This window comes from Lactobacillus kefiranofaciens, assembly GCF_014656585.1.
In the GTDB taxonomy this organism is placed as follows: domain Bacteria; phylum Bacillota; class Bacilli; order Lactobacillales; family Lactobacillaceae; genus Lactobacillus; species Lactobacillus kefiranofaciens.
Map to the genome: position 1 here is coordinate 173,015 of NZ_CP061341.1, position 57,671 is coordinate 230,685.

General features: G+C 42.0%; 51 protein-coding genes and 8 pseudogenes (2 of these 59 running past the window's edge). 42 read left to right on the forward strand and 17 right to left on the reverse strand.

The window, feature by feature from the left end; genetic code table 11:
• From ICI50_RS00850 to ICI50_RS00860, 3 genes and pseudogenes are all read right to left on the reverse strand, one after another.
• Positions 1-127, reverse strand: the 5' end (the start) of a protein-coding gene (locus ICI50_RS00850) for an IS3 family transposase (RefSeq protein WP_244964964.1). The gene continues 1,268 nt to the left of window position 1, outside the view; 127 of the gene's 1,395 nt are visible here — the first part of the coding sequence; the start codon lies at positions 125-127; its stop codon lies beyond the left edge, outside the window.
• Positions 128-213: 86 nt separating this feature from the next.
• Positions 214-423, reverse strand: coding sequence for a bacteriocin immunity protein (locus tag ICI50_RS00855; RefSeq protein WP_477218255.1), 210 nt, complete (start codon positions 421-423; stop codon positions 214-216).
• Positions 424-586: 163 nt separating this feature from the next.
• Positions 587-845 (reverse strand): annotated as a pseudogene (locus ICI50_RS00860) (transposase); the annotation flags it as partial.
• A 195-nt stretch (positions 846-1,040) separates the two neighbouring features.
• Between ICI50_RS00860 and ICI50_RS00865 the strand changes: the two are divergent.
• From ICI50_RS00865 to ICI50_RS00945, 18 genes and pseudogenes are all read left to right on the forward strand, one after another.
• Positions 1,041-1,988, forward strand: coding sequence for a sugar-binding transcriptional regulator (locus ICI50_RS00865; RefSeq protein ID WP_013855199.1), 948 nt, complete (start codon positions 1,041-1,043; stop codon positions 1,986-1,988).
• 95 nt (positions 1,989-2,083) lie between these two features.
• A complete protein-coding gene (locus ICI50_RS00870) occupies positions 2,084-3,385 on the forward strand; it encodes a pyrimidine-nucleoside phosphorylase (protein ID WP_013855200.1) in 1,302 nt (433 codons plus the stop codon).
• Positions 3,386-3,883: 498 nt separating this feature from the next.
• Entirely contained in the window at positions 3,884-4,330 is a 447-nt protein-coding gene (gene fabZ / locus ICI50_RS00875; RefSeq protein ID WP_003625233.1) for a 3-hydroxyacyl-ACP dehydratase FabZ, read from the forward strand.
• A 29-nt stretch (positions 4,331-4,359) separates the two neighbouring features.
• Positions 4,360-4,827, forward strand: coding sequence for a MarR family winged helix-turn-helix transcriptional regulator (locus ICI50_RS00880; RefSeq protein WP_013855202.1), 468 nt, complete (start codon positions 4,360-4,362; stop codon positions 4,825-4,827).
• Positions 4,824-5,807, forward strand: coding sequence for a beta-ketoacyl-ACP synthase III (locus tag ICI50_RS00885; RefSeq protein WP_013855203.1), 984 nt, complete (start codon positions 4,824-4,826; stop codon positions 5,805-5,807). The genes ICI50_RS00880 and ICI50_RS00885 overlap by 4 nt, the downstream gene beginning before the upstream one ends.
• A gap of 58 nt (positions 5,808-5,865) precedes the next feature.
• A complete protein-coding gene (locus ICI50_RS00890) occupies positions 5,866-6,108 on the forward strand; it encodes an acyl carrier protein (RefSeq protein WP_013855204.1) in 243 nt (80 codons plus the stop codon).
• A 9-nt stretch (positions 6,109-6,117) separates the two neighbouring features.
• On the forward strand, positions 6,118-7,035 hold the full coding sequence (locus tag ICI50_RS00895; protein WP_172985483.1) for an ACP S-malonyltransferase: 918 nt from the start codon (positions 6,118-6,120) through the stop codon (positions 7,033-7,035).
• Positions 7,035-7,766: a 3-oxoacyl-ACP reductase family protein gene (locus ICI50_RS00900; RefSeq protein WP_188891771.1), complete on the forward strand. Its 732-nt coding sequence runs from the start codon at positions 7,035-7,037 to the stop codon at positions 7,764-7,766. The genes ICI50_RS00895 and ICI50_RS00900 overlap by 1 nt, the downstream gene beginning before the upstream one ends.
• A 21-nt stretch (positions 7,767-7,787) precedes the next feature.
• Positions 7,788-9,017: a beta-ketoacyl-ACP synthase II gene (fabF, locus tag ICI50_RS00905; RefSeq protein ID WP_188891773.1), complete on the forward strand. Its 1,230-nt coding sequence runs from the start codon at positions 7,788-7,790 to the stop codon at positions 9,015-9,017.
• A 3-nt stretch (positions 9,018-9,020) separates the two neighbouring features.
• The gene (accB, locus tag ICI50_RS00910; protein ID WP_013855208.1) at positions 9,021-9,491 is read left to right on the forward strand and encodes an acetyl-CoA carboxylase biotin carboxyl carrier protein; all 471 of its coding nucleotides are present in this window, start codon (positions 9,021-9,023) and stop codon (positions 9,489-9,491) included.
• Between the two features lie 4 nt (positions 9,492-9,495).
• Positions 9,496-9,912: a 3-hydroxyacyl-ACP dehydratase FabZ family protein gene (locus tag ICI50_RS00915; RefSeq protein ID WP_013855209.1), complete on the forward strand. Its 417-nt coding sequence runs from the start codon at positions 9,496-9,498 to the stop codon at positions 9,910-9,912.
• Between the two features lie 13 nt (positions 9,913-9,925).
• Entirely contained in the window at positions 9,926-11,305 is a 1,380-nt protein-coding gene (accC, locus tag ICI50_RS00920) for an acetyl-CoA carboxylase biotin carboxylase subunit (RefSeq protein WP_013855210.1), read from the forward strand.
• Positions 11,286-12,128, forward strand: coding sequence for an acetyl-CoA carboxylase carboxyltransferase subunit beta (locus ICI50_RS00925; RefSeq protein WP_013855211.1), 843 nt, complete (start codon positions 11,286-11,288; stop codon positions 12,126-12,128). The genes accC and ICI50_RS00925 overlap by 20 nt, the downstream gene beginning before the upstream one ends.
• The gene (gene accA, locus ICI50_RS00930) at positions 12,121-12,891 is read left to right on the forward strand and encodes a carboxyltransferase subunit alpha (protein ID WP_013855212.1); all 771 of its coding nucleotides are present in this window, start codon (positions 12,121-12,123) and stop codon (positions 12,889-12,891) included. Before ICI50_RS00925 ends, accA begins: the two co-directional genes overlap by 8 nt.
• Before the next feature lie 115 nt (positions 12,892-13,006).
• Positions 13,007-13,108, forward strand: a pseudogene (locus tag ICI50_RS10995) (IS30 family transposase); the annotation flags it as partial.
• A gap of 34 nt (positions 13,109-13,142) precedes the next feature.
• Positions 13,143-13,901, forward strand: a complete 759-nt coding sequence (gene fabI, locus ICI50_RS00935; RefSeq protein WP_054640358.1) for an enoyl-ACP reductase FabI — start codon at positions 13,143-13,145, stop codon at positions 13,899-13,901.
• Between the two features lie 47 nt (positions 13,902-13,948).
• Positions 13,949-14,938, forward strand: a complete 990-nt coding sequence (locus ICI50_RS00940; RefSeq protein WP_003630368.1) for a biotin--[acetyl-CoA-carboxylase] ligase — start codon at positions 13,949-13,951, stop codon at positions 14,936-14,938.
• A gap of 73 nt (positions 14,939-15,011) precedes the next feature.
• Positions 15,012-15,554: pseudogene (locus ICI50_RS00945) on the forward strand (biotin transporter BioY).
• A gap of 165 nt (positions 15,555-15,719) precedes the next feature.
• Here the strand turns inward: ICI50_RS00945 and ICI50_RS00950 are convergent.
• Entirely contained in the window at positions 15,720-16,292 is a 573-nt protein-coding gene (locus ICI50_RS00950) for a hypothetical protein (RefSeq protein ID WP_148234236.1), read from the reverse strand.
• Positions 16,293-16,298: 6 nt separating this feature from the next.
• Between ICI50_RS00950 and ICI50_RS00955 the strand changes: the two are divergent.
• A pseudogene (locus ICI50_RS00955) lies at positions 16,299-16,898 on the forward strand (ISL3-like element IS1165 family transposase); the annotation flags it as partial.
• A gap of 303 nt (positions 16,899-17,201) precedes the next feature.
• On the opposite strand, the gene nadC reads toward ICI50_RS00955, so the two are convergent.
• Together nadC and ICI50_RS00965 are read right to left on the reverse strand one after the other, a co-directional pair.
• A complete protein-coding gene (gene nadC / locus ICI50_RS00960) occupies positions 17,202-18,041 on the reverse strand; it encodes a carboxylating nicotinate-nucleotide diphosphorylase (protein WP_054640360.1) in 840 nt (279 codons plus the stop codon).
• Positions 18,038-19,225, reverse strand: coding sequence for an MFS transporter (locus ICI50_RS00965; protein WP_023061664.1), 1,188 nt, complete (start codon positions 19,223-19,225; stop codon positions 18,038-18,040). Before ICI50_RS00965 ends, nadC begins: the two co-directional genes overlap by 4 nt.
• A gap of 254 nt (positions 19,226-19,479) precedes the next feature.
• Here ICI50_RS00965 and ICI50_RS00970 point away from each other — a divergent pair, with 254 nt between their 5' ends.
• The 4 genes and pseudogenes from ICI50_RS00970 (at position 19,480) to ICI50_RS00985 (ending at position 23,456) form a co-directional block, all read left to right on the forward strand.
• Positions 19,480-20,325: an IS30 family transposase gene (locus ICI50_RS00970; RefSeq protein WP_188891775.1), complete on the forward strand. Its 846-nt coding sequence runs from the start codon at positions 19,480-19,482 to the stop codon at positions 20,323-20,325.
• A 369-nt stretch (positions 20,326-20,694) separates the two neighbouring features.
• Positions 20,695-21,351, forward strand: a pseudogene (locus ICI50_RS00975) (IS30 family transposase); the annotation flags it as partial.
• A gap of 244 nt (positions 21,352-21,595) precedes the next feature.
• Positions 21,596-21,991, forward strand: coding sequence for a hypothetical protein (locus ICI50_RS00980; RefSeq protein ID WP_054640704.1), 396 nt, complete (start codon positions 21,596-21,598; stop codon positions 21,989-21,991).
• A gap of 187 nt (positions 21,992-22,178) precedes the next feature.
• Positions 22,179-23,456: pseudogene (locus ICI50_RS00985) on the forward strand (ISL3 family transposase).
• 49 nt (positions 23,457-23,505) lie between these two features.
• On the opposite strand, the gene ICI50_RS00990 reads toward ICI50_RS00985, so the two are convergent.
• A complete protein-coding gene (locus ICI50_RS00990) occupies positions 23,506-24,063 on the reverse strand; it encodes a phosphoribosyltransferase family protein (RefSeq protein ID WP_014564291.1) in 558 nt (185 codons plus the stop codon).
• Between the two features lie 2 nt (positions 24,064-24,065).
• A complete protein-coding gene (locus ICI50_RS00995) occupies positions 24,066-25,142 on the reverse strand; it encodes a hypothetical protein (protein WP_056941055.1) in 1,077 nt (358 codons plus the stop codon).
• A gap of 245 nt (positions 25,143-25,387) precedes the next feature.
• Here ICI50_RS00995 and ICI50_RS01000 point away from each other — a divergent pair.
• A pseudogene (locus tag ICI50_RS01000) lies at positions 25,388-26,047 on the forward strand (IS30 family transposase); the annotation flags it as partial.
• On the opposite strand, the gene metF reads toward ICI50_RS01000, so the two are convergent.
• The 4 genes and pseudogenes from metF to ICI50_RS01020 form a co-directional block, all read right to left on the reverse strand.
• Positions 26,000-26,896, reverse strand: coding sequence for a methylenetetrahydrofolate reductase [NAD(P)H] (metF, locus tag ICI50_RS01005; protein WP_095342346.1), 897 nt, complete (start codon positions 26,894-26,896; stop codon positions 26,000-26,002). The pseudogene ICI50_RS01000 and the gene metF sit on opposite strands and share 48 nt — an antisense overlap.
• Entirely contained in the window at positions 26,874-29,159 is a 2,286-nt protein-coding gene (gene metE / locus ICI50_RS01010) for a 5-methyltetrahydropteroyltriglutamate--homocysteine S-methyltransferase (RefSeq protein ID WP_056941117.1), read from the reverse strand. The genes metF and metE overlap by 23 nt, the downstream gene beginning before the upstream one ends.
• A 153-nt stretch (positions 29,160-29,312) precedes the next feature.
• Positions 29,313-29,786 (reverse strand): S-ribosylhomocysteine lyase, encoded by a 474-nt coding sequence (locus ICI50_RS01015; RefSeq protein ID WP_056941118.1) that lies wholly within the window; start codon positions 29,784-29,786, stop codon positions 29,313-29,315.
• 505 nt (positions 29,787-30,291) lie between these two features.
• Positions 30,292-31,145: pseudogene (locus ICI50_RS01020) on the reverse strand (ISLre2 family transposase); the annotation flags it as partial.
• Between the two features lie 167 nt (positions 31,146-31,312).
• Here ICI50_RS01020 and ICI50_RS10705 point away from each other — a divergent pair.
• The 10 genes from ICI50_RS10705 (at position 31,313) to ICI50_RS01065 (ending at position 43,345) form a co-directional block, all read left to right on the forward strand.
• A complete protein-coding gene (locus tag ICI50_RS10705) occupies positions 31,313-32,329 on the forward strand; it encodes an HAD-IC family P-type ATPase (RefSeq protein WP_244964965.1) in 1,017 nt (338 codons plus the stop codon).
• Positions 32,326-33,078 carry an HAD family hydrolase gene (locus ICI50_RS10710; protein ID WP_244964966.1) on the forward strand — a complete coding sequence of 251 codons (753 nt, stop codon included), beginning with the start codon at positions 32,326-32,328 and terminating at the stop codon, positions 33,076-33,078. The genes ICI50_RS10705 and ICI50_RS10710 overlap by 4 nt, the downstream gene beginning before the upstream one ends.
• Before the next feature lie 193 nt (positions 33,079-33,271).
• A complete protein-coding gene (gene nrdD / locus ICI50_RS01030) occupies positions 33,272-35,479 on the forward strand; it encodes an anaerobic ribonucleoside-triphosphate reductase (RefSeq protein ID WP_056941120.1) in 2,208 nt (735 codons plus the stop codon).
• Positions 35,479-36,192: an anaerobic ribonucleoside-triphosphate reductase activating protein gene (nrdG, locus tag ICI50_RS01035; RefSeq protein WP_013855225.1), complete on the forward strand. Its 714-nt coding sequence runs from the start codon at positions 35,479-35,481 to the stop codon at positions 36,190-36,192. Before nrdD ends, nrdG begins: the two co-directional genes overlap by 1 nt.
• A gap of 53 nt (positions 36,193-36,245) precedes the next feature.
• Positions 36,246-36,827 (forward strand): iron-sulfur cluster assembly protein, encoded by a 582-nt coding sequence (locus tag ICI50_RS01040; protein ID WP_013855226.1) that lies wholly within the window; start codon positions 36,246-36,248, stop codon positions 36,825-36,827.
• The gene (locus tag ICI50_RS01045; RefSeq protein WP_188891777.1) at positions 36,827-38,035 is read left to right on the forward strand and encodes a DUF438 domain-containing protein; all 1,209 of its coding nucleotides are present in this window, start codon (positions 36,827-36,829) and stop codon (positions 38,033-38,035) included. The genes ICI50_RS01040 and ICI50_RS01045 overlap by 1 nt, the downstream gene beginning before the upstream one ends.
• A 90-nt stretch (positions 38,036-38,125) precedes the next feature.
• Complete coding sequence (locus ICI50_RS01050; protein WP_013855228.1) at positions 38,126-39,343, forward strand: MDR family MFS transporter; 1,218 nt, start codon at positions 38,126-38,128, stop codon at positions 39,341-39,343.
• 90 nt (positions 39,344-39,433) lie between these two features.
• Positions 39,434-41,374 carry a M13 family metallopeptidase gene (locus ICI50_RS01055; protein ID WP_176752301.1) on the forward strand — a complete coding sequence of 647 codons (1,941 nt, stop codon included), beginning with the start codon at positions 39,434-39,436 and terminating at the stop codon, positions 41,372-41,374.
• 208 nt (positions 41,375-41,582) lie between these two features.
• Positions 41,583-41,993, forward strand: coding sequence for an IS200/IS605 family transposase (gene tnpA, locus ICI50_RS01060; RefSeq protein WP_056941122.1), 411 nt, complete (start codon positions 41,583-41,585; stop codon positions 41,991-41,993).
• A 32-nt stretch (positions 41,994-42,025) separates the two neighbouring features.
• Complete coding sequence (locus ICI50_RS01065) at positions 42,026-43,345, forward strand: RNA-guided endonuclease InsQ/TnpB family protein (protein WP_056941123.1); 1,320 nt, start codon at positions 42,026-42,028, stop codon at positions 43,343-43,345.
• Between the two features lie 282 nt (positions 43,346-43,627).
• Here the strand turns inward: ICI50_RS01065 and ICI50_RS01070 are convergent, their stop codons facing one another.
• Positions 43,628-45,649: a KUP/HAK/KT family potassium transporter gene (locus ICI50_RS01070; RefSeq protein ID WP_188891779.1), complete on the reverse strand. Its 2,022-nt coding sequence runs from the start codon at positions 45,647-45,649 to the stop codon at positions 43,628-43,630.
• Between the two features lie 252 nt (positions 45,650-45,901).
• The gene (locus ICI50_RS01075) at positions 45,902-46,336 is read right to left on the reverse strand and encodes a hypothetical protein (protein WP_188891781.1); all 435 of its coding nucleotides are present in this window, start codon (positions 46,334-46,336) and stop codon (positions 45,902-45,904) included.
• A 176-nt stretch (positions 46,337-46,512) separates the two neighbouring features.
• Between ICI50_RS01075 and ICI50_RS01080 the strand changes: the two genes are divergently transcribed.
• Both ICI50_RS01080 and ICI50_RS10715 read left to right on the forward strand, forming a co-directional pair.
• Positions 46,513-46,692: a hypothetical protein gene (locus tag ICI50_RS01080; protein ID WP_188891783.1), complete on the forward strand. Its 180-nt coding sequence runs from the start codon at positions 46,513-46,515 to the stop codon at positions 46,690-46,692.
• A gap of 7 nt (positions 46,693-46,699) precedes the next feature.
• Positions 46,700-47,149 carry a hypothetical protein gene (locus ICI50_RS10715; RefSeq protein WP_244040397.1) on the forward strand — a complete coding sequence of 150 codons (450 nt, stop codon included), beginning with the start codon at positions 46,700-46,702 and terminating at the stop codon, positions 47,147-47,149.
• A gap of 46 nt (positions 47,150-47,195) precedes the next feature.
• Here the strand turns inward: ICI50_RS10715 and ICI50_RS01090 are convergent, their stop codons facing one another.
• Positions 47,196-47,624, reverse strand: a complete 429-nt coding sequence (locus ICI50_RS01090; RefSeq protein ID WP_054640637.1) for a hypothetical protein — start codon at positions 47,622-47,624, stop codon at positions 47,196-47,198.
• A gap of 670 nt (positions 47,625-48,294) precedes the next feature.
• Between ICI50_RS01090 and ICI50_RS01095 the strand changes: the two genes are divergently transcribed.
• From ICI50_RS01095 to ICI50_RS01105, 3 genes are all read left to right on the forward strand, one after another.
• Complete coding sequence (locus ICI50_RS01095; protein WP_244040398.1) at positions 48,295-50,052, forward strand: SLAP domain-containing protein; 1,758 nt, start codon at positions 48,295-48,297, stop codon at positions 50,050-50,052.
• An 81-nt stretch (positions 50,053-50,133) separates the two neighbouring features.
• Complete coding sequence (locus tag ICI50_RS01100; RefSeq protein ID WP_188891785.1) at positions 50,134-50,733, forward strand: hypothetical protein; 600 nt, start codon at positions 50,134-50,136, stop codon at positions 50,731-50,733.
• Positions 50,734-50,851: 118 nt separating this feature from the next.
• Entirely contained in the window at positions 50,852-51,064 is a 213-nt protein-coding gene (locus tag ICI50_RS01105; protein WP_056941125.1) for a hypothetical protein, read from the forward strand.
• 308 nt (positions 51,065-51,372) lie between these two features.
• Here ICI50_RS01105 and ICI50_RS01110 read toward each other — a convergent pair whose 3' ends face one another.
• Together ICI50_RS01110 and ICI50_RS01115 are read right to left on the reverse strand one after the other, a co-directional pair.
• A complete protein-coding gene (locus ICI50_RS01110) occupies positions 51,373-52,935 on the reverse strand; it encodes an RNA-guided endonuclease TnpB family protein (protein ID WP_244964963.1) in 1,563 nt (520 codons plus the stop codon).
• On the reverse strand, positions 52,889-53,539 hold the full coding sequence (locus tag ICI50_RS01115) for an IS607-like element ISLhe9 family transposase (RefSeq protein WP_013853732.1): 651 nt from the start codon (positions 53,537-53,539) through the stop codon (positions 52,889-52,891). Before ICI50_RS01115 ends, ICI50_RS01110 begins: the two co-directional genes overlap by 47 nt.
• A gap of 331 nt (positions 53,540-53,870) precedes the next feature.
• Between ICI50_RS01115 and ICI50_RS01120 the strand changes: the two genes are divergently transcribed.
• The 3 genes from ICI50_RS01120 to ICI50_RS01130 form a co-directional block, all read left to right on the forward strand.
• Positions 53,871-55,085 (forward strand): SLAP domain-containing protein, encoded by a 1,215-nt coding sequence (locus tag ICI50_RS01120; protein WP_013855238.1) that lies wholly within the window; start codon positions 53,871-53,873, stop codon positions 55,083-55,085.
• Positions 55,086-55,102: 17 nt separating this feature from the next.
• Positions 55,103-56,197 carry an SLAP domain-containing protein gene (locus ICI50_RS01125; RefSeq protein ID WP_188891787.1) on the forward strand — a complete coding sequence of 365 codons (1,095 nt, stop codon included), beginning with the start codon at positions 55,103-55,105 and terminating at the stop codon, positions 56,195-56,197.
• A 77-nt stretch (positions 56,198-56,274) separates the two neighbouring features.
• A protein-coding gene (locus tag ICI50_RS01130) for a monovalent cation:proton antiporter family protein (protein WP_188891789.1) crosses the window boundary here: on the forward strand, positions 56,275-57,671 show its 5' portion. 439 nt of this gene lie beyond the right edge of the window; the window shows 1,397 of its 1,836 coding nt (coding positions 1-1,397); it begins with the start codon at positions 56,275-56,277; the stop codon falls past the right edge of the window.

The following is a 57,671-nucleotide window of genomic DNA, read 5'->3' on the forward strand; positions in this document are numbered from 1 at the left end:
ACGTAATTAGATAAAACAAGTTTGCCCGATTTACTCCATATTCCTTAGCTGCCTGGTTAGCTGATATATTATAATTTTTCCAATTATTGTAAATATCAATTTTATCTTGTTTGGATAATTTAGACATAAATAAAAACCTCGAAATTCTTGTCCGAATTTCGGGGTTCATATCAGTGTTTACTTTAGCTGCTTTTTTTATATGAGTAGGAAAAATTATTCTTGTTTAAATTGCTTAATATCATTAAGCGGGCTGGTATAAACATAATTTAAGTTAACATATTGTGACCTTTTTTGAAGTTCTTTTAATATTTTTTGTTGCTGATTAGTTAAAGATAAATGTTTGAATGCAATTTGCGATTGAATATACATGACTAGTTTGCTCGTATAAGCCAAAGGATGATCACCTTTTTCAGACTTTCGCATAACTAAGCCTGCGGCATCTCTAATTGTCTTATATTTGTTTATATTTAATTCATTATACATATCATCGAAAAAAGCTGCGATAAAATTGTCCTAGAAAAACATGAAACTGTCAAATCTTTTGTGTAAATAGATCTTTCTCATAGATTGATTTTTTATTCTTTATTTAATCAAAGTAAGATTCTAAGGTGTCCTGAACCTGACCAAAGCCTTTGTGAATTCGGTTGAAGTAGCGGTCATTGTAGTTCATTGCTTGGATGCCAATGAAAGTATCAAGCGACTGTTCATTTGGAAACTCTGCTTTAGGCTTAGCCTTGCGCTTAATGACGTTGTTAAAAGATTCAATCATGTTGGTAGAGTAAATTGAAGCTCTGATCTGCTTAGGATAATTATAGAAGACCAGCAGGTCTGGGCTCTATTTGTTGGCAGCTAAGCACCATATTCGCGCCCTCACGATCCTGACGGTTAGTGATCATTTACTCACTGGCGAGGCATTGTCGGCCAAAGAACGGGAAACGTCATTTGATGAGATGGCCAGATTATCATTGGAAACCGCTATTAAGAACATGAACAATTAAACAAATCGATCGAAGTCCAAAACGATTCGGAGAGAAGCGACCATGACAGAGATTAGGGATGTCACCAAATTAAAGCAGAGTTTGCAAGTAGCTGAACTTTACTATCAGGATAATTTAAGTCAGTTACAAATCTCGAAACAATTAGGGGTTTCTCGGCCAACGGTTTCCCGGTTGATTCAGTATGCCAAGGACAACGGGTTGGTGAAAATCCAGATCATTAATCCATTGGTAGATTCTCAGGTGTTAGGCCAACAGTTGGCAGAAAAATACGGGGCCCAGTTTCACGTTGTGCCCAACAACTACGCGGGGATGGCTTCACTTTCTGATAGCGTTGGTAAATTTGCCGCCGATTATTTGACATCAGTGGTTGAACCTGGTGACGTCATTGGAATTGGCTGGGGTCATACCATTCATGCGGTGACCAAACAGGTTGAGGAGCAGAATGCAGCTGGTGTTCAGGTTGTTCAACTCAAAGGGAGTATCAGTCATTCTCAGGAGAAAACTTGGGCGTACGAAAGTGTCAATGAGTTGGCACGGGCTTACCACACCCAGCCTGAATACCTGCCGTTACCCGTCATCTTTGATCATAAAGTGACCAAGGACATGGTCGAAAGCGATCGGCACATCAAAAGCATATTGGACCTCGGCCGCAAAGCCAACGTTGCTTTGTTCACGGTTGGCACGGTTCGATCTGAAGCGTTAATTTTTCAATTGGGGTATTTTAACAAACAGGAAAAAGCTCAATTGCAGAAAGAGGTCATCGGTGACGTATTTTCACGGTTTATTGATCGAGATGGCAAAATTGTCAGCCAGCAAATTGATGATCGCACAATTGGCATTCAACTTGATGACTTAAAGACAAAGAAGTATGCAATCCTGGTGGCAACTGGGAACCGAAAAGTTGCTGGGGTGCACGCGGTGTTGAAAGCAAATTACACAAATTGTGTCATTATTGATCAAAGCTTGGCACAGTTATTGTTGGATTATTGACTAAGAGTCGGGGGATTATTAAGTGGGGGACTTGATAATTTCCCGGATTTTGATAATAGCAATATGTAAACGGTTACTTGGAAGGAGACTTCGTTATGAGAATGGTTGATATTATTCATGCAAAACGTTCAGGAAAAGAACTCACTGAGGAGCAAATTCAATATTTTGTTGACGGCGTAGTGTCGGGCAAAATTCCTGATTACCAAACCAGCGCCTTATTAATGGCGATCTTCTTTAAGGGAATGACGACTGAAGAGCAGTCGACCTTAACGATGAAAATGATGGAATCCGGCGATCATCTGGACTTGAGCAGCATTCATGGTGTCAAAGTCGATAAGCATTCCACTGGTGGGGTGGGAGACAAAACAAGTATTCCTTTGGCAACGGTGGTGGCCGCTTTAGGGATCCCGGTACCCATGATCTCCGGTCGGGGCCTCGGCCATACCGGTGGAACCCTGGATAAACTGGAAGCCATTCCAGGCTATCAGGTTGAAATTAGTGAGCAGGATTTCATTAAACAAGTCAAGAAGGATCACTTAGCCATTATCGGCGCCACGGGAAATATTGCGCCGGCCGATAAGAAGATCTACGCCTTACGTGACGTAACCGATACGGTTGATTCAATTCCACTAATTGCCGGTTCAATTATGAGCAAAAAGATTGCTTCTGGGACCGATGCCTTGGTGATTGATGTTAAAACTGGTGCGGGCGCCTTCATGAAGACATTGGAAGATTCTAAAGCGCTTGCCAGGGCCTTGGTTGACATTGGCAAAGGCGTTGGCATGCAATTTATGGCGCTGATTACCGACATGAACCAGTCATTAGGGAATGCGATTGGCAACTCACTTGAGATTGAAGAATCAATTGATTTATTGAAAGGTAATGGCCCAGCTGATTTGGAAAAACTGATTGTGACTATTGGTGGCTACATGGCAGTCATGGGTGACAAAGCTAAAACGACTGCTGAAGGGCAGAAAATGTGTGAGGAAGTCATTCATAATGGCCAGGCCTTAGACAGCTTCGAAGCGATGGTTAGGGATCAGGGTGGTGATCCCAATGTTGTCAACGATCCAAATGGGGTCTTGCCCCAGGCTAAATACCAAATTCAATTACCTGCCAAAACATCAGGTGTGATTGCTAAAATTGTTGCCGATGAAGTTGGCGTTGCCAGCATGTTACTCGGTGGCGGCCGTCAAAAGGCTGACAATCAATTGGATTACTCGGTTGGTATTGTACTCAATAAAAAGATTGGTGATAAGGTCGAATCTGGTGAACCGCTGTTAACGATTTATAGTAATCGTGAAGAGGTTGATGATATTAAGAAATTGTTGTATGACAATATTGAAGTGGCAGACACAGCCAAAGTGCCAGAGTTGATTTACACAACGATTGAGTAAGCCGATTTTAATCAGTGAATCAGCCATAATGATGATGTAATTTTGGAACCATCATAATCCATCCCCAAAAGCTTCACCTGCGATGCATAAGTAGCGCTCAGAGGTGAAGCTTTTTTGCTGCTCATTTGAACTGAAGCTACTTTAAATATCTGTTATTTAAAAAAATCTTTACGGGTCCTCGCAACCCGTGTACAATGACGTTTATCGGCATGCCGTTAACCAGAATAGTTTGATATTCAAACTAATATGGTATATGATGTGTTTTGTTCAAATATTTAAAAAAATCTTTACGGGTCCTCGCAACCTGTATACAATGACGTTTATCGGCATGCCGTTAACCAGAATAGTTTGATATTCAAACTAATATGGTATATGATGTGTTTTGTTCAAAATGAGGGCTTCATGTTTTTAATTTTAAGGGACGCCTCTCAATAATTAGTTCGGGTTTCGAACTAATTTAATTGAATGTAGATGTTTGCAACTGAAAGGAAGAAATCAATGAGTGTATTAGATGCAGCTGAAATTATGGATTTGATTCCGAACCGTTACCCAATCCTGTTTATGGATAAGGTCGACGAATTAAATCCTGGTGAGTCAATTGTTTGTACCAAGAACGTGACAATTAATGAAGAATTTTTCCAAGGCCATTTTCCTGGCAATCCAGTCATGCCTGGTGTGTTGATCATTGAGTCACTTGCCCAAGCCGCTTCAATTTTGATTTTAAAGACAGAGAAATATCAAGGCAAAACGGCTTATCTGGGGGCAATTGACAGTGCCAAATTCAGAAAAGTCGTTCGTCCGGGCGATGTCCTTAAACTACACGTCACCATGGAAAAACAACGTGACAATATGGGCAAAGTCAAGTGTGAAGCAAAGGTCGAAGATAAGGTTGCCTGTTCTGCAGAGTTAACGTTTATCGTCCCTGATCCTAAGAAGAAAATCTAATTTGGACAAATTGGTAGGAGACCAATCTCATGAATGCAATAAGTGATGAAATTAAAGAAGACTACAACTTCATTAGCGATTCTTTGGTGGACATTTATGATCAGATTATGCGAATCGAAGAGAGCGAAATCAAGAAGAGCCGTTTTAAGGACATCACCGCAAAAGAATTGCATTTGGTCCATACGATTGGCTTACATGACCATAAAACGACGTCCGAGGTTGCTCGGATCTTGCGATTGAGCAAGGGAACGCTGACAGCTAATTTAAATAATTTGGAACGCAAAGGGTACATTTCCCGGATAAGTAATCAACGGGATCGGCGAATCATTAATTTGGTGTTAACTAGTAAAGGCCGACTGCTTTACCGAGCCCATTATGCATTCCATCGAAAATTGGTTGAGCAGTGTCTCAAGGGATTCGACGGTTCGGATATCAAAAAAATGAAGCAAGCGTTAATGAACGTGGAAGATTTTATTGGTGAGGTTTCGGGTAGATGAAATTTGAAGATTTCAAAATCATGGCAACAGCCAGTTCGGCACCTGACCACGTTGTGACTAACGATGAGTTAGCGACGATGATGGATACGTCAGATGAGTGGATCACGCAACGGACCGGGATTAAGCGCAGACGGATTGCGACTGAGGAAACGACCAGTTCAATGTGTACTGATGTGGCGACACAATTAACTGCCCAAAGTGACTTAACTGCTAAAGATATTGATTTGATTGCGGTGGCTACGATGTCGCCGGATTATCTCACCCCATCTGTGAGTGCGATGGTTCAAGGTAATATTGGGGCGGATCATGCCATTGCCTTTGATATTGACGCAGCCTGTTCAGGATTTGTTTACGGGTTACATTTGGTAAAACAGATGTTGATTGCCAATCAGCAAAAAAATGCCATTTTGATTGGTGGCGAAACCCTCAGCAAATTGTTGGATTGGTCTGATCGATCCACCGCAGTGCTGTTTGGCGATGGTGCTGGCGGCGTTTTGATTCGAAACACAGCTGTGGATAAGGGTTCGTTTATCAGTGAAGATCTGCGGACATTAGGTAATCTGGGTCAATATTTAACTGCTGGCCAAACAGGCAATCCGTCACCATTTGCAACAGATCAACAGCCATTTTCACCGTTCTTCAAGATGAATGGCCGGCGAGTTTATAGCTTCGCCGTTAAGAACGTGCCAGAATCAATTAACGACGCCTTGAAGCAGGCCAATTTAACGGCTGATGAGGTTGACTGTTTTGTTTTACATCAGGCCAACCGACGGATTGTGGAACGGATCGCCGATGAATTGGCGGTCTCGATGGCTAAGTTTCCAATTAACATTGATGAATATGGAAACACCGCTGCGGCCAGCGAACCAATTTTGTTAGATCAATTAGTTAAACAAAAAATCATTAAAAGGGGGGATGTCATCGCCCTATCCGGATTTGGCGGCGGATTAACGGTTGGAACCATGATTATGAAATATTAGCAAGCAATGAACATTGATGAACAAAAAAAGAATAACAAACATTTGGAGGAAATTTATTATGACTAAAGAAGAAGTATTCAACAAGATCAAGGACATTATCGTAGACCAATTGGACGTAGACGCTGACAAGGTTAAAGAAAACACCAATTTCAAGAACGACTTGGATTTAGACAGTTTGGACATCTTTGAAGTGATTGACAAGATCGAAGACCTTTACGATATCGAAATCGATACTGATGAAGGTATGGAAACTGTCGGTGAATTAGTTGATTACGTTTTGAAGCAAAAAACTGACAAGTAGGTCGATAATTTGAAACTAGGTTATTTATTTAGCGGCCAAGGTAAGCAATTTGACGAAATGGGACAGGACTTGTATCAACAAGAACCTGTTTATCGGCAAACAATTGATCAAGCTTCCGAAGCTTTGAATATGGATATGAGCGATGCCACCGTTTTTGATAATCCGGTCAATACCCAAGTGGCGATTGTCGCCATGAGTACAGGGATTGAACGGATTATCAATCAAGATTTTGGTGATCCAGTTGGTGCCACTGGTTTGAGTCTTGGTGAGTATAGCGCGATTGTCGCTGCCAAGGGATTGGACTTCAGTGATGCCCTTCAATTGGTTCGTGATCGCAGTCACTACATGGATCAAGCCGGTCAGGATCATCCTGGCAAAATGGCGGCTGTCTTAAAAACGACTGCTGACATGGTCGACCAAGCGGTAAAAGTCGGTTCGAAGAAGGGTGAGATCTATGCAGCCAATTACAACACAGATTCTCAAATTGTGATTGGTGGTTCCATTGAGGGGCTTCAGGCAGCTACCGATTATCTGCATGAGCACGGTGTTAAACGGGTTGTCCCGTTGAAAATGACGGTTGCGTCTCACACCCCATTTATGCAGGAGGCCTCCGATTTGTTGGCAAAACGAATTCAAGATGTCTCGTTTAACCAGTTGGCTTTCTCAGTGATCAGTAACACAACGTCTCAACCTTTCGAAGTTAACACGATTAAGCAAACGTTAATCGATCAGCTCATTAATCCAACCCATTTTTATAACTGCATTCAACAGCTTACTCAATTGGGTGTTGATACAGTTGTTGAACTGGGCCCTGGCGATACGCTGATGAAGTTTGCCAAGAATGTGGTGGCGAACGATCATACATTCCATATTGATAGTGTTAAGACGTTAAACGATTTTCGATCAAAAGCAAAGTTGGTGAAATAATGAGTGACACAAAACAAGTTGCATTAGTAACCGGAGCTGCCAAGGGAATTGGCCTGGCAATCGCTAAACGGCTTTCAAGTGATGGGATGACAGTTGTGATTAACTCACACCATCCCTTAACTGACGAAGAGAAACAAAGCTTTTCAGACGCAGGCTTTTCATTTGATAATTTGGTTGGCGATGTGGCTAATGAAGCCGACGCTGAAAAAATAGTCGGCGAAGTTGTTAAAAAATACGGTCAAATTGACGTTCTGGTGAACAATGCCGGCATTACAAAGGACAAGTTGTTAAGCCGGTTAAAGTTAGCTGATTTTAAAGCCGTGATCGACACGAACCTGGTGGGTGCTTTTAACATGACCAAGTTTGCGATGAAATTCATGCAAAAGAGCCGCTCAGGGGCCATTGTGAACCTGTCCAGCATTTCTGGGTTACATGGTAATTTGGGTCAGGCAAATTATTCAGCCAGCAAGGCCGGACTAGTCGGGTTAACGAAGACCGCTGCCAGAGAGGGTGCCCTGAGAAATATTCGGTGTAACGCAGTTGCCCCCGGAATGGTTGCCACTGACATGACTGGTAAAATGAGCGAACGCCGACAAAAAGAATTTAAGGATCAGATTCCGTTGAAACGATTTGCCGAACCTGATGAGATTGCCGACGCGGTCGCATTTTTGATTCATAATCAGTACATCACTGGCCAAGTGGTCACGGTCGATGGCGGTTTAACAATTTAGAGTTGTTGAAGGAGTAAATTAATGAGCAGAGTAGTGATTACCGGAATGGGAATTGTTTCCCCAATTGGAAACGATGTTGAAAGTTTTTTGAAGAATTTATTTGCTTCTAAAGTGGGCATTAATCAAATTACCAAATTTGACGCAGAGCCGACTGGCATTACCGTTGCTGGTGAGGTGAAAGACTTTGACCCGTTAAAACGAGTTGACAAGAAGTTTGCCAAGCGAAATGACTTGTTCTGTACTTATGCACTGTATAGTGCCAAAGAAGCAATGGAGATGGCTGGTCTCACCGAAGACAACATTGATCCTGAAGATCTTGGCGTGATTTATGGTTCTGGAATTGGTGGCTTGACCACTATTCAAGAACAGGTTATCAAGATGCATGATAAGAGCCCTAAGCGGGTATCCCCATTGTTTGTTCCGGATTCAATTATTAATATGGCGGCCGGTAACATTTCGATTGCTTTTAATGCGCTGAACACCAGCCAGGGAATTGTCACCGCCTGTTCATCAGGAACTAACGCGATTGGAAATGCGTTTGAGTATATCAAGCAAGGCAAGGCGAAGGCCATTATTGCGGGTGGAACCGAAGCGTCAGTGAATGAAATTGGAATTTCTGGCTTCGCGGCCTTAACGGCATTGTCCAAGGAAACTGATCCAAAGAAGGCTTCAATTCCATTTGATAAGGATCGGAATGGATTTGTGCTTGGTGAAGGTTCTGGAACTGTGATCCTTGAAGATTACGATCACGCCAAAGCCCGCCATGCCAATATTTTAGCTGAAATTGTTGGTTATGGAACCACCAGCGACGCCTATCATATGACTGCCCCGGATCCAGAAGGCAAGGGTGCCATTCGTGCCATGCAACAAGCGGTTGATGAAGCCGGCGTCGATGAAACCGAAGTTGATTACATCAATGCTCATGGAACCAGCACCCATGCTAACGACAGCGCCGAATCTAAAGCTATTAAACAAGTCTTTGCCAAGAATGACCATGTTAAAGTCAGCAGTACCAAAGGGATGACTGGCCATGCACTGGGAGCTGCCGGCGCAATTGAAGCCGTTGCAACGATTGGCGCAATCCAGCATAACCAGATGCCCGTGAACGTCGGTGTGGTTAACCAAGACGAAGCCTGTGATATTGAGTTGGTTAACGACGACAATAAAAAAGCCCCCGTAAATTACGCAATTAGTAACTCATTTGGTTTTGGAGGCCATAACGCGGTAATTGCATTTAAGGGATGTGATTAAACAATGAATGAGAAAGAAATTGAACGCTTGCTTGAGAAATTTGATCAATCATCACTGAAAGACTTCGAATTGACTCAGGATGACTTCAAATTAAAGTTGAGTAAACGTGAGCAGAATGACCAAGTTGTTGTTCAGCAGCCGACTGGTTCTAAAACGCCAGTCAGTGAAGTGCCAAAATCTACCAGTGCCAATTCTCAACCTGCTGGCGAGCCGCAACAGTCAGTCAAGGACAATGTTGCCGAAATTAAGGCACCGTTTGTCGGCGTCGTTTACTTTGCACCAAGTCCGGATAAACCGGTTTATAAAAAACAGGGTGACCACGTTGAAAAAGGTGAGGTCGTTTGTGTGATTGAAGCCATGAAGATGATCAACGAGGTCAAGAGCGATGTCACTGGAACAATTTCTAATATTTTAGTTGAAGATGGGAGCATGGTCGAATATGACCAGCCGATTTTTCAAGTCACGAAGGGGTAATTAAATGAAACCAGCAGTAAATGATGTCATTCCACAGCGTTATCCCTTTGAAATGATTGATAAGTTTATTGATGTTCAACCAGGAGTTTCAGCCTCAGCCATTAAGCTGATTTCGATTAATGAGTGGTTCTTTGCCAACCAAACGAGTAGTCGATTAGCAGTGCCACGCCCAATTATGATCGAGGCAATGGCTCAAACCGGGGTTGCGGCGATTTTGTCGATTCCTGAAAATAAAGGGAAGAATGTCTTTTTCGGTGGAATCAAGAATGCCACTTTTCAAGATGACTTTCGACCCGGTGACAAATTGGAATTTGAAGTTGTCATGAAAAAATTGAAACGGAATATTGGCTTGGGTCACGGGACGATTCATCGTGATGGCCAATCAATTTGTGAAGCTGATTTAATTTTTGCAGTTGAATAACGGAGGTGAGCAGATGTTTAAAAAAGTATTAGTGGCTAATCGTGGTGAAATTGCCGTCCAAATTATTCGGGCACTGCACGATATGGGCATCACGGCGGTAGCAGTCTATTCTAGTGCTGATAAAGACAGTTTGTTCGTTCACTTAGCTGATGAGGCAATCTGTATTGGTGGGCCACAACCGAGCGAGTCGTATCTCAATATGGCTCAAATCATTAGTGCTGCTAACCTGACTGGGTGTGAAGCAATTCATCCTGGCTACGGATTCTTGTCAGAGAACGCCGAATTTGCGGAACTCTGCGAAACCTGTCATATCAAGTTTGTCGGTCCCAGTCACGAATTGATTTCGCTGATGGGTGATAAATCAAATGCCAGAGAAGCCATGGAAAAAGCTGGCGTGCCAGTAATTCCTGGTAGCCAGGGAGTTGTCAAAACAACCAGCCAAGCAGAAACAGTTGCAGAAAAAGTTGGCTTCCCAGTCTTATTGAAGTCAGCTGCAGGTGGCGGTGGTAAGGGAATTCGTGAGGTTGATCGACCAGAAGATCTTCATAGTGCCTTCGAGCAGACTCAACAAGAAGCCCGGGTATCGTTCAACGACGATGATATTTATGTCGAAAAATTGATTCGAAATGCCAAACACGTCGAAATGCAAGTCATTGCCGATGAATTTAACCACGTGGTCTATCTGCCAGAGCGGGATTGTTCCCTTCAGCGGAACCACCAAAAGGTGATCGAGGAAAGCCCCTGTGTCCAGATTTCACCGACTGAACGGAAAAAATTGGGCGAAATTGTTGCCAATGCAACTTTAAAATTAGGCTATACCAATACAGGGACCTATGAATTCTTGATGACCGAAGACCACCACTTTTACTTCATGGAAATGAACACCAGACTTCAAGTTGAGCACACGATTACCGAAGAAGTGACCGGTATCGAATTGGTTAAAGCCCAGCTGAAGGTTGCTGATGGGCAAGAGTTGCCATTTACGCAAGCAGATGCAGCCGTAAAGGGACATGCCCTTGAGTGTCGTCTCAACGCCGAAGATCCTAGTCATAACTTCGCTCCCCGACCAGGTCGGATTAATCATTTGTTCTTTCCGGCTGGGTCACTCGGAGTTCGAATTGATTCCGGGGTCGCCCAGGGAAGCTTTATTTCACCATTCTATGATTCAATGATTGCCAAAGTGATCGTTCATTTGAATGATCGAAATACCGTAATTGCCAAGATGAATCGAATTCTAGGGGAACTCAAGATCAATGGGGTAGTGACTAATCAAACCTTCTTAAAGTATTTGATTAACACTGCTGAATTTAATTCCGGCCAGTATTCAACCAACTTTATCGAGAATCAGGTTTTAACGAACAAGGAGGGATTCCATGTTGCAGAGTCGGTTTAAAATGCCCAGTCATGACGAATTAGTCAAACGAATGGATGCAATCCCCGACCATGTACTGCGGGAATGCCCAATTTGTCATGCCAAGTTTTTATCGATGAGGTTGGGCCGTGACCATACGTGTCCAAAGTGTGGGTATGGTTTTCGGATTTTGGCCAAACGGCGTGTCAAGATCACATTTGATAAGTTCACTGAAATTGATCAAAATATCACGGTTCCTGATCGATACACTGATGAGAAGTATCGAGCTAAGATTGCCAAAGCCAAGAAAGTAACTGGTCTTAACGAAAGTGTGCTGACTGGAATTGGGTCGCTGAATAAGCAACAGGTTGCTGTGGGTATTATGGATCCATTTTGGATCATGGGTAGTCTGGGCAGTGCAACCGGTGAAAAAATTACCCGGTTGTTTGAACTGGCCACTCGAAAGGATTTACCAGTGGTCATGTTCACCTCTTCAGGTGGTGCTCGGATGCAGGAAGGCCTACACTCCTTGATGCAAATGGCAAAGGTTTCCAGTGCCGTTGCGGAACATAGTGCGGCTGGGTTATTGTACATCGTGGTTCTTTGCGATCCAACGACTGGTGGGGTGACTGCCAGTTTTGCAATGGACGGGGACATCATTTTAGCTGAACCACACGCTTTAGTGGGATTTGCCGGTCGTCGTGTAATCGAACAAACAATCATGCAAACACCCCCCAAAGATTTTCAAAGCGCTGAAACCGTCATGAAACATGGCTTCATTGATCAGATTGTGAAACGGTCCGACATGAAGAAAACACTGACCCAACTCCTCCGCTTACATACAAAGGAGAATGCATATGGTTAATAAAACAGCCTATCAGCGGGTTCAAGGTGCTCGTAGAAAAGATAAAATTTCGACTGCAGAGCTGATTCATGGTTTGACAACTGACTTCTTTGAGCTCCATGGCGATCGATTAGAGGCGGATGATCACGCGTTGATTGGTGGAGTTGGTTTGTTGAACAACCGGCCAATCACGGTTGTGGGTATCCAAAAGGGCGCTGATACTGACGAGAATATTGACCGTCATTTTGGGAGTTCGACGCCGCAAGGTTATCGCAAAGCACTACGCTTAATGAAGCAAGCTGAAAAATTCCACCGGCCCATTTTGGCGTTGGTTAATACACCAGGTGCCTGGCCAGACGTGGAATCCGAATATCATGGTCAGGGCTCAGCAGTTGCTCAATGTATCATTCAGGGGATGCAGCTCAAGGTACCTTATATCAGTATCATTGTTGGCGAAGGTGGGAGTGGGGGAGCTCTCGCCTTGGCATGTGGTGATCAGGTGTTGATGTTTGAGGACAGTATTTACTCCGTTCTCTCGCCCGAAGGCTATGCAAGTATTATGTGGAAAGATTCTTCAAAGGTGCAACAGGCTGCCGAAGAACTTGGGTTAACTCCAGAGAGTTTACTGAAAGATGGTATTATTAATCAAATTATTCATGAATATAAACCTGGTGATGATTTAAGTGATTTGCGCGACTTCTTGGACAAACAGTTTACCGAACTCGAGAATTTGCCAATGAGCGAATTAATTGAACAGAGACAACGACGTTTTAGAAATTATTAATTCTTGAATTTACACTTTAAGTGCAACACTAATTAAATAAAGAATGGCCCATGGCCAAATTTCTGTAAAATGATGTTTGCGAAAACAATCATGAAAGGAATTTAGCCATGGATCACTACAAGCATATGCAGAACAAATGAATAATCGTCCCCGTAAATGTCTCGGATGGGAAACGCCTTATGAAATATTCTTTAATGTAGTGTTGCACTTAATTTGACAATTCAAGTTAAAAATAAAATGGAGGCCCAATCATGAGTGGCTTTTTAGATGGTAAAACAATCGTAATCATGGGGGTTGCGAATAAGCGAAGCATTGCTTGGGGATGTACTCAGGCAATTATGAACCAGGGCGCAAAAGTTGTCCTGACGTATCAAAATGATCGGATCAAGAAGAGTCTGAAGCGCTTTGTTCCCGAAGACCTGGACTTACTTGAATGTGACGTTTCAGAAGATGAAAACATTGAAAAGGCGTTCGCTGAAATTGGCGACCGCTATGGTAAGATTGACGGTGTCATTCATGCCATTGCTTATGCTGACAAGGATACATTGACTTCTGGATTGGTTAATACCACTAAAGATGGGTATGATTTAGCCCAAAATATCAGTGCTTATTCATTAATTGCAGTTGCCAGATATGCTCAACCAGTGCTGAACAACCCAGCCAGCATCTTGACGTTGACTTACTTTGGGTCCACTCGGGCAATCCCTAATTACAATATGATGGGCGTTGCCAAAGCCGCTTTGGAAGCCAACGTCCGTTATTTAGCATCAGATTTAGGTGCGACTGGTATTCGAGTGAACGCAATTTCTGCTGGGGCCGTTAAGACATTGGCAGTTACTGGGATTAAACATCATGGCGAGTTATTAAAAGAATCCGAATCACGGACAGTTGATCAAAAGAGTGTTACAACTGATGAAATTGGTAACGTTGCTGCCTTTTTGATGAGTGATTTGTCAACTGGAATGACCGGCGATGTGGTATATGTTGATAAGGGCGTTCATCTGATTTAATCAGGACGGTCAATTGTCAAAGCCGGCGAGGAAAATGAGGTAATAAAATGGCGGATCATCAATCACAGATTTTACGAGCATTATTGGAACTGGATAACCGTTATATTTCCGGAAATGAACTTGCTCGGCACTTCAACATCAGTCGGCCGGCCGTTTATAATAACATTCAAAAGCTTAAGCAAAAGGGGCATCTGATTGAGACGAAGAAGGGATTGGGATACAGCTATCAGAAGTCAAAATGTTTTGATGCTCAAGTGATCGATCATTATCGAGTGACAACTTACCCGGTCAGAACGCACGTGTTTGATCGGCTAACTTCAACCAATGATTACGCTAAGCAGTACGGCACCGAAAAAACGGTGTACAAGCCCCAGATCTTCGTGACGGATACCCAGACGAAAGGGCGTGGGCGCTTGGGTCGGCGATTTTATTCACCAGCCAAGACCGGTATCTATATGAGCTTGCTGATTCCGATTCAAACTCGCCAAACGCTGCATTCCGGGTTAATCACAACTGGCACAGCCGTCTGTGTAGTTCGTTCACTTCAACCCTTTTTTCCACAGGTCGATTTTCGCGTGAAATGGGTCAATGATATTCTTGCTCATGACAAAAAATGTGGTGGGATTTTGACTGAGACAACTGCCAGTCTTGAAGATGGCTCTCATGAAAATGTGATCGTGGGGATTGGTCTCAACGTTGATTCAGATGACTTTCCGGATCCGATTAAACACAAAGCCGGCGCAATTGTTGCTCATAGCCAAATTGACCGCAATAAGATTGTGGCCAAGATTATCGACAATTTCTTTTACATGTATCAAACTTACCAAACTGGCAATTTTTTGTCGGAATATGCGCAATTATCAGATATCCTGGGTCGAAAGATTCGGGTCGAAATGGGCAGCCGGGTCTATCTGGGCATTGCTGATCATTTCGATAATGAAGGGGCATTGGTGATGAACACTGATTCAGGCCAGCTGACAGTTTCTAGTGGTGAAGTGACGAAAGTTTATTTACCAGAGAATGGTTATACTGGCTGAGCTAATCCATTACATTTATGGTTAACTTGGATTGGGGTTCACTTAACCGTTAACAACTCATAGGAGCGTTTAGATGAAAATCAGAGAAATTGTTCAAACGGCACTGATTACTGCAACCATTATTATTTTGGGAATGATCCCACCGTTACCACTTGGTTTCATTCCGGTTCCAATTGTGATGCAGAATTTGGGAATCATGTTAGCAGCCGTAATTTTAGGACCCAAAAAAGGAACCCTGGCGATTTTCGGGTTCCTCTTGCTGGCGTTGATTGGTTTTCCAGTGCTCAGTGGTGGTCAGGCAGGGCCTGCATTTTTTGCCGGACCAACTGGCGGCTATTTGCTCGGGTGGTTATTAACGCCACTCATGATCGGCTATGGTCTTTCCCGGCCATTTATTAACCGTCGTTGGAGTTGATTAAGTATTATCTGGTTCGCCGGCGTCTTATTGGTCGATGTTATCGGCTCAGTCTGGTTATGGCTGGTCAGCCCGATTTCATTGATTGGGTCACTCGTGTCAAATTTGGCATTTATTCCGGCGGATACATTGAAAGCAGTGGCTGTTTATTTGGTGGCCGAGAGAATGCGGATTTGGAATAAAGAAACCACTCGTTTATAAGAATACAAAAATTGATAGTGTCCAACAGATAAGGCTCATCATCCGAAATTCAAATTCTCGAATTTCGAATGATGGGCCTTATCTAGTAACGGACGATTTTTAAAGTGGCTTTATTCAGAATTTCAAGGGAACTGAGAAGTCGTTTGATTGTTGACGAGGTTGAATTTAACGGGTGCTTTTTTGACTCCAAAATTGAATCGCTTTTTCGAGATGATCCAGATCAATAGAAGTCACGCTGCCATCACCATTTGTTATCATCAGACTGGGCAAGGCGGTAATGCCAATCCGGTAAAAAAGGGATTGGTAGTCATCTGGGTCAGCATCAGCAAAATCGAAATAATAAGCCTGTATCGAATTTAATTTCAGCGCGTATTTCAATTTAGGAACAATGAGGCGACTCAGTCGATCGCGAGGGCTGCCAATAAAAATCAATTTGCACTGAGATTCTTGAATCAGGGCGGTTAGTTTCTGCAGATCGACTGGGGAAATAAGCTTGGAAGGTTTCATCTCTTTGCGGTAGCGATGGCTTTCAAACGCTAAAATGATGGTTTCAAATAAGTGCCAGTTAAATATTTTTGAAAGGATCATCAAAATTAATAACGGCAGAGAAAAGATGTACAATGTCAAATCAATACAGAAAAGTAATAGGATTTTAAATATAATCGAATCATAGCCACCCGGGATAAGCACTGTCGCATTACTGGTCTGAACCGCTAAAAAATAGGCAGAACTATCCACCCCACGATTCAACGCGTCATCATGGACATGAACGCCTCCTATCAGGCATTCGTGCACGAACTATTCCCTAACGCCGAACTCATTATTGATCGGTTCCACATTATTCAATTAATGGGCCGGACGATGGATACCATTCGCACTCAATGTTTAAAGCAACTCGACAAGCATTCGCGGGAATATAAAGTACTGAAATCACTATGGCGCCTATTCCACAAGGCCAACCCTGACGCACAAAAGAGCCGCTACCTCTTCGGCCTGAATGAGTACTCGACCGAACAGAACGCTATTGATATTGGAACCGATACGTTTCCGGCCTTCAAAACAGCTTATGAAACCTACATCGATCTCCACGATGCTTTGATGGGGCGTCACGCTGATGAACTCAAGAATATCATCACTAACTATCAGCCTAACGGCACGCCCCTAGATACGGCCATGCATACCCTACGAAAGAATCTTAATGGAGTAATTAACGCCGCCAAATCGTCCTACTCTAACGGACCGATAGAGGGCATCAACCGTAAGATCAAGGAGCTCAAACGTGCTTGTTATGGCTTCTCCAATCAGGCCAATATGTTCACACGCGTCTACCAGCTGATTGCCTAGATTGTCTACCACAATAACGTCACGATGGTAGGCTTATTTGTTATGCCTTCAAGTACGATATTCAGACAACACACCAGATTAAACGCCGCAACTAATAAAACAACAAAAAAGATCTCCCACACGAGGAGATCTCCAAAGGATAGAAACTATCCTTCAACACCATTTGACAAACTTCCAGTTTATGAGCAATGGCGCGGAGGTTATTGATAAATCTTAATAAAAAGATAAAGACCGTCAACGATTTAATCGAGTGAAGGATCCAATTGGTCTGTTTAAATTCTGCGAAGCGCTAACCGTATTGGGCTAACTTTTAACGGCTCCGGCAACCAGAAAACTGATATCGAGTGGTGTCACGTCGTTGGTTAGATTGCCAATCGAAATGAAGTCGGCGCCGCAGCCCTTAAAGGTGCTGATTGATTCGGCGGTGATCCCTCCAGATGCTTCGACCTTAATCGTTTTTGGGACGAGCTGGCGCCACTGCTTGATCGTTTCAGGGTTCTGATTATCAAACATGATGACATTGGCACCGCCAGCAACGGCTTGGCGAAGTTCTTCTTCGGTTTCCACTTCGACCTCAACTGGGTTGAGGGGGCCGACATGCCGTTTAACGGCCGCAAGCGCCTGGGTCACCCCGCCCGCTAAGGCAATATGGTTGTCCTTTAACATAATCCCGCCAGTTAGGTCAAAACGGTGATTGAAGCCGCCGCCAACGCTGACGGCGTACTTATCAAATAATCGCAAGCCGGGAGCAGTTTTACGAGTATCCGTAATTCGAATGGTCGCATCGTCCAATAGCTTGACGAAGTGTGTCGTCTGGGTGGCAATCCCGCTCATTCGCTGAATTAAGTTAAGGGTGACCCGTTCACCAGATAGTAGGGTTTGGGCTGTCCCGGAAACTGTGCCAATGATGTCGCCGGCCTTAACCGGAGCGCCGTCCGGAATTCGTGGTTTATAGGTTGCGTGACCCAGTAAGTCATAAGTTGCCTGGGGAATTTCTTGACCGCAAATAATGCCACTCTGCTTGGCGATAAATGATCCAGATAGGGGGGTTCCGCCTGGCAGAAACGCGACACTGAGATCCCCGAAACCTAAATCTTCTTTCAAAAATTCGCTGATTTTTTCCTTTAAGACGATGGGATTCATTGGGTGACATCCCCGTTAGGTTGCTGATCAGCGCTGGGCAATGCCAAAACGGCAATCGAACCGATCAACAGTGAAACCATAAAAATGACGAAGATAATACTAATACTAATTTGGTGATCCATTAAGACCCCAATTAAGAGGGGGCCAAAGATTGCGCCGATGCGGCCAATTCCTTGCGCCATGCCGGTCATGGTTCCCCGAATATTGTGAGCATAGAGTTCCGGCGTCAATGCGATAATGGCCCCGTATGCCCCTAAGTTAAAGAAGGAAAGGACACAGCCAGAAATCACGATGAGAAGGGCTGACGCTGATTGGCCAAACATGATGGCGCCAAAGGCCGTTCCCAGCATATAAATGGCAAAGACGTACTTGACCCGAATGCGCTTGGCTAACCACGATGCGCAGAGGTACCCCGGTAATTGGGCAACGACGATGATCGTGGTGTAACCAAAGCTGTTCACGATACCATAGCCCTTATCAACCATGATACTTGGTAACCACATGAACATACCGTAGTAACTGAACATCACCATAAACCAAGCAAGCCAAAGCATCAGTGTCCAGGGTTTAAAAGTGGTTTTCAGACTAACAAGCCAGTGTTGAGTTCCGGTGCTCTTCGGTGCTGTTTCATGAATGTGTTTTCGTAATACAATTGCAAAAACCCCGGCGATTGCGGTTACCACAAGAATTCCCCGCCATCCTAGAACCGGCGATAGGAGAAATGATAAAAATGACGCCACCAACCAGCCGAGGGCCCAAAAACTATCTGCCAGAATTAGCATCTGCGAACGTTTAGTCCCCCTGTAAATGTCGGCAATGTAGGTGGCCGCAACCGGTAATTCCCCGCCAAGCCCCATGCCAACGAAGAAGCGAATGCCTAAAAATGTGTAAAAACCTGGTGAGATGGCCAAAATCAGGTTGCCGATTGAGAATGTCAGCAAGGTGGCGATCAAGGTATTCTTGCGGCCAATCCGATCGGCTAAGTGGCCAAAGTAAAATCCACCACAGACCATGCCAATGGTGCTGACTGAACTAATCAGGCCGGTTTGTGAATTAGATAGTGCCCATTGCTGATGGACGATGGGCATAATAAATGATAGCAACCCGACGTCCATGGCATCAAATAACCAAGCCGTGCCAATAATTAAGAAGATGAACGTGGGGCGTTGTTGCGTGTTATCCATAATAAATGCAAGTTCCTTTCAATTAATAAAAGTACAAAGTACTTTTAAACGAGTAAAATAATAATAAAAGTACCAAGTACTTTTAAACGAGTAAAATAAAAATAGGTTTTACTTTAAATAAGAGAATACACGGATTCTGTGAAAACATCAAGTAAGATAGATTGTAAAATTAATCCGAACGCTGTTCGGACAAAAAAGATCAGCTTCCTTTAAAATGGTGTTTACCACAAACCCATCTTTTAGGAGCTGGTCTTTTGTCTAGTATAACCTATTCCGAACGAATTAAAATCGAAACCTTTTGTGAACTAGGGCTGTCCAATATCCAAATGGGCGTTCGGCTGAACCGATCACGATGTGGTCGGAAAACTAAGCTGATCGATGAGTTAAAGCAAAAAATTCTCAACCATTTATGTCTAAGCTGGTCACCAGGAATGATTGCTCACGAATTTAAACTAGCTACTAAATCTATTTATAATTGGCTAAATCAGGGGAGAATTGGTTTCTCCTTGAATGATCTACCTGAACATGGCGTACGCCAACGGCGGAACGTTGACCAACGATCCAAATATAATCAATCTTTGGGGCGATCAATTGAACAGCGTCCCATGATGATTAATCAACGTAAGCGCATCGGCGATTTTGAACTAGATACAGTCGTTGGTCCTCGTGGGCATAGTAAGGCAGTTTTATTAACTTTAATCGATCGCAAATCACGGTTCCTTTGGGCATACCGGTTAAAAGATCGGACGACAGCGACTGTTAATGAAGCACTAACTAAGTTCCTAACCACTTTTAATGGTCCGGTGCACGGCTTTACTGTGGACCGTGGCACTGAGTTTAGTGGGCTAGTATCACTTGAATCACAATATGGTATTAAGACCTATTACTGCCATGCTTATACTCCAGCTGAACGTGGTAGTAATGAACGCTTTAATCGGAATTTACGTTATTTTTATCCTAAAGGGACTCGTTTTGAGCACATTAGTGCTCAAGATTTAACGACGACGTTACTCCAAATTAACCAGCGACCGCTTAAAATACTCGACTGGCAAATACCGTATCAGGCTATGCTGACAAATTTGTCCAAAAATTCGGATTAAATTTGCAATATACCATAAATATAGTATTCTTACTGATTCTTTAATTTTATATTTGGTTAAAGAGCTAGGCTGCCTGTATAATAGATCCAGTAGAGAAGTTAAGGCGGTGGCTATTTCCAATCGGAGGTGGTGCTTATGGTGTTAAACCTTTAAATCCCATAAATCCTAACGAAAGGAGTAGCCCAAGTGTCCGTTGCGGACGCTTTACAATTAATGTTGCCCCGATTTAAAATTGAAGTGCAACACTTGATAACTAGACCAATTAGACTAGCTTAAAAGGCCATGAAGGCCTATTCTTATTATTAACGACAAAATCAACAGATAAGGATAGGTGTCTTCATGACCCAAACTAAGAATATCATGCCTAAGCATTACCCGGGCTTTCCCTGCCCATCAATGGCTACGGTCTATTGGTATATCGAGGCTGGCAAGCTCCCGGAGCTTCACAACTATGATTTACCCATGAAGCTACGTCGCCGCGTTAAACGCCCGAATCACCGACATGCCCGCCTGAATAAAAAACGGCTTGGACAGTCCATTGAAGACCGGCCCGCAGTGGTTCGGAAACGTCAGGAGTTGGGCCATTGGGAAGGCGACTTAGTGAAAGCCAAACGGGTTGAGTCCGAACCAGCTTTAATGACGTTAACCGAGCGAGTTAGCCGGATGGAATTTATCGTTAAATTGCCTGATTACCGGGCAGAGACTTGCCGGCAAGCCCTCCAAGATACGATTGATGATTACGGTGCAGAAAACTTTCGGACGATCACGTTTGACAACGGCTCGGAATTCGCTAGTTTAAATCAGGTTCAAGGAACGGAAATCTACTTTGCCCATCCATATTCTCCCTGGGAACGGGGCACTAATGAGAATGTGAATGGTCAATTAAGAGAGTTCTTCCCAAAGGGGCATTCCTTTAAAAACCTCTCATTAGTGGATCTGCAGTTGGTTCAAGACACGCTGAATCACCGTCCCCGCCGCTGTTTAAGCTATAGTTGTCCAGCGGATGTTACGCCACAACTGGTTTAACTTTCTAGACCAATTATAAGAATAGGCCATTAGTGTTGCACTTAACTTGACAATTGAGGAAGTCGAGTTGATTCAAAAAGTCAAGATTTTTTTGAAAGTTCCCCGACCACCGGCCGAATCTTCTCCCCGGATAACAGCTCATCACCACGCTGAAAATGTGACTGGATTTGCATCCCCACGTAAACGGTGGTATCCTTTCTGTAATTATGTTAATCGGGGATTCAAAAGGAAGTTTAGTTTCAAAATGAAAATTGAATGGCGTTATAGCCTTATTAATAACATGCCACTGATCGCCCTGGGAATCATCTACTGGTTATTCAAAGGTGCCAGCCCCCGCGAGTGGGATCAATTGGCCATTGCACTGGTCATTTTAGGCATTCTCTGGCTACCGTATTACTTATTGTTTCAACGGCCCTACTTCAGACGTCACCCGGAAGAAAAGCCGGGAAGTCACATCATTTCGGGCCTTGGGTGGATCATCACGGTCATTTACATCATGGCAATGGTCGTGCTTCTCAAGCTGGACGTTCAGCCAGCTGCCAGTCCAGCGATGGTTCTGGTCACAATTGCGCTGGTCCTGTGCATTCGGGACTCACTGTCCGTTAAACGGCTGGCGGTTCAGCAATCTGATCACATTTAAATCAACGAATTGCTTGTCTCTGAGATCAAATTCTCGGGGACTTTTTTGGCTCTATAATTTTTCCTGTTGATGACTTATCAATATGATAAGCTGTTAACAGTTTTTTTATTGCATAAAAAAGGAGGACATAGTCCCCTGCAATAAAAAATCTATCCTACTAAACATTTTATAAATAAAGGTGATTTCTATGTCCTCTCTTAATCATTGTATTAAATTCGAGCTTGATATTAAAGACGAAAATATTGTTTTTAAAGATTATTTTTATAAATCGATCAAACTGCAAAAGCATAAAATCTATGAAGCTGAATTAATTCAACCTGCTTGTCCTTTCTGCGGCTCTTTGGATCTTTTACACAATGGCCATTTGATTACCAACATTCACTATCCAACAGCTAATGCAAGTTTGCCTGTCATTATCAGATTAGCTAAGCAACGAGTTAAATGTCGCGATTGTGATCACTGGTCCATGGCTCAATCTGAATTAGTAAACAAATACTGTTCTATTTCTAATGCTTCCAAGCTTAAAGTATTATCAGCTTTAACTGAAGACCGATCTATGACCAGCATTGCCAGAGAAAACAATGTTTCGATCAATACCGTCCAGAGAGTGCTGGGCAACTGTTCACACCGATTTATTGACAGCTACGAATATTTGCCAGCTCATCTAGCTTTTGATGAGTTCAAAGGAGTCGACCGTCAGCTGCACTTTATCTGCTTGGATGGCGATAATCATCAGGTCGTTCAGATTCTTAGAACTCGCTACAAGAAGACGCTGCTTAAGTATTTTGGTCGTTTCTCGCCCCAAGCTAGAGCTAACGTTAAGACGGTCACGATGGATCTTAATTTTTACTATCAAGATATCGTCAGAGCTTGTTTTCCTAACGCTTAGATTGTCATCGATCGTTTTCATATGATTCAAATGCTTACGCGTTCTTTCAACTCACTGAGAGTCCAAGTCATGAAGACCTTTGATAAAAGATCCAGACAGTATCAGCTGCTCAAATCTCCCTGGAAATTATACTTGAAGAAGTTTGATGAGCTTGAAAAAGTTCATCCTCGCTACAACTGGCATTACAAAGACTGCTTAACTCAAGCACAAGTAGTTACAGAAGGCATTAACACCAGCACTACTTTAGAGAATTCATATAACCTGATGCAAAGCTTTATTCAAGCCGTTGAAACTGGCAATACGCATGAGCTCAAATCGTTAATCAACTGCCAAGATCAAATTGGAACTTTAATGCACAAAACACTATTAACCTTTAAGCATAATCTAACAGCTGTGCTTAAAGGAGCAGCTCTACCTTATTCTAACGGCTGTCTTGAAGGCTTCAATCGCAAAATCAAACAAATCGAACGAACAGCTTTTGGCTATTCCAATTTTACCAATCTCTTAACCAGAATTCGTTTGGAAGAAGATCTGTACAAAGAAAAAGAACCAAACAGCCTTTTAATGGTTGCCTGATTCTATTCATTTACTCTCTATCAACAGGATTTGACAAAGAGCCACTTTTTTATTTTACAGATTTAATTGAAAACAGCGGCAGCTTTTCCAGATAGATGATGTCCGTTCGATTAGCGGCATCACCCTCCGCTAAAATGGCGCATTCAGCAACCGTCTTTGCATGAGCCTTTGTTAACAGCCGTTCAGCCGCCTCCAAAGACCCACCAGTTGAAATCACATCATCCACCAAAATAACGTGTTTACCGGCCAGCTGCTCAGCGTCATGGCCATCCAACACAAGTTTCTGCTCATCGGTAGTCGTAATTGATTTAACAGAAACTTCCAAGGGATCAGTCATGTAGGCCTTAACACTCTTGCGGAGAACAACAAACTTGGGATGGTTCGTGAGGCGACTCATTTCCTCAGCTAACGGAATTCCCTTACATTCAAGGGTCACAATATAATCAAAGTTCTCAGTAATCTTAGTGGAAAGTTGTTGAGCAGCTTCGTGAGCCAATTCCGAATCACCTAACAACACAAACGATGCAATCGCCGTGGTATCATTAATTGGAATAATTGGTAACGTGCGCTTCAGCTGGCCAACTTTTAATTCATATGTTTGTTCCATGGTTATACCCCCAAGCCGATAAGCGGCAAAATAAATTTCAGTGCGGCACCCGTTAACAAGCCTGTAAACGGATCAACAATTGCGGTCACGACCAAGGTGAGGGCCGCAATCACACTGTCGGATCCTTGCATGGTCGTGGCGGCATTCTCTGGAAAGATGACAACGGCTCCTAAGATTAACAAGAATCCGGCAATTGAAGCCGACGGCACGTACTTGCCAATCTTAGGCAACCAGCCGGCAAATAGAATGACGGCCATGATGAGCATCATCATGATCCCGGCAATCACGGGTTCCGGGGCGCTGGCGGTCGCCGAAATAATCGTTTCAACAGGCGCCCCGCCCAACAAACTGGTTCCCATGTCGGCAAACGCCTGCGTCCCGGTCAGCAAGTTTAAATTAACCGGATTGGGCTTAATTCCAGTCATCTGACCGGTAATGAGTCCATAAGAAATGTTGGCCCCAATGTTCAAGCAGGCCAAACTCAATGCCCCGCGAATCACCCGAATATTGAAAATTGGTTTTAAAAAGTGAAAGCGGCGTTCAACGACGTGTGCGGGTAATTCCGCTTCGTAATGGGTCGCAAAGACGGCAATCAAACTGGAACCAATCACCGATAACGCGATGGTCCAAACTAAATCTTTTGTCAGTAGATAGGTCACAATTGCAATGGCAACCGAAGAAATACCAGCCGTTCGTTGTTTTCGCGCCATGTTGACGGCGATTTTGGCCAACATGATCCCCACGCCGGCCATCATCCCAGCCATAATTGAATTGCCAAGAACGGCCACGATTTTTGTCAGCGTCCCACTAACCCCGATCACTGCCATAATGAGCGAACCACCAAAGATGATTGAGGTTCGTTCGCGGGTTGTATCACCCAGGTTTCCGGTAAGGGCTAATGACTCCGCCTGAAATGAAATCGGTGCGACAGACCCAAAGGCACCGTTGACCGCGGATGCTAATACAAATGAGAAGGTTGTCGGGAACACGGCAAATCCCAATCCCATTGCCATAATTCCCTGCGGAATTCCGTTTAAAACCACGCCAATTGCGGCGAGTAAGTCGGCTATCCAGTGCATGCCAAGTTTCCTCCTAATACGAATGCTTATGTATTTTTTAACTAATTCGTTCATGTTTCAATATAATAATATCGCATATTTATAAAAATAGCCACCCCCGATTTAAAATTGAAGTGCAACACTTGATAACTAGACCAATTAGACTAGCTTAAAAGGCCATGAAGGCCTATTCTTATTATTAACGACAAAATCAACAGATAAGGATAGGTGTCTTCATGACCCAAACTAAGAATATCATGCCTAAGCATTACCCGGGCTTTCCCTGCCCATCAACGGCTACGGTCTATTGGTATATCGAGGCTGGCAAGCTCCCGGAGCTTCACAACTATGATTTACCCATGAAGCTACGTCGCCGCGTTAAACGCCCGAATCACCGACATGCCCGCCTGAATAAAAAACGGCTTGGACAGTCCATTGAAGACCGGCCCGCAGTGGTTCGGAAACGTCAGGAGTTGGGCCATTGGGAAGGCGACTTAGTGAAAGCCAAACGGGTTGAGTCCGAACCAGCTTTAATGACGTTAACCGAGCGAGTTAGCCGGATGGAATTTATCGTTAAATTGCCTGATTACCGGGCAGAGACTTGCCGGCAAGCCCTCCAAGATACGATTGATGATTACGGTGCAGAAAACTTTCGGACGATCACGTTTGACAACGGCTCGGAATTCGCTAGTTTAAATCAGGTTCAAGGAACGGAAATCTACTTTGCCCATCCATATTCTCCCTGGGAACGGGGCACTAATGAGAATGTGAATGGTCAATTAAGAGAGTTCTTCCCAAAGGGGCATTCCTTTAAAAACCTCTCATTAGTGGATCTGCAGTTGGTTCAAGACACGCTGAATCACCGTCCCCGCCGCTGTTTAAGCTATAGTTGTCCGGGTTCTTGCATTAGCAGCATCAAATACTGATTTAGTCGCATTCCAGATTCGTTCGGCAATGTCGGCATGATTCATGGTATAAAGGTGAATTCCGTCAACGCCTTCAGAAACAAGATCGATAATTTGATCAACAGCGAACGCAATTCCGGCCTCCCGCATTGCTTCCTTACTGTTTTGATAACGATCTAAAATAGCACTGAACTTTTTAGGTAGTGGAACCCCTGTAATTTGAGTAATTCGTTCAATTTGTTTCTTGTTGGTACAAGGCATGATGCCGGCTTCGATTGGGACGTGAATCCCGGCAATTTCAGCCTTTTCCTGGAAATCATAAAAAGCTTGATTATCGAAAAATAGTTGACTGATCAGGTGATCGGCGCCAGCATCGACTTTGGTTCTTAAATGGGCAATATCATCAACAAACCCAGTGGCCTCAGGGTGACAATTTGGGTAACAAGCACTGGCAATGCTAAAGTCTGGTCGATTTTGATGAACAAAGGCTACCAGATCATTGGCGTGATTAAAGTCACCAACTGGTTGTTTTCCGGGAATTTTATCACCGCGAAGGCCTAAAATGTTTTTAACATTAAATTCTGAGAGATTATCCAGTAGGTTTAAAACCTGTTCGCGGGTTTGGTACAATCCGGGGACGTGGGCGACTGCCGGGATGTTCAGCTGGTTTTGAATTAAATCAGCAATCTGAACGGTACCGGTATAGTGGTCAGATCCACCAGCCCCTAATGTAACCGAGATAAAATCCGGATTAATTGATTGGAGCTGTTGAAGGGTTGGTAAAATTGCTTCTTTGGGCGAGTCTTTCTTAGGCGGGACGACTTCCAGGGAAAAGACAGTTTTATTTTTAAATAACGCTGTTAGGCTCATTTATCTCACTTCTAACTTTCTTCGTTGCATCAACAATATTTTGTAGACTCTTAAAGGATTCTTCTTCAGTTCGCGTCTTTAAGCCACAATCCGGATTAATCCAAATCTTGTCAATTGGTAGTTTATGAACGAGTTGTTTAATCAAGTCCTCGACTTCTTTTTCAGATGGAATTCGTGGTGAGTGAATATCGTAAACACCGGGTCCAACTTCAGTCTGGAAGTTTGCAGCAACAAGTTGATCAATTAAGGTAAAGTCGGCACGGGAAGCTTCAAATGAAATGACGTCGGCATCCAGTGCATCAATCGCCTTGATGATATCGCCAAATTCACTGTAGCACATATGAGTATGAATCTGGGTGCTTGCTTGAACCTTACTGTGGACTAACCGGAAGGCTGGAACTGCCCAGTCGAGGTATTCAGAATACCAGTTGGATTTACGCAACGGTAAGTTTTCTCGCAAAGCCGGTTCATCGATTTGGATAATTTTGATGTCGTGTTTTTCAAGATCCAGGACTTCATCTTGAAGGGCTAAAGCAATCTGGGTGACTGATTCTTTAGGTGAAACATCCTCACGTGGGAATGACCAGTTAAAAATCGTAACCGGACCGGTCAGCATGCCTTTGATTAATTTATCAGTGTGGTTTTTCGCAAAGACAGAAGCTTTTACGGTGATTGGTGCGGTTCGTGAGATATCGCCCCAGATGATTGGTGGTTTAACCCCTCGGGTACCGTATGATTGAACCCAACCGTTTTGCGTAAAGACGAAACCGTCAAGCTTTTCACCAAAGTATTCAACCATGTCGTTTCGTTCATATTCACCGTGAACAAGGACATCCAAACCGATTTCCTCTTGCTTTCTGAGGATACGAACAATCTTATCTTCGTTAAATTTGTCGTACTGTTCACGGGTAATTTCACCCTTGCGAAGTTTTGAACGATTTTGACGAACATCTTTAGTTTGTGGGAATGAGCCAATTGTTGTTGTTGGTAAAACTGGTAAATTGAATTCTTTTTTCTGAATTTTTTCACGTTCACTGCGTTCTGGCAAACGGGTATAATCAGCCTGACTTAAACTGGCAATTCGGTGATGAACAACTGGGTTGACTGGATGTTTAACGCTTTGAAACAGGTTGTCGTTTTTCGTTAAAGCAATTTTACCATCCGCTTCATCATGATAAATATTATCGAGTTCTTTAATCTCATCCAGTTTTTGTAAGGCAAAAGCAAGATACTGTTTCACATCGCCAGGCAGCTTTGTCTCGTCTTCTGCAGTGTATGGGACATGCAGAAGGGATGTGGAACTATTTAATACAACCGGGGCTTTGGTGTTGAGCTGGTTTAAAAAGTTAATGGTATTTTCATAATGATTACGCCAAATATTTTTGCCGTTTACAACTCCGGCGAATAGGATTTTATCATCTGGGAACCCATTTTGTTTTAACAGCTCATTGTTGTACTTGCCTTCAACGAAATCCAAACCGATTCCATCAAAGTTCTTTGAAGTGACATCATTATAAATATCACGAATATCGCCAAAATAGTTTTGCAAAAGAATCTTCGTTGATCGTTTCTCGGCAAGAATGCCGTCATATAAGTCGTCAAAGAGTTGTTTTTCAACAGAGTCAACGTCGAAACTTAAAGCGGGTTCATCGATTTGAAGCCACTTAACGCCCTTTTGACTCAAGCGGTCAATAATTTGTTTGTAAGCTTCAACCAACGCCTCAACATAATCTCGGGGCTTGGTGTCTTCAATAAACCGACTTAGCTTCAAAAGGGTGTAAGGACCGATAACAACAGCCTTGGCATTGATCCCTTGTTCAAGGGCTTCGTTAATTTCATTAAACAATTTATTGCCAACTAATTTAACGTTAGTTTCTTTTGAAAATTCAGGAACAATGTAGTGATAGTTGGTGTTAAACCACTTTTTCATTGGGAGAGCCTTCACGGTTTCAGAACCATTTTGATAGCCCCGGGCTTGAGCAAAGTATTCGTCCAATTCGGATAAGTGAAGATCTTTATAACGGGAAGGGATAATGTTTAATATGTTGGCAGTGTCCAAAACACCATCAAAGAATGAAAAATCACCTACTGGAATTAGATCAATGCCGGCATCTTTTTGAGCCTGCCAGTTATTTTTTCTGATTTCGTAAGCTGTTTGTTGTAATTCTTCCTGGTTAATTTTATTTTTCCAATAATGTTCAGTGGCAAATTTTAATTCACGGTGATGGCCAATGCGTGGGAACCCAATAATTGTTGTTGTCATAGTTGTTAAATCCTCCTTGATTTAAGTACGCAATTGTTAATGAGAGTGTCTGATTTTCGCTAATCATTTGGGAAAGGTTAAAGAAAAAGACGCTGCAATCTTTGTCAGATTGTAGCGTCCATAAAAAGCAGTATTAATGGATCATTTCAGAAACTAGATAACGTGGCGTTCGAAAGGTTGATCAGAGATCCCTTGTGACAAGATTTCTTTACTCCACTCTTTAGCAGAGAACAATGAATGATCACGGTAATTACCGCAACTATACTTGTCAGTCCCTTGAACGTCTTTCCATTCGATGTCGTTGGCAATTGCGTCGAGTGACCCCTTCAAAGCCTTTGCGACTTCAGTGGTGCTGTGTTCACCCCAAGTAATTAAATGAAAACCGGTTCGGCAGCCAAATGGTGAGCAATCGATAACCCCGTCAAGGCGATCTCTAAGTAATCCGGCTAAGAGATGTTCAATCGTATGCAACCCTGCAGTAGGAATGGCATTGGTGTTTGGTTGAACAAGTCGTAAGTCGTAATTAGAAATGACGTCGCCCTTTTTTCCAGTTTCTTCAGTGATGAGACGAACGTAAGGTGCCTTTACCTTTGTGTGATCTAATATAAAACTTTCAACTTTTGCCATAAGATATCATATCTCCTTAAAATTTATTAATTACAGTTACTATCTTAACAGTCACTGCTGAATAATAAAATCCCTTAGAGCGGTTCAGCAAATTCGTCCCCACATATCAGAAATAATCTGACGGAGGGGCGAATGCTTCGCTGTACCACCCTGAATTCATATTACTCTCGCAAGCAATACCTCTGAAAGTGCCAATTATTCCAAATTCTCATAATTGATACCCTGTGAGTTAACGGTCACAGCCGACAACCAAGCGTTAACTTAATTGCACTATTCAGAGTTCATATTCGCTGATTGTTAAGATATCCTTTTTCACCAACCGGATTCTCTTTGAATCTTGTTAAATCAGTTACTCTTCTCTTCAGAGCTTTTCCCTAATCGGATTAGCATTAAAATCTAATGATAATAGTAGTCGACTTTTTAATATTTGTCAACTGTTATGTTGAAACCGTAAGTGTCAATATTTTTGCGGTAGGCTATTAACCATTAGTCTGACCTTAATTTCTTAAATATTTATTTGATTTATTTTTCTGCTAAAATCGTTTAAATAGCTATGTCCTGCTGTTAAGCTTTCAATGGCGCCGTGATATGAATGCCCAGATGAGCTTCATGCGTCTTTCTTAGGCTGGCACGAACCGCTCCTTTCAGGTCTTTTGGATCATCAATGTTCAGCTGTCCACCTGCAAACTCACTGCTAAGCCAGTATTCCAGCTCTTTGTTTTTAATGCAAGTCAGCACACGCAGAATTCCTTCGGCACCATCTTCTGACCAGTATTTTCCTTGCCCTTTGACGCGATAAGTATATTTACGGTGATTGCTCTCACAGCAGCCAATTGCCTTAATTACGGACAAATGACGCATTTTGAATGGCTTAATATCAACCCAGCGACGATGAAGATAGCTGCGCAGCCGCTTTAGGTTTTCATGATTTTCTGGCGTATTCAGCTCATCAACCAGATTGCTTTCAATCGTGTCTAAAATCACATCAGTTAAGTGACGGTCATATTTAAACTCAACTGCACTGATCAATTTGCTTGGCATAGCCGGCATAAAGCCTAAACGGTCCTTGATCTTTTTATTCAAGTGAAAGACATCCAAGAAGTGTTCGTGCTGCCGGCAATAGCCAACTATTTCATCAAAGTCTTTCTTGGCATAGCCAGCACCACCATCGGCATTACTGATGATTAAAGTATTGCTTAAGTCATAGGTATTGGCTAAATAAGCTTTAATTTCTTGTAAAGCATCCAAGCGGCTTAAAGAAACAAACTCTTTGGCCTGTACTCTCTTTCTGCACGTTTTGCTTAAATTAATAATATCCTCGCAGACCTGATAGCGATGAAACTCTAGCCGCTTCTTGGATCAGGCAAAAACGAACCAAATAGATTATATTTGGCAGATTTGGAAGTAACAGCAAAAGACGTTTATATTAAGCGAGAGCCATTAAAATCGCCTGAACCCCTTGGTACAAGCGGACTTCTCAAAAAGAGACAAGATCTAGACTATACTAAATTATCGTGGCAGTTATTTTGGCCCTGATTATGGTTGCCTTTAGAGTCTACAATGACTATGTAGCTCATACTCTGGGCGTAACTACTGCCCTGAATATTTTGCAATTCGTTCTTGTGTTGCTGGTGGCTTCAATTCCAGTAGCGATGCCGACAGTCTTTTCAATTACCTTGGCTTTGGGAGCCTTAAACCTTTCAAAGAAAAAGGCGATTGTCTCAAAGCTATCTTCAATTGAAGAGATGGCTGGGGTTGATATCCTCTGTAGCGATAAGACGGGGACTTTAACTAAAAATCAATTGACACTAGGTGAGACATCATTAATTAATGCAAAAGATGCACAAGATGTGATCTTTATTGGTGCCTTAGCTTCTAGAAAAGAAGATAACGATCCAATTGATAATGCAGTTATTGCCGCATTGAAGGATCAAAGCAAGTTAAAAGATTGGGTCTTAGATAAATTTATCCCGTTTAACCCAGTTTCTAAAAAGATCGAAGCTCATTTACACAATCAAACAAGCAATGAAAAACTTTGGGTAGTGAAGGGTGCGCCTCAAGTTATTGGTCAAATGAGTGACGATAGTGCTGTCGCAAATAAGGTTAATGATATTACTGATCAATTAGCTAAACGGGGCTATCGTGCATTAGGCGTTGCCCAAAGTAAAGATGAAGGAAAAACCTGGACCGTTTTGGGCGTGCTCTCAATGTTTGACCCACCACGGGATGATTCTAAGAAAACTATTGATGAATGCAAACGTGAAGGTATTCGCGTCAAGATGATTACTGGTGATGATACCGCGATTGCGATTGAAACTGCTAATAAATTAGGAATGGGGACTAAGATTTATAATGCATCTAAAGTCTTCCCGAAGGATCTAGATCCTGATAATGTACCTGATGATTTGGCTAAGTTGATTGCTGACGCGGATGGTTTTGCCAGAGTCTTTCCAGAACATAAATATGCCATTGTTAAGACTTTGCAAAAACAAGGTCATATTGTGGCCATGACTGGTGATGGGGTTAACGAGCTCCTGCTTTGAAGCAAGCCGATTGTGGTACTGCTGTTGCCGGAGCTACTGATGCAGCCAGAAGTGCTGCTGCCTTAATTTTGACTTCACCAGGTTTGTCAGTTATTCAAACTGCAATTACGGAAGCCAGAAAGATTTTGGCCAGAATTACTAGTTATACTATTTATCGTGTTGCTTTGACGATGAATATCATGTTCTTAGTAGTTTTGTCTTCTATCTTCCTTAACTTCCAGCCATTAACAGCGATTATGATTGTGATTATGTCACTGCTTGATGACTTGCCAATTATGACGATTGCTTATGATAATACGCATATCAGCGATAAGCCGATTAGGTGGCAGATGAAGAAGATCTTAACTACTTCATCAATTTTAGGTGTCTTTGCGGTCATTCAATCAATGATTTTGCTGATTGTTGGTTTTATGTCAGCTAAAAACCCAGGCATGATTAGTTGGTTCGCAGTTAGTGATCCAGCCCAATTACAAACAATTATGTTCTTGCAATTAGTTGCCGGTGGACACCTATTGTTGTTTGTTACTAGACAGACTCGTTGGTTCTTCCAAAAGCAATATCCAGCTAAAGCTTTGTTCTGGGCAATTGTGATTACGCAAGTCTTTGCTGCATGTGCCTGCTACTTTGGCTGGTTAGTACCTAAGATTTCATTAGGGATGATTGGTGAAGTTTGGCTTTACAACTTATGCTGGATGTTTATTTTGAATATTATCCGGATGATTATTGAAAAAGGCCAAGCTAAAGCTTAGTAAAAATATTGATTTTGAATTAAAGATTAAGCCGCAAAAAAGCTTAATCTTTTTTCTTTAAAAAAATTTTTTGCGCTGTTGGTTAATGTATCAGTCTTTTGCTTGATACAAGATGTACCGGGCTATATTTGAATAGAATACAAGATGTTGTGTTTATGATATTATGGAACTACGACATTTTGGAGTGATGAATATGCTTAAACAAGAATTTAACCAACAAAAAGAGAATGAATTAAACTTGCCTACCACTTTCGTTAAACGCGATGGGGCAAAGTATCCGTTTGAAATTTTTAAATTAAAGATGGTGCTGCATAACTTGGATCTAGATGATGCCGCATTAGCTGTGCTCGAGAAAATCGCTGCGAAATTAGAGACGCAAGATGCAGTTAAGGCACAAGATGTTGCGGCTGCTTTTAAGGATAGCCTTAATGAATTAGGCTACCTCGATGAAGCTAAGGCTTATGTAGCTTATCGTAAGCATGACGAACAAGAATGGATTAAGCAAACCGATACGCGCAATCGTTTGGAACGGATGGTTAACGGCGACCCAACGATTGTTAATGAAAACGCCAATAAAGATAGCGAGGTCTTCAGTACTCAGCGTGATTTAACTGCCGGTGCCGTTGGTAAAACAGTCGGTTTAACTATGATGCCGCAACATATTGCTAAGGCACATTTGCGCGGTGATATTCATTGGCATGATTTGGATTATACGCCGCTTTCACCAATGACTAACTGCTGCTTGATTGACTTCAAGGATATGCTGACTAATGGCTTTAAGATCGGCAATGCCTACATGACTAGCCCTAATTCCATCAATGTGGCTACCCACCAGGTAACGCAAATCATTACCAACGTGGCCTCTAGTCAATACGGCGGTTGTTCATTCGACCGAGCTGATGAAGTATTAGCACCTTTTGCGGAAAAGAATTACCACAAGCACCTTAAGGATGCTAAGGAGTTTATCTCTGATCCGGAAAAACTCGATGAATATGCCAAGCAGCAAACCAAGAAAGATATCTACGATGCCATGCAGGGCTTAGAATATGAGATTAACACCATGTTCTCTAGCCAAGGTCAGACGCCATTTACTACTTTAGGCTTTGGTCTAGGTACTTCTTGGATTGAAAAGGAAATTCAAAAAGACATCTTGCGCATCCGAATCAAGGGTTTAGGTAGAGAGCGCAGAACCGCTATTTTCCCTAAGTTAGTGTTCACTATTAAAAAGGGTTTGAACTTGCATCCCGGTGACCCAAATTATGATGTTAAGCAGTTGGCCATCCAATGTTCGACTAAGAGAATGTACCCTGATGTCTTGATGTACGACACGATCAAGAAAATCACCGGTTCCTTCAAGGCGCCAATGGGTTGTCGGTCATTCTTGCAAGGCTGGAAGGATGAAAATGGCAAGGAAGTTAACTCAGGCAGAATGAACTTGGGTGTAGTTACCGTCAACTTGCCAAGAATTGCCATGGAAAGTCACGGCGATAAAAAGCTCTTCTGGGAGATTTTTAACACCAGAATGCGGACTTGTCACCAAGCTTTGGCCTTCAAGGGACGTCGTGCAATTCAAGCTAAGCCGGAGAATGCGCCAATCATGTATCAATATGGCGTTTTTGGCAAACGCTTAAAGCCTGGCGATGACGTTAACGAATTGTTCAAGAATGGCCGGGCAACCATTTCTTTGGGCTATATCGGTCTTTACGAAGTCGGTACCGTCTTTTACGGCCCAGATTGGGAACATAATGAAGAGGCCCATGACTTCACTATCGAGATCGTCAAGCGCATGCATGACTTGTGTGCCAAGTGGGAAAAGGAAGACCCATATCACTGGCACTACAGCTTATACTCAACGCCAAGCGAAAGCTTAACTGACCGCTTTTGCCGATTGGATACTGCTAAATTTGGCAAGGTGAAGGACATTACGGATAAGGAATACTACACTAATTCCTTCCACTACGATGTTAGAAAGCACCCAACTCCGTTTGAGAAGTTAACTTTCGAAGCACCATATCCTTATTACGCCGCTGGTGGCTTTATCCATTACTGCGAATACCCTAACTTGAAACAAAATCCAGCTGCCTTAGAAGCTGTCTGGGACTGGGCTTACGATAAGGTAGGGTACCTGGGTACTAACACGCCAATCGATAAGTGCTACAAATGTGGTTTTGCTGGTGAGTTTAAATCCACTGCTAAAGGCTTTGAATGTCCTAAGTGTGGCAACCACGATCCAGCTACCTGTGATTGTGTTAAAAGAACTTGTGGCTACTTAGGCAACCCATTGAAGCGGCCGATGGTTCATGGTCGGCATGAGGAAATCGTGCACCGCGTTAAGCATATGGACTTTGGCTTAGAAGATAGCTTAGCGACTGAAGAAGAAGTTAAGAATGGTGAATATTAATGCCAGAAAAAGATAAAAACACGCAAGAAGGGCCTGATGTTCGCAGCAACTTAATCAAGGTGAATATGGGTGGGGACACGATGTTTGTCGATCCTGACCAATATAAGCCGCAATTGGACCATCAGCGTGAATTGAAAAGAATGCATCGCAAGCCGAAAAATCCACAGCCACAAGAATGGAAGACGGAAGATTATTCTAAGCATAAAATTGCGGATTATAAGCCATTTAACTTTGTTGATGGTGAAGGCGTGCGGTGCAGTCTGTACGTCTCCGGTTGTTTATTTGACTGCCCGGGATGCTACAACTTAGCGGCACAGAATTTCAATTATGGCTTTCCGTATACGCGGGAGCTAGAGGACCGCATTATCAAAGATCTGTCGCAGTCATATGTACAAGGATTGACCTTGCTTGGTGGCGAACCTTTTCTGAACACGTGGGTTTGCTTAAAATTAATTAACCGGATTCGCAAGGAGTTTGGTCATACTAAGGATATCTGGTCTTGGTCAGGCTATACCTGGGATGAATTGCAAAAAGAGACGCCAGATAAAAGAGAGATGCTGTCTAAGATTGATATCTTGGTTGATGGTCGTTTTATGAATGATCTGAAGGACTTAACCTTGCAGTTCAGAGGCTCCAGCAACCAACGAATCATTGATGTGCCAAAGTCGCTTGAAGCACACAAGGTCGTTATTTGGGATAAATTACAGAAATAAAGTAAAATAAGGTCTGGGAAGTTTTCCCGGACTTTTTATTTGGGGTAAGGAAAATGAAAGAAGAAAACATTAAGCAAGTTGATCAAATCATGACGGCGTTAACTCAAGTCATTGACCCAGAATTGCAAGTTGATGTTGTTAACCTGGGCTTGATCTATGGCATCGACATTGAAGGTCATCAGGCAACGGTAAAAATGACGCTCACAATCAGTGGCTGTCCGTTGTCGGATTATTTGCAAAAAAATATTGAAAAAGCAGTATTATCGGTTGATGGTATTGATCAATGCCAAGTTCAACTGGTCTGGTACCCGGTTTGGTCACCGGAGCGGATGTCGCATGCAGCTAAAAAGCAGTTGGAAATGCTAGATAATGCTGGTGAGAAAGCAGAAATTGAGCAGACTGAGGAGAAGCAGAAGATTATCGATTTTTCTGTACCGATTAAAAAATTGGCGGATGAATATCCAGACTTTGTGCAAATTATGTATGATTGTGGCTTTACCCGCATTAAGATTCCGGGCCTGCTCAAGACGGTCGGTCGGGTAATGACCATTCCGCTGGGAGCACAGGCAATGAAGATCGATTTAGATAAGATTAAAAAGGCATTTGAAGCAAAAGGCTACAAGGTGATTGAGTAATGACGGATTTAAGTAAAGAGCGACAGGCAGCATTATTAAAGGTTTTACACTATATTCAACAAGGCGGCGATTTTGCGACTGCCAAGAAGATGTTTAAGGCGGAGTTCGATCAGGTAGATGTCGCGGAAATTACGGCAGCAGAGCGAGAATTAATCAAGCAAGGCCTAGATCCACGGCAAATTCAATATTTGTGTAATGTTCATGCTGATGTCTTCAAGGGCAGCATTAAGCCACAAGCTGAGAATCCCGATTTTACTATGCCAGGTCATCCGGTTAGCACTTTTAAGCAGGAAAACGTGGTAATTAAATCTTTAGTTAATGATTTTTTATTGCCTAATCTGAAAAAGTGGACGAAAACTGGTAAGGCGAAAACGTTAGACAAGCTTAAGCAAGCTTTGAATGACTTAGCGACTATTGATAAGCATTATGCGCGTAAGGAAGTATCGCTGTTTCCTCTGATGACGAAGTATGGTATTACCGCACCGCCACAAGTGATGTGGGGCGTTGATGACGAGATCCGCAGTTATATTAGGGATGCGCAAAAGGCGGTAGACGCGACCCCGGTTGATCCAGAGCGGGTCAAGGATGCAATTCAGCGGGTCAGTCATGAAGTATTAGAGATGATTTTCAAAGAAGAAGACATCATGCTTCCGATGATTGCAGAAGTTGCTACTCCGGAAGACTGGTTGAACGTGAAGCGTGAGGAAAAGCAAATTGGCTATACCTTAATTAATCCGCCGATGAATTGGCAACCTAAATTGCCAGAGAAGAGCAGTGGCCCAGTTGACATTAAAAATTTGCGTTCTTTCTTTGTTAACTTCAAAGAAGGCAGCCTGAATTTAGAGCAGTTGTCAGCCATTCTTGATCTTTTGCCCTTTGCGCTGACTTTTGTTGATGAAAATGATAAAGTGGCTTATTTTGGCGGTGGCGCAGCGATCTATCCGCATTCGAAAAATGCATTGGGTAATTCTGTTTTTTCTTGTCATACGCCGCAGAGCAAGCCGCTGATTCAGAAGATTTTTAAGGATTTTCATGAAGGTAAACGAGATATGATTGAATATTGGTTTACGCCTAAAAAAATGGGTAAAACGTTGTATTTGCGTTATTATGCTGTAAGGGATGCAAATAATAAATATTTAGGCTGTCTTGAAGTGGCAGAGGATATTACTAAGATTAGAGACTTATCCGGTGAGAAAAAAACATTATAAATGTTCTGTAGAAGTGGCTATTAGGACCGCTTCTTTTTTGTTACACTTGAGGTTAGGAATGAATTATGAAATAAGAAAGGAAATGATTAAATGAAGCTTGCACATGGAAAGACGCAAGATGCTGAAATCAAGCTGCGATGGCTAATCGTGGGGGAGCTTGCTACGTGGATTGGGGCAAGTTTTATTTGGCCACTAACCTCGGTTTATTTAAACAAGCAACTGCATATCAGCCTCTCAATGATTGGGGTTGTTTTATTTTGTAATTGTGCTGGCAATATTTTTGGCTCAATTATCGCGGGACGACTTTATGACCGCCATAATCCCTATCCATTAATTCTGTGGGGCGTTGGTCTAGATGCTACCGTATTGTTCTTAATGGCGGCCTTCCACGGCTGGCCTGAATATTGGATCTGGCTGACGATTACCGGCTTTTTGGGCGGCTGGAATGGTACCCTGATTAACTCCATTGCGACTAGTCTGCGACGCTATTCGGGGCGCTATGTCTTCAATGTCCTGTATTTTTCGCAAAACTTGGGCGTGGTAACTGGTACTTTGATTGTAGGATACCTGTATGATTACTCGATTACGCTTTTATTTATAATCGCGGCCTTGCTATTTGTGGTAGCTTTTATCAATGCGATCTTTAATTATCGGCCGATCATTGCTTTTCACAAGCGCAGAGTAGCCAAGGGGCAGAGTGGCGCTAAGCAAAAGATGGTGCCGATGCCTAAGCGTAACTTCATCATGACAATGGCTTTCTTTACTACCTTAGGGGTAACTTGGCTGATGTACATGAATTGGGAATCCAATTTGTCCGTTTATATGGTTTCTCTAGGCATTCCGTTCCATTTATATAGCTTACTTTGGACCTTGAATGCCGGCGTCATCGTAATTGCACAGGGCATTTTGGCTCGTTTCCCTAATTTATTTAAAAATCTCTTTCATCAAATCATCTTTGGCATCTGCATGTTCTCGCTATCCTTTATCACACTGGTTTTTGCCAAGGACTTCGCTCACTTTGCCTTGTCGATGTTTATTCTGACTTTAGGTGAAGCAACAGCCTTTCCAGCTATTCCAGCCTATGTTAATGACCTTTCGCCTAAGACGAGTAAGGGGAAATATCAGGGCTCCACGATGGTGGCCAGTGGCATTGGTCGTGCCTTTGGTCCTTTGTTTGGCGGGATGATCATCGATCATGCGGGTTACATCCCATTTTTCTGGGTAGCCGCAATTGTGATTGCCCTGATGATTGTCTTAATGGTGCCAATTTATACTAAGTTGGTTAAAAAGCTTACTTTGTACAAGTAAAATCACAGTAATAATTAAACTAAAATGATATAATTAAACTGATTTAATTTTAATTTACGAATAAGGGAGGCCTATTTTTTGAATAATAAAATGACTGTACGTGGCGGTGCCGGCGATATTCTAGCACCTCAAGAAGGCATTCGCCCACAAGATAATTTATATTTAGCCGTTAACTCCAAGTGGCTAAAGGATGTTAAAATTCCATCTGATCGTTCTAGAATCGCTAGCTTTGACAACATTGACTTAAATGTTGAAAAGAAGCTGATGAAAGACTTCGCGGATTTTGCCGATGGCAAAAAAGAGATTCCTGCAGTGCCTAATCTGGCTAAAGCTGTGGAACTATATAAATTAGCACGCGACTTTAAGAAGCGGAATGAGGATGCTGCTAAGCCAATTCAAGCTGACTTAGAACTGCTTGAAGGAATCCGCAACTTTGAAGACTTTAACTTAAAGGCACCCGACTTGTTTAAGGCTGCCTTTGCGTTGCCATTCAGCTTCGATGTTGATGCCGACATGAAGAATACCAAGATTAATGTCTTGCAATTCTCAGGTCCTTCATTGCTCTTGCCAGATACGACGACTTATCAGACCGATGCGGCTAAGAAGCTTTTGGCAGTTTTGCAAAAGCAATCAGAAAACCTGCTCAAGATGGCTGGTGTTGCCGAAGAAAAGGCTCAAGAATATGTTGCCAATGCCATCAAATTTGATGCTAAATTGGCTAAGGTAGTGAAGTCCTCAGAAGAATGGGCAGACTACCCAGCAACTTATAACCCAACTGCAATGGCTGACTTTGAAGAGAAGATCAATAACTTCAAAATCGATTACTTCTTAAAGGAAGCCTTAGGTGAAGTGCCTGATCGTGTGATCGTGCAAGAGCCACGTTACTTAGACCACTTCGATGAGTTGGTTAACGAAGATAACTTTGCAGAGATTAAAGGCTGGTTGATCTTGAAGTTCATCAATGGTGCGGCTAGCTACTTGTCACAAGATTTCCGTGAAGCAGCCTTTCCATTCGGTCAAGCTTTGTCTGGTCAACCAGAGTTGTCTAGTCAAGAAAAGCAAGCTTACCGGATGGCTAACGGTATGTTCAGTGAAGTTGTGGGTGTTTACTATGGTAGAACCTACTTTGGTGAGGACGCTAAGAAGGATGTCTTGGACATGATTCACCAGATGCTAGACATCTACGAACAACGCATTAAGGAAAATAATTGGCTCTCAGAAGCCACTAAGCAAAAGGCGATCGTTAAGCTGCGGGCCTTGATTTTGAAGATCGGCTACCCAGACAAGATTGAAGAAATCTATGATCGTCTGCAAGTTACGCCAGCTGATGAGGGCGGCAGTCTTTATTCCAATGCTCGTGCAGCTGAAGTAGAGAGCGTTAAGTACAATGTGGAGAAATTGCACAAGCCGGTCGACCGGACCGTTTGGCTCATGCCAGGTAACCTGGTTAACGCCTGCTATGATCCACAAAGAAATGATTTGACTTTCCCAGCCGCAATTTTGCAAGCACCATTCTATGACTTGAAGCAAGATCGAGCCGAAAACTTTGGTGGAATTGGTAGCGTAATTGCCCACGAGGTATCACATGCCTTTGATAACAATGGTGCGCAATTTGACGAATACGGTAACATGAAGAATTGGTGGACTGAGGCAGATTACGCTGAGTTCAAGAAACGGACACAAGCTGAAATTGACTTGTTCGACGGCATCAAGTATGGTCCTGTAACCTTGAATGGTAAGCAAATTGTTTCTGAAAATATTGCTGATCAAGGCGGGTTAACTGCCGCAGTTGAAGCCAACAAGCGTGAACATGGCGATATGAAGAAGTTGTTTGAAAACTTCGCACGCATCTGGGCTAATAAGCAACTGGAAGCTTCAATTAAAACGCAAGTGTCAGTTGATGTCCACGCCCCCGGTCCAGAACGGGCTAACGTACAATCACAATGCCAAGCAGAATTTTACAAGGCCATCGACGTTAAGGAAGGCGACGGTATGTGGCTCGATCCAGCCAAGCGAGTTGTAATTTGGTAAAAAATAAATTGTAAATATAATAACAATATTTCGCTATTTTATGCAATGAGAACAAACAGTTAGGAGAAAGAACAGAGAATACCTCCCCATCTATTGATGAGGTGATGAATTTGGTCTTTCTCCTGTTTTTTTGCTTAAATTTATCTCTTTAATGGTATAATTAAATTTGCTAAAATTTGATATGTATCAAGGAGCTAAGTTAATATTAATGGTTAAAGAATATCATACTTCTTCAAGTGTTTCAGTTTTGATCTATCACCTAGTTTGGGTAACCAAATATCGCAATCAAGCTTTAACATCTGAAATTAGAGAAATGCTTGATCAAAAGATTAGAAAAATTTGTGCTGAAAACTCTTGTCAAGTTGAGGCGCTGACTATCATGCCCAATCATGTGCATTTAGAGGTGGTTATGCCGCCTTGGATATCAGTTACCGTTTTAATTAAGAAGCTTAAAGGCACCACTGCAAGATGGCTTTTTAAGCAGAAGCCTGAATTAAGGCGGTCCTTTTACCATCACCATTTGTGGTCGCCATCATATTTTGCCAGAACAGTAGGCAATTGCTCAGAAGAAACTATTAAGCATTATGTGGAAACTCAATGGGAAAGACCATTTAAATGATACGCATTAAATATTGAAAGGAGATGAGATTTATGGCTTTTAAGACTAAGCTTGCCGAACATGAAATTCAACTGGGCACCAGACAATATCGCATTTACCCAGAAGGTGAACAAATAGCTTGGATTTGGCAGTTGTTTGGCGCTAATCGTTTTGTCTGGAATCAATTTGTAGCTGCCTTTGAGGCACGCTATGAAGCCAATCCTGAATTAAAATTTCCAAAAATTAGCGTCTTGAAGAGCTGGCTTCCCCTGATGCGTAAGGAGCATGAATGGCTAAAAAGAGTTAACAGCACGTCTTTGCAATTTACGGTTGAACGCTTTAGCGATGCCATGTGGGCTTTTCTAACTAAAAAACAAATTAAGCAAGGCAAGCCCAGATTTAAAAGCCGTAAGTATTATTCTCAAACTGCCACGATTAAAAATGTTAAATATCAGACCAAGACTGGTGCTCAAGCTCAGATTGCAGTGCTTAGTCCGCACCACTTAAGAATTGGCAAGAAGAACGGCATTACGCTGAGAACCAGCTCTTTGAATAATCTGAGAAATGTCCGCATTCAAAAAGTTGTCATTTCCTATCGGCAAGATTTAGACCGCTATTATATCAGCTTTTCTGTTGTGAAAGATAAACGACAGCTAGCTCAATATCAGGTGAAGTCTAAGAAAACTGGCAAATCAGTGGGGATTGACGTTGGCCTGGGCAAAGAATGGCTGGTAACCAGTGATGGCAAACGTTTTGGCGTGCCTGCTACCTTCAAGCTGGAAAAAGCAATGCTTAAGCGTCAAAGCCACTGCGACCGCAATCGGACCGCGATTGAAAAGCGGGTAGCTCGGTTCAACCAAAGCCACAAAGAAGCCAAGATAGACAAGTACGACTATGCCAACTGGCAAAAGCTGAGAAAGACCAAAAGCAAGTACCAGCTTAAGATCAGAAACATTAGATACGACTACCTGCAGAAAGTAACGACTGAGCTGGTTAAGAGCTATGACGTGATTGTCATTGAAGATTTGAAAATCAAGAATCTGCTCGGCAATCATAAGCTGGCTCACAATATCGCTAATGCTTCTTGGGGCATGTTCAGAAGACTGCTGGCTTACAAATGCGAGTGGTACGGCAAGAAGCTGATTGTGGTGAAACCGCAGTATACTAGCCGGATCTGTTCAGAATGTGGGAAAAAGAATCCAAGATTCGCCCATATGAAGACCAGGGACTGGCTAGCTATCAGAGAATGGGATTGTCCATACTGCCATGCGCATCACGATCGAGACGTAAATGCCTCCAAGAATATCTTGGCTAGAGCAGTTAGCTTAGGAAGCAAAATAAGTAAAATACAGGCTAGGGCCCAGCCTTGCTAAAATAGGCCGACCGCTATGCTCTTGTGGGATTAGAAAGCCACTAAGCTCAAGAAAACTTGAGTGGATATTTTTGAATGAAGAGGACAAGTCAGGCTGTTCGCAGAAAAACTCTAAACAAAGAGACCACCCATCTATTTGATGGGTGGTAGGTCATCGATAAACTCCTATAATAGGAAGTGACTACAGTGCGCGCTACTACACTGCGGCCTCGATAACTTATACCCATATAAATTCTATGCACTAAAAAGGCTCCCGAAATAGGAGCCTTTTTTTCTTGTGTATTTATTTAGTTTTCGCGTTGGAATAATCTTTTGGTTTAATTCGCTTAATGTAGGATGGATTTGGTCGACCTAAGATTAATGGTACACGCTCAATCACGGTATCTGCAAACTCTAGGCCAAACCATGAAGCTGGGTTAGATGATAGGTTCTGCAGACGAACCCGAGCTTCAACCAGCCATTTTTCGTAACCAACCAGTTGCGTTTGGGGACTGATGACATCGTTAACGATAACGAATGAGAAGTCACCTACGTCACGACCGGGCGTGGTTGTGTATTCTTGTGGCTGCGGTTCGATCGTCCCATCGGCGATTAAGTCATTAACGATCTGCCGAATGTAGACGTTCACGCTAGTTTGCTTCTTGAATCCTAAGTAAAGCTGAATATTAATTACGTTCTTAGTGCCGTAAGTGTTAACCGCATATTCAGCAGTGAACGGTTCGTTAGTGACATTAACGGTGACGAACCAATAAGCCTTAGCCCGTTTAGGCCGTTTATCTAGGATTGAATAAAGAACTTCACGCTTAATGAACTTGTTGTACTTAACGTTAGCCATGTAGACTAAGTTAGTTGCGTAAGTTGGGTAATTTTCATCATGACTTAAATTAGTCAGCATGTCGGTGTATTCGTCTAAACGTACGTAGGCATTGCGTGATTCACGCTTGTCACGGACCCTGTTACCGTAGTACCAAACGTACATGATGAAGCCAATTACACCAGCGATGAAGAGTGAGACATAACCGCCGTGGTTGAACTTAGTTAAACTTGAGATCATGAACATGATATCGAGCACGCCAAAGAAGATTAAGAAAATCCAGTTCCAAATTGGGTTGATCTTCTTTAATACTAACCATTCGTAAAGCAAGATAGTGGTTGCAAGCATTGAAATCGTGATTGACAGACCATAGGCTGCTTCCATGTGGGCTGAAGTTTGGAAGTAAAGTACAATCGCGATAGTTGCGATACAGATTCCCTTGTTAATGGAAGGGATGTAGATCTGGCCCTTTTCGGTAGATGGGTAGTTGATATTCATTCTTGGCAAGAACTTTAAGCCACTGGCTTCAGCAACCAGCGTGAAGGAACCGGTGATTAAAGCCTGTGAAGCAATAACGGCGGCAATTGTGGCCAAGATAATGGCAAACAATCTGATGTTGGCTGGGATCATTTCAAAGAATGGATTCAATACCCAGCCACCAGCTGGACGGTAGGTTGGATTGTGCAAAATCCAAACGCCTTGACCGAAGTAGTTAAGTGATAAACAGACGAAGACGAATGGCCAAGAACCAATGATGTTGCCCTTGCCAACGTGGCCTACGTCTGAATATAGTGCCTCGGCACCGGTAGTGGCCAGGAAGATGGATCCTAAGATAAAGATCCCGGCCTTGTTGTACGGACTGAACAGCAACTTAATTGCGTACATTGGATTGATGGCAGCTAGAATTGACCAGTCGCCAGCCATGTTAATCACGCCCATGACACCTAGGAAAGTGAACCAAAGGAACATGATCGGACCGAAGGCCTTACCGATGATGCTGGTCCCCATCTTTTGAATAGAAAACAGCACTAGCAGGATGATCACGGTAATCGTAATAACCATGCCTTGGGTAGAAACAGGGATGCTGCCGCCAAAATGTAGACCCTTCAATCCTTCGATCGCGGTCGTTACAGTAACGGCTGGCGTTAAAGTACCATCGGCTAAGATTGCAGCCCCACCAATCAAGGCAGGCAAAACCAGCCACTTGGCATGCTTTCTAACCAGCGTGTAGAGGGCGAAGATCCCACCTTCACCGTGGTTGGTTGCCTTCAAAGCGATTACCACAGTCTGCAGGGTCGTTAGCAGGGTAACGGTCCACAATACAAGTGAAATAGACCCGACGATGAAGTCGCGGTTCACGTTGCCGATGCCGCCATTGCCTTCCACAATAGACTTCATAACATAAAGCGGACTAGTACCGATATCGCCGTAAACGATTCCGATGGCGATCAGTAAGCTAGCCGCGCTCATGTGTTTAGCTTTATTATTCATTTCAAATCTCCCACAAATTAAATTGTAGCTTTTAATAAAAAAAGAAAATGCCACGCTGGCATTTTCTTGATACATCCATTCTCGTCTATTTTAGGTTAGATTGCAAGTGAAAAAATGAAGATAAGTGATTAGGAAGATAGCGTTAAGATGTTTAATATAAGTGACAAATTTTGCGATTTTTGTTAGTCAGACTGAACAACTATAAAGTGCAAACAAAAAACTCCCGAAAATGGGAGCTTTTTCAATCTCAAATTATGAAAGTGATGAAGGAATCTTGGCACGTTGTTCTTCGTCCCATTTTTCCCATGCTTCGTGAGTGAGCATTTCTTCAGGCTTAACGCCAGTCTTATCAGCCATCACCTTAAGCAAGTTCTTGAAGTTGTAGTCGTGGTATTGCAATACGTGATCGATCAACTTCTTACGTGGGAAGTGAATGTTGTTCAATAGGTAGCTGTTGATGTCGACCATGTTGTGATTCTCATCGTAAAGGTTGATTACTTCAAGATCATCGGCGTCGAATTCAGCGATGTAGAAGTTAGCGAAGACCTTCAAGTAATCAGGTTGTTCCTTGAATTCTTCCTTAGGCATCGTAGTCTTGTTGGCTTCTGGCATAACGACTTTAAGATCGTCGTTTTCTTCGTTTTCTGTATCTGCTTGAACTTGTGCGTTCTTTTCTTCTTCAGTCAAAGTTGGTACCCCTTTATTAAAAAATAAACAGTGTAAAGTCAATAACAATTTTACTGATTTTTGCAAGTAAAAGCAAATTTTAGTGGTTGATAAAATTTAAAAAGAAAAAATAGCGTTTTTTTGCGTAATAAATAATGGAGGGGAAAATTCCTACTATTATTGAAATGAGGTACGCTATGGAAAAAACGCACGAGGGAAAACAATGGTATGGCTTCACTGAGGATCAGTTTTTTGGTGAGGTGATGAGTGGCAAGGACGAACAACATAATTTCTATAATTTGGAAATGCAAACGACGGATCAGAAAGACTTGGGTAAGCGACTTCGTTACTACGGTTCTCAGGATGTCGGATGGTGAAGGGCCCGTGAAGCGTTGGTATCGTTCGCTAGGTGTAGTAGACCGAACGGATGAGTTGAATGACGGAAAAGAAGAAATTATAATTAATTCAAAAGGAGATTTGGCTAGTGCACCGTATAACTTGGTGCCGTTAGTGAATCTGATGGAAGATTGGTACGATCAATTGGATCACTTGGCTGATGAAACACAGCAGAGAATCTATGACAAAATTCGACGGAAGATTACGCATATTAATGCAGACCCAGTTCGGAGGGATAAGATTATGGGCTTTGAAACAAAAATGGCAGAAGAACGCGAATACGGTAAGGAACAAGAAAGGAAGAATGGAGTACGGAAGGCAATAAGCATTAGTCGCCACCTGGGCATGCCAGATAGTAAGATTTTACCTGCATTGGTAGATGAATATCAAAAATCCTTCACTAAAGCTGAACTCGAGCAAATGATGAAGGAAGTTTAGTAAAAAATAAGAGTCACTACTCAACTGCAGTAGTGGCTCTTTCTTCTTAGTTCTTATTGTTAGCAGCGCTAGATTGGGTGCTGGATGATTGCTCGGATGAGGATTGGCTAGATTGCTTTTGGCTGCTGCTCTGGCTAGAATCATCATCACTGGAGCTAGAACTAGATTGGCTGGATTGCTCCTTCTTCTTACTTGATGAAGAGGAAGAATTCTTATCCTTATCTTGGTCCTTGTCTGATGAGCTGGAAGAATCCGATGAAACAGAGGAGTCGTCGTCCTTGCTTGAATCATCTTGATCCTTGCTTACATCATTGCTGCCGTGGTTATCTTGCTTATTATCAATCTTGCCTGATGAATTAGAATTATCCTGTGCGGTATGTTGTGCGGCATTGCTGTGGCTGATATAAGCACCGGCGCCGCCTCCACCTAAGATAAACATCGCTGCAATTACGCCCCCAAAGACTAGTTTCTTCATTATATGTAATCTCTCCCTTGAAAAAAGTTATTACAAATTTGGCCCGAATGGGATTTCAAATTGTCAGTACTAGTGTAAATCATTTAGGTGATAAGGTGAGAGAAACACACTCAAACTTTAGTAATTGTTAAGAAGGGATGATCGGGACTCTTATAATAAGGTAGTAAAGAAAAATTATAGTGATGAAGCTGCAGAAGAGAAAAACGGAATAATGTGCAATGATTCACAGAGAATTGTTTAGGAAAAGAATATACGAATATTACTTTTTTGGCTTACTTTGTTATACGTTTGTAAAATTACTTGAAACATAGAAAAGTGGTCTTAAGCCTGCATTTCTTGTTATGACTAGGTTTGCGGTATTTTTAATTTTTACAGGTTATAAGCTTATGTGTTAGTAAGAATAAGAGAAATATTACAAAAGGTGTTTTTCAATCAATTTAACTTGCTATTTCTTGTTGAGGTTAGTACAATATGAATCGTGGTAAGTAATAGGACGTGCTTCAGGCGTGTGGCCTGTACGCATGCTGATCCTTCAGCATTGACTACTACCTCGCGAGAGTTATAAACTCGTGGATCATGTCTCGAAGGGTTTTGTACATTATAGGCTCCTGCACATGCTGAAACCCTATGGCCTGTTACATTTTGTATATTTCAAGGAGGAAAAGACCACATGAAGAAAAATTTAAGAATTGTTAGCGCTGCTGCTGCTGCTTTATTAGCTGTTGCTCCTGTCGCTGCTTCTGGTGTCGTTGCACCTGCTAACACTGTTTCTGCTGCTGCTAAGAAAAATATTACTAACGAAGCTCCAACAAAGCTTGGTAGCGTAGACATTGGTACTGTTAGCTTAGACCGTGCTACTAATACACCATTTACTGTTAAGTTAAATGATACTCAACGTGCTATTCTTGCAGCTGCTGCTGGTGCTAAGGCTGGTGTTAAGGATGCAGAAATTAACAACATCTTTGTTGCTTCTGCTGAAAACCAAGAAAATGGTGAAATTAAACAAACCCTTGTATTTACTCTTAAGGGTCAAAGTGTTTCTTACACTACTGATGTAACTGCTAAGTTTGCTAGTCAACAAGGTACTCCATACTTCTATCAAACAAAGAACAACACTATTTTAAACAACGGTGATACTGTTTCTCTTGATACTATTGCCAACGGCTTTACTCCAGCTTCACTTTTAAGTGATATTGCTGGTGAAAAGGGTATTGTTGCTGCTAAGACTAGTGATGCTTCAAATGACGGTGCAACTATCACTACTACTGCATCAGATGTTGAAAGTCAATTAATTGCTCAAGGCTTAAAGCGCGCTTTAAACGGTGAATTTGATTACCCAGCAAACGGCTTCAACCTTAAGTTGACTGCTAAGTCAGAAAACGGCAACACTGCTTCAATCACTGTTAGAGTTAACTCAAAAGTTAACTACAACGCTCCTGCATTCGTAGTTAACAACAAGGTTTACTACAGTGGTAACATTGAAGCTACTGACATTAGCAAAGTAGATAATAACATTATCGTTAATGGCCTTGACAATAATGATAAGTACAGTGCAGATGTTGTAAAGGCTGATGTTATTGCACACGTTCAAAGTGCATATGGTAATAACAAGCATGCTACTGCTGTTGCTGAATTGAAAGATAACGAAGCTACTAAGGCTGTAATCAACAGCTCAAAGATTAGTGTTGATTCAAGCAGCGTAAAGAGCGAACCAGGTATTTACCCAGTAATCGTTACTGCTACTAACCCAGCAGGTTTGACTTCTAAGCTTACTGTTAAAGTTATCGTTATGGGTAGTGAACATCAAGCACCAGTTCAATACGCAAAGGCTGATAACACTAAGGTTTACAACATCAACGGTAATGTTGTAAGTGAAACCAAGACTACCCTTAAGAAGGATCAAGCTGTTAAGACCTTTGACTCAGTAACTATTGATGGCGTTCAATACACTCAAATTAATAGTGAAAACTCAAATGAATGGGTAAAGGCTTCAGACTTAACTGCTACTAAGCCAGCTCCAGAACCAGAAACTGTAGCCAGCGTATCAAAGACCATTATGCACAACGCTTACTACTACAACAAGGAAGGTCAACGTGTAGGTACTGAAAAGGCTACCCGTTACGACTCAGTAACTGTTGCTCCTAAGACTACTACTATCAACGGCAAGACTTACTACCAAGTAGTAGAAAACGGCAAGGCTGTTGATAAGTACATCAACGCTGGCAACATCGATGGTACCAAGCGTACTTTGAAGCACAACGCATACGTTTACAAGACTTCAAAGAAGCGTGCCAAGAAGGTTGTTCTTAAGAAGGGCGACACTGTAACTACTTACGGTGCTTCATACAAGTTCAAGAACGGCAAGCGTTACTACAAGATCGGTAACAACACTGACAAGACTTACGTTAAGGTTGCAAACTTTAGATAAGTCGCACAACAGTGCTAACTAACATAAAAGGCAGAGCAAACGCTCTGTCTTTTTGTTTTGGATTCAAATAAGGAATTAATCATGAAAAAAGTAAAATTATTCAGTCTGGCAACGGCTACATTACTGGCTGTATCACCAGTTGTATCAATCCCAACAGCTTCAGTTGCTCAAGCTGCGCAAGTATCTAATGTTAGTTCAAGTGATATCTATAATCATTTCCTGAGAAATACTAAGATTATGGAAAATGGCCATCAAGTTAATGGCAACGTATTTATCAATAATCCAAGATTATCACATAATACCAATTCCGTAGATATTCCTAGTTCTACTCAGTTGGTAAATGGTACTTATCAGCTTTCCGCAACGATTAATGTATCAGGATTTACGCCTTCTTCTAAAGATAGAACCTTTGATATTGTAGATAACTACGGCAATATTATTGGTACAGTAAGTGCTGCAGCCAATAGTTCTTTGGCTCAAGGTGGCAGTGACTTTGAGTTTAAGGTTTCTAATGGTAAAATTGGCAAGTCTAGTTTAGGTACTATCGCAAATAATAGTTCTAAGCCTAAACCAAAGAAACACGCCAAAAAGCATCATGCTAAGAAGCGTCATAAGAAATCACACAAGAAGTCACATAAAAAGCATCATAAGAAAGCTCATAGAAGATCTTCCAAAAGATAATTATGTTCATAAGAAAGCCGGCAATTGCCGGCTTTTTCTTTTAATTAAAATGATATAAATTTCAATAAGATTCAAGTATAATGGTTGTGTAGCCTAATTTTACGAGGAGGATATTATTATGAGTAGAGCTAAATATTTCTTTTCAAATGCGGAAGAATTATTATCATACTTAGAAGCAAAACTAGATAACCCTACTCCGTTAAAAATCCAAAAATCTTTATACTTTTTATGGGCCTTTTATGCAGCAACATATGGTAGCATTGACTATTCTCATAAGAGTGAATTCTCTCAAACTGATAAATACCGAATTATAAAACCTAATAAAAACTAATATTCCTAATAGCTTTTATCATGTCTCACTCACTCTAGCTTTTGCTAGAGCGATTTTTTTAAGCGTTAAGCTCTGTGGGTACGGTTGAACGCGGCGCGGTTAATATTTCTATTACCCTATTAATAGGGACTGGCTTTGATCTGCCCCACATGAAGGTTCTTCGATTCTTGTTTTTCTTTAGCCTAGGAACATTCCCTAGCTCTAAGAATGGACTTAAAGTCCTTTGCGACATGTCCTCAGCTTAGCTGATAAAAGGAGAGGCATTCCGCCTTTCGCTTTGTGGCAGTCGACTTATTTAATAATTCTTCTTAACTGGCAATTCTTTGATCAAGAATTGCTTTTACTTTTTTATATGGCGTATAAAGCGTAATTTCTTTATCTGTGGCTCTTGCTAGGATATTCTTTGATGCAGCGATATTACAGTCCATTTCTCCACAATTAGGACATAAGGTCTTTTCATTGTGCTTGCCAAATCTTACGATAAAGTGCCGTCCGCAATTTGGACAATATTGGGAAGTGTAGGCTGGGTTAACGTCTTTAAAGTCAATGCCATATTGCTGGCAATAATACTCTAAACGTTCATTTAATACTCCTTTAGTCCATGAGGAAAGATTGCGTCTAACTTGGCGTTCATATTTACTGCCTTTCTTAGCTATTTTTTCCTTAGTAAAGGTCAAATCTTCTTTAACAATCAAACTTGGTGTTTCCAGCTTAATCATTGTTTTAATTGCATGGTTAATTTTGCTTTCAAGACAAGCATGATAAGATGCGTGGCGCTTATCTTTGCGCTTATGACCAATATTATTAGCGTTCAACTTGTTTAATTGCCTAGTTAATTGCTTTTTCTTGATAATTTGTTTAGGTATATTGGCGTTTTTTAGCTGATTAAGCTTTTTCTTTAATTGATAGCGATAACCGTAATAAGGATTGCGTCTAGCTAAGTATTGGCTTTCCTGTTCAATTTCAGGTCTAGTAAACTGGCTAAAACCTTTGCCATATTCACGACCACTACTGCAAGAAACCAGCGTGGCAAGCCCTTTATCAATACCGAGTTTAGTGCCTGCTTGATATTCTTTCTTTTGTCTAACTTTAATTACCTTATGAATTTCAATCCGCTTTTTATCGCGATCTAAGATAATTTGTAAATTGCCATTTAAACGATAATGCCATGGACTTGTCAGCTTTAAACTAAATCTCTTTCTTGATACATGCGATGAAATGGCAAGCTCTTCTAGCTGATCGCCGGTAAACTTGTACATGCTTTCATCATAAGTCATAGATTTATTTAAGCTATGATGCTTTCGAGGAGTATATTTATAGCGTCTAGTTAATCTGCTTAAATATGAATAAGCATGTTTTCTTTGTTTAGGCGTAACAGCTTCTTCTAATTCTGCTAGGTGCTTTTGCAATCCGTGAGACAAATCTAAAAGTACTGCTTGATTGTTGGTTAAGGCATAATACCACAACTCTCTAATGGAAAGCAGATAGTAGATCAAGTGTCTTTCATCTTTATCTATTGCCTCATTTGCTTGCACGACTCTACGAATTTGGTTAGCTAAATTACTCCACATCGAATTGATGTTGGCACAAGCATCGCTTAATGCGTAACACCAATGTTTATCTAAGAAATTGTATTTGGCTACATACTTTTTGTTTTGCTTAGAGCCTTTAATTTGATCACGTAATTTGCGATACTGCTTAACATCAAGCATATGACTGATGCCACAATATTGATTTAGAAACATATTGCGACATTTGCCATAATTTATAAAAAGCTGATCTAATTTAGTATAAGTATCTTCATCAAGCTTAAGCGAGTATGCTCTAACGGTCTTTGAATAGCTCTTGATTGGTTTTGATGATCTTTTCATTATGATGGCTTCTCTTTCCATAAAGCTTAGCAGAATAAACAGTAATAACTGAAAGCACATCGTCTACTAGCTCTTCATTAGAGCTTTCGGCTTTGGTTTGATTAATAACTGTTATTTCAACATCGTTTTCTTGGCATATGTCTTCAATTAATTCAAAACCAAATCTAACTAAACGATCCTGATAATTGACTACTACTTGACTGCATTGCTGGGTGCAGATCAGATGAATCAGCTCTTTTAAGCCTTTTTTGTGATAATTAAGCCCTGAACCAATATCAGAAATAATCTTAAACGGCTTGCCTTGCATTTCACAGAAATTAGTAACTACTGCTATTTGACGCTTTAAATTATTTTTTTGTCCGGCAGAAGAGACACGACAATAGCCAATTATCAATTTATCTTTGGATACTGGCTTGGCAGGCTTTTTCCCTGCTAGTGCATCATCCAGCATTTGCGGGGTATATCTTCTTTGATTTCCAGCAGTTCTGATTGGCTTAATAATTCCTTTTCTTTCCCACAGCCTTAGAGTAGGAATTGCGATATTTAAATATTTAGAAGCTTGTCCGATAGATAAATACTTGGGTAATTGTGTATTGGATGCCATAAAAAAACTCCTCAACTTTCGTTAAGGAGATTATATCACTTATTGACATAAATTAACAGATAATATCATTTTTTAGTATTTATCTTGTTAACTGCTGATAACCCTCCATTATTTATTACGCAAAAAAGACCTATTTTTTTCTTTAGATTTAAACTCTTCCAAATTTTCCTTTCAAAATCAGTTCTCTATTTTCAGAATTACAAAAATATGCATTTTCACATAAAAATGCAGTAATAGGAATATTACTTTTTGCCTACAAATACGCTAGAAAGCTTGTTTAACGCGGAATTCGCATATACAATAGAAAGTGTTATATTTAGGAGGAAAATTCATGAAGAAGAGACTTTTGACTAGCATTGCTTGTGCAGCAGTGTTGACTTCCACTGTGCTGCCAGCTGCTAATTATGTTGTTCAGCCTCAAAGCCAAAAGGTTTCTGCGGCGACTTTGGATCAGAATGCTTTCTTGAAAAAAGCCGCTAAACAAGCTGAAAAAGCTGCTAAGAAATATGGTACATATCCATCAGTAATGATTGCTCAAGCCATTGTTGAATCTGGCTGGGGTCAATCAGGCTTAGCCGTTAATACCAACAATCTTTTTGGTGTGAAGGCTGATGCCAGCTGGGTTGAACCAACTTACTCTGCCAGAACTCGCGAAGAGAAGAATGGCAAGAGCTATTACATTAACGCCAAGTTTAGAAAATATAATTCTTTTGAAGAATCATTCGAAGATAATGGTAAGAAGTTGCGTGAAGGCGTGTCCTGGCAACCATTACGCTACAAGGGTGCTTGGATTGAAAATGCCAACACCTACGCTGAAGCAACTAAGTCTCTTACTGGAACTTATGCGACAGCCAGCAACTATGATGTTGCCCTTAATTCCAGAATTACCAGCCACAATCTGAACAAGTACGATCCAGTGATTTCTAGAACCGCTAAGAACTACACAGTAAGCAAGTCTGGTTCTACTTACAACTGGCCAACTGATCACTCAATTGCCAAGGCAATTGGCTCTGTAAAGGCTGGCGAGAAGGTCATTGTTACTAAGACCATCACTTACCGCAACGGTTCAACCAGAATGTACATTAACGGCAAGGGTTGGATCAACGGTACTTCTTTAGGTCACAGCACTAAGACTACCGAACCAATCACTCAGGCACCTAAGGGCGCAGCCAAGGTAGAGAAGAACTTAATGCACAATGCTTATGTTTATAACGAAAAGGGCAAGCGTGTTAAGGGCAAGATGTACAAGGTCAGCGATGACGAAGGCAGCAAGTTGATTGCTACCTACGGCACCAAGACCATTAACAAGAAGATCTACTACCGTGTGGGTGAGAATGAATACATCGCTGCCGGCAATATTGACGGTACCTTGAGATTCTTGAAGCACAATGCTTATGTCTATAACCAATTTGGCAATCGTGACAACAACTTGAAGCACAAGAAGAACCAGCAACTCGCAACTTACGGCAGTGCTGTGAAGATTAACGGCAAGAAGTACTACAGAATCGGTATTCGTCAATACGTCAAGAAGTCGAACTTCATGTAACATAAGGAGGGCCTTACGTGAACATAAAAAAAGCCTCTATTACCTTAATTACAATAATTAGTCTATTAGGAGTGGCGTTTAATTTTAAAATTGATCACGTTCAGGCCGCTTCAATTAATTCCATCGCTAAGAAGTACAAGTATAGTGGGGTAACCTATCTATACAAGATGCTTAAGCTAGAAGGGATTAAGTATAATAAATTCCCTGGAGTTGAATATCAAAGTGGCAAGCCTGAGGGCATCGTCGTGCATGAGACCGATGACCCAGGTGCTACCGCCCATGATGAGGCAATTTATTTCAACCGGGAATGGATGAACATCAATGCTTACGTGCATGCCTTTGTTGATAGCAAGCAAGTTATCCAGATGCGGTCACCTGACAGGGGTACTTGGGGAGCTGGTCCTCAAGCTAACGATCGTTTCATTCAGATTGAGCTGTGTGAAGAAGATAGTCGGGATGCTTTTGCTAAGTCGATCAACAATGACGCAATCTATATTGCCAAATTGCTCCATCGTTATGATCTGAAGCCTGACAATGCCTGCGAAGATGGCGAAGGGACAATCTGGTCGCACCATGCGGTTAGCACCTTCTTAGGTGGCACTGACCACGTTGACCCTGATGGCTATTTTGCCAAGTGGGGCTACAGCATGGATCAGTTCTATTCCTTGATTAAGTATTACTATGACTTGCAAGACAAGAATAGTGACAAGAAGACCAAGGATCCGAACAAGACTAAGGAAGAATTGCCGGTAGTTCAAGGTGCGGTTACTCTCGGCCATGACGCTTATGTCTATAACAGCAAGGGCAAACGGACTAAGACGCTCAAGAAGGCTGGCAGTCCGGTAGTGGTTCGCGGCTACAAGTTGATCAACAAGAAGAAGTACTACGAGATTGGCAAGAACCAGTACGTTGTAGCTTCTAACATTGACGCAACCGCTAGAGTCGTGAACAAGGATACCTACTTACGCACGCGCTTAGGCCGCATCGAAAAAGAGAATCTTGTTAAGAAGGGCAGGCGAGTATTAACTTACGGCAGTCAAATCAAGATTAAAGGTCAAAAGTACTATGCATTGAATGCTACACAATATGTGTTGGCCAGTGACATTGATTAATCAGAATGCGTCTTATTCTAAATAATAGGAATAGGACGTATTTTTTTGTATAATTGCACTGATGAAAGGGGAGTATAATGGCACAATTATCGCTATTTTTAGTCGTCTTATTAGCATTGGTGATACCAATCTTGATGGCGCGTTTTCAAATTAGTAATGTTCCAACCGCTGTGGCCGAGATCATTGTCGGCATTATCATGGGGTCCAGCGGTTTTAATCTGGTTTCTGCAACCCATGATTTAACTTTTTTGTCGAATCTGGGTGTGATCTTGCTGATGTTTCTGTCAGGGATGGAGATCAATTTTGATTTATTAACTAGGAAGAATAATCCTAAGGGAAAGTCGCAGTCGGGGAAGACGGTCGATCCGTTAAAGACTGCGGTAACGGCATTTATTAGCATTGTGGTAACAGCCGTGGTACTGGCTTTCGTCTTGAAGCTAGTTGGCCTCTTCAGCGAGGTAATGCTAGCTGCGATTATCTTAATGACCGTGGCCCTTGGAGTAGTTATCGCGACCTTAAAGGAAAAGGATATTCTAGGGCGGCCGATTGGGCAAACAATTTTGCTTACCGCCGTCATGGGCGAAGTTATTCCGTTGATGTTATTAACAATTTATGCCTCAATTAATGGAGGCAACGAGGAACAACTGTGGCTGATTATCTTGCTATTCATCGCTGCTATTTTTTTATTGCGGCGCTTCAAGCAGCCATATTTGTGGTTTGCCAAGGTGACGAAAGCCACGACGCAGCTGGATATTCGATTAGCCTTTTTCCTTATTTTTGCTTTAGTGACAGTCGCTGAAAGTGTGGGTGCCGAAAATATCTTGGGTGCCTTTTTAGCCGGTATGGTGATGAAACTGTTAGAGCCCAGTGAATCAACCAAGGACAAGTTGACCTCGATTGGCTACGGCTTCTTTATTCCAATTTTCTTCATTATGACTGGCGTTGGCTTGAACTTGCGGTCATTATTTGCTCATCCAGCATCCTTAATGCTCTTACCGGTCTTGGTAATCTTTTTGTTCTTAGCAAAAGTGCCAGTAGTCTTGGTGTATATGAAATATTTCTGCAAGAGAAATGCCTTTGCTGGTGGATTTTTGACTGCAACAACGATTACGATTGTTTTGCCAACTTTGCAAGTAGCCCGCAAACTGCACGCGATTACTTCTACACAGTCAGATGCTTTTATTCTGGCAGCGGTCATTGTTTGCATCCTTAGTCCGATTGTCTTTAACAAGAATTTTGTCTTGACTAAGGAAGACAAGATCAAGAAGCGGGTTGTAATTATTGGTGCAAATGTCTTCACGGTACCCGTAGCGCATGATTTGCATGCTAATTGGTACTCAGTCAAGATGTTTACTGATAAGAAGGACCAATATGAGACTTATGATAGCCGCGTGAAGAATTTAACCTTTTTGCCAGATCTGAAGCAAGCAACCTTGGAAAAGGCTGGTGCCTTTGATTGTGATATCTTGGTAGC

Excerpts from the sequence above, each read along its gene's own strand:
- ICI50_RS00855 (WP_477218255.1), bottom strand. The coding sequence starts at position 423 with ATGCGAAAGTCTGAAAAAGGTGATCATCCTTTGGCTTATACGAGCAAA.
- ICI50_RS00865 (WP_013855199.1), top strand. The coding sequence starts at position 1,041 with ATGACAGAGATTAGGGATGTCACCAAATTAAAGCAGAGTTTGCAAGTA.
- ICI50_RS00870 (WP_013855200.1), top strand. The coding sequence starts at position 2,084 with ATGAGAATGGTTGATATTATTCATGCAAAACGTTCAGGAAAAGAACTC.
- fabZ (WP_003625233.1), top strand. The coding sequence starts at position 3,884 with ATGAGTGTATTAGATGCAGCTGAAATTATGGATTTGATTCCGAACCGT.
- ICI50_RS00880 (WP_013855202.1), top strand. The coding sequence starts at position 4,360 with ATGAATGCAATAAGTGATGAAATTAAAGAAGACTACAACTTCATTAGC.
- ICI50_RS00885 (WP_013855203.1), top strand. The coding sequence starts at position 4,824 with ATGAAATTTGAAGATTTCAAAATCATGGCAACAGCCAGTTCGGCACCT.
- ICI50_RS00890 (WP_013855204.1), top strand. The coding sequence starts at position 5,866 with ATGACTAAAGAAGAAGTATTCAACAAGATCAAGGACATTATCGTAGAC.
- ICI50_RS00900 (WP_188891771.1), top strand. The coding sequence starts at position 7,035 with ATGAGTGACACAAAACAAGTTGCATTAGTAACCGGAGCTGCCAAGGGA.
- fabF (WP_188891773.1), top strand. The coding sequence starts at position 7,788 with ATGAGCAGAGTAGTGATTACCGGAATGGGAATTGTTTCCCCAATTGGA.
- accB (WP_013855208.1), top strand. The coding sequence starts at position 9,021 with ATGAATGAGAAAGAAATTGAACGCTTGCTTGAGAAATTTGATCAATCA.
- ICI50_RS00915 (WP_013855209.1), top strand. The coding sequence starts at position 9,496 with ATGAAACCAGCAGTAAATGATGTCATTCCACAGCGTTATCCCTTTGAA.
- accC (WP_013855210.1), top strand. The coding sequence starts at position 9,926 with ATGTTTAAAAAAGTATTAGTGGCTAATCGTGGTGAAATTGCCGTCCAA.
- ICI50_RS00925 (WP_013855211.1), top strand. The coding sequence starts at position 11,286 with ATGTTGCAGAGTCGGTTTAAAATGCCCAGTCATGACGAATTAGTCAAA.
- accA (WP_013855212.1), top strand. The coding sequence starts at position 12,121 with ATGGTTAATAAAACAGCCTATCAGCGGGTTCAAGGTGCTCGTAGAAAA.
- fabI (WP_054640358.1), top strand. The coding sequence starts at position 13,143 with ATGAGTGGCTTTTTAGATGGTAAAACAATCGTAATCATGGGGGTTGCG.
- ICI50_RS00940 (WP_003630368.1), top strand. The coding sequence starts at position 13,949 with ATGGCGGATCATCAATCACAGATTTTACGAGCATTATTGGAACTGGAT.
- nadC (WP_054640360.1), bottom strand. The coding sequence starts at position 18,041 with ATGAATCCCATCGTCTTAAAGGAAAAAATCAGCGAATTTTTGAAAGAA.
- ICI50_RS00965 (WP_023061664.1), bottom strand. The coding sequence starts at position 19,225 with ATGGATAACACGCAACAACGCCCCACGTTCATCTTCTTAATTATTGGC.
- ICI50_RS00980 (WP_054640704.1), top strand. The coding sequence starts at position 21,596 with ATGAAAATTGAATGGCGTTATAGCCTTATTAATAACATGCCACTGATC.
- ICI50_RS00990 (WP_014564291.1), bottom strand. The coding sequence starts at position 24,063 with ATGGAACAAACATATGAATTAAAAGTTGGCCAGCTGAAGCGCACGTTA.
- ICI50_RS00995 (WP_056941055.1), bottom strand. The coding sequence starts at position 25,142 with ATGCACTGGATAGCCGACTTACTCGCCGCAATTGGCGTGGTTTTAAAC.
- metF (WP_095342346.1), bottom strand. The coding sequence starts at position 26,896 with ATGAGCCTAACAGCGTTATTTAAAAATAAAACTGTCTTTTCCCTGGAA.
- metE (WP_056941117.1), bottom strand. The coding sequence starts at position 29,159 with ATGACAACAACAATTATTGGGTTCCCACGCATTGGCCATCACCGTGAA.
- ICI50_RS01015 (WP_056941118.1), bottom strand. The coding sequence starts at position 29,786 with ATGGCAAAAGTTGAAAGTTTTATATTAGATCACACAAAGGTAAAGGCA.
- nrdD (WP_056941120.1), top strand. The coding sequence starts at position 33,272 with ATGCTTAAACAAGAATTTAACCAACAAAAAGAGAATGAATTAAACTTG.
- nrdG (WP_013855225.1), top strand. The coding sequence starts at position 35,479 with ATGCCAGAAAAAGATAAAAACACGCAAGAAGGGCCTGATGTTCGCAGC.
- ICI50_RS01040 (WP_013855226.1), top strand. The coding sequence starts at position 36,246 with ATGAAAGAAGAAAACATTAAGCAAGTTGATCAAATCATGACGGCGTTA.
- ICI50_RS01045 (WP_188891777.1), top strand. The coding sequence starts at position 36,827 with ATGACGGATTTAAGTAAAGAGCGACAGGCAGCATTATTAAAGGTTTTA.
- ICI50_RS01050 (WP_013855228.1), top strand. The coding sequence starts at position 38,126 with ATGAAGCTTGCACATGGAAAGACGCAAGATGCTGAAATCAAGCTGCGA.
- ICI50_RS01055 (WP_176752301.1), top strand. The coding sequence starts at position 39,434 with ATGACTGTACGTGGCGGTGCCGGCGATATTCTAGCACCTCAAGAAGGC.
- tnpA (WP_056941122.1), top strand. The coding sequence starts at position 41,583 with ATGGTTAAAGAATATCATACTTCTTCAAGTGTTTCAGTTTTGATCTAT.
- ICI50_RS01065 (WP_056941123.1), top strand. The coding sequence starts at position 42,026 with ATGGCTTTTAAGACTAAGCTTGCCGAACATGAAATTCAACTGGGCACC.
- ICI50_RS01070 (WP_188891779.1), bottom strand. The coding sequence starts at position 45,649 with ATGAATAATAAAGCTAAACACATGAGCGCGGCTAGCTTACTGATCGCC.
- ICI50_RS01080 (WP_188891783.1), top strand. The coding sequence starts at position 46,513 with ATGGAAAAAACGCACGAGGGAAAACAATGGTATGGCTTCACTGAGGAT.
- ICI50_RS01090 (WP_054640637.1), bottom strand. The coding sequence starts at position 47,624 with ATGAAGAAACTAGTCTTTGGGGGCGTAATTGCAGCGATGTTTATCTTA.
- ICI50_RS01095 (WP_244040398.1), top strand. The coding sequence starts at position 48,295 with ATGAAGAAAAATTTAAGAATTGTTAGCGCTGCTGCTGCTGCTTTATTA.
- ICI50_RS01100 (WP_188891785.1), top strand. The coding sequence starts at position 50,134 with ATGAAAAAAGTAAAATTATTCAGTCTGGCAACGGCTACATTACTGGCT.
- ICI50_RS01105 (WP_056941125.1), top strand. The coding sequence starts at position 50,852 with ATGAGTAGAGCTAAATATTTCTTTTCAAATGCGGAAGAATTATTATCA.
- ICI50_RS01110 (WP_244964963.1), bottom strand. The coding sequence starts at position 52,935 with ATGAAAAGATCATCAAAACCAATCAAGAGCTATTCAAAGACCGTTAGA.
- ICI50_RS01115 (WP_013853732.1), bottom strand. The coding sequence starts at position 53,539 with ATGGCATCCAATACACAATTACCCAAGTATTTATCTATCGGACAAGCT.
- ICI50_RS01120 (WP_013855238.1), top strand. The coding sequence starts at position 53,871 with ATGAAGAAGAGACTTTTGACTAGCATTGCTTGTGCAGCAGTGTTGACT.